At 71.1% G+C, this 49,686-nt stretch carries 43 protein-coding genes and 1 pseudogene (1 of these 44 running past the window's edge); 26 read left to right on the top strand and 18 right to left on the bottom strand.

Annotation, left to right across the window (positions count from 1 at the left end; translation table 11 throughout):
* Positions 1–1,214, top strand: the 3' portion of a protein-coding gene (locus AC21LY_RS10125) for a DNA polymerase IV (RefSeq protein WP_489046331.1). 160 nt of this gene lie to the left of the window's left edge; 1,214 of the gene's 1,374 nt are visible here — the last part of the coding sequence; its start codon lies off the left edge, out of view; it ends in the stop codon at positions 1,212–1,214.
* A gap of 14 nt (positions 1,215–1,228) precedes the next feature.
* Here AC21LY_RS10125 and AC21LY_RS10130 read toward each other — a convergent pair whose 3' ends face one another.
* Together AC21LY_RS10130 and AC21LY_RS10135 are read right to left on the bottom strand one after the other, a co-directional pair.
* Positions 1,229–2,842, bottom strand: coding sequence for an HNH endonuclease signature motif containing protein (locus AC21LY_RS10130; protein ID WP_489046332.1), 1,614 nt, complete (start codon positions 2,840–2,842; stop codon positions 1,229–1,231).
* Positions 2,843–2,997: 155 nt separating this feature from the next.
* Entirely contained in the window at positions 2,998–4,158 is a 1,161-nt protein-coding gene (locus tag AC21LY_RS10135) for a DICT sensory domain-containing protein (protein ID WP_489046333.1), read from the bottom strand.
* Between the two features lie 370 nt (positions 4,159–4,528).
* On the opposite strand from AC21LY_RS10135, the gene AC21LY_RS10140 reads away from it, so the two are divergent.
* Positions 4,529–4,744 carry a hypothetical protein gene (locus AC21LY_RS10140; protein ID WP_489046334.1) on the top strand — a complete coding sequence of 72 codons (216 nt, stop codon included), beginning with the start codon at positions 4,529–4,531 and terminating at the stop codon, positions 4,742–4,744.
* A gap of 52 nt (positions 4,745–4,796) precedes the next feature.
* Here the strand turns inward: AC21LY_RS10140 and AC21LY_RS10145 are convergent, their stop codons facing one another.
* The gene (locus AC21LY_RS10145) at positions 4,797–5,195 is read right to left on the bottom strand and encodes an SRPBCC family protein (RefSeq protein ID WP_489046335.1); all 399 of its coding nucleotides are present in this window, start codon (positions 5,193–5,195) and stop codon (positions 4,797–4,799) included.
* A gap of 112 nt (positions 5,196–5,307) precedes the next feature.
* Here AC21LY_RS10145 and AC21LY_RS10150 point away from each other — a divergent pair, with 112 nt between their 5' ends.
* On the top strand, positions 5,308–6,441 hold the full coding sequence (locus AC21LY_RS10150; protein WP_489046336.1) for a CaiB/BaiF CoA transferase family protein: 1,134 nt from the start codon (positions 5,308–5,310) through the stop codon (positions 6,439–6,441).
* A gap of 5 nt (positions 6,442–6,446) precedes the next feature.
* On the opposite strand, the gene AC21LY_RS10155 is transcribed toward AC21LY_RS10150, so the two are convergent.
* Positions 6,447–7,391, bottom strand: coding sequence for an asparaginase (locus AC21LY_RS10155; RefSeq protein WP_489046337.1), 945 nt, complete (start codon positions 7,389–7,391; stop codon positions 6,447–6,449).
* A 101-nt stretch (positions 7,392–7,492) separates the two neighbouring features.
* On the opposite strand from AC21LY_RS10155, the gene AC21LY_RS10160 reads away from it, so the two are divergent.
* Entirely contained in the window at positions 7,493–7,990 is a 498-nt protein-coding gene (locus AC21LY_RS10160; RefSeq protein WP_489046338.1) for a WKL family lipoprotein, read from the top strand.
* Between the two features lie 5 nt (positions 7,991–7,995).
* On the opposite strand, the gene AC21LY_RS10165 is transcribed toward AC21LY_RS10160, so the two are convergent.
* Positions 7,996–8,976, bottom strand: coding sequence for a hypothetical protein (locus AC21LY_RS10165; protein ID WP_489046339.1), 981 nt, complete (start codon positions 8,974–8,976; stop codon positions 7,996–7,998).
* Between the two features lie 27 nt (positions 8,977–9,003).
* Between AC21LY_RS10165 and lspA the strand changes: the two genes are divergently transcribed.
* The 5 genes from lspA to AC21LY_RS10190 all read left to right on the top strand — a co-directional run bounded on the left by lspA (position 9,004) and on the right by AC21LY_RS10190 (position 12,275).
* A complete protein-coding gene (lspA, locus tag AC21LY_RS10170) occupies positions 9,004–9,591 on the top strand; it encodes a signal peptidase II (protein WP_489046340.1) in 588 nt (195 codons plus the stop codon).
* Positions 9,584–10,510, top strand: a complete 927-nt coding sequence (locus tag AC21LY_RS10175; RefSeq protein ID WP_489046341.1) for an RluA family pseudouridine synthase — start codon at positions 9,584–9,586, stop codon at positions 10,508–10,510. The genes lspA and AC21LY_RS10175 overlap by 8 nt, the downstream gene beginning before the upstream one ends.
* Entirely contained in the window at positions 10,507–11,160 is a 654-nt protein-coding gene (locus AC21LY_RS10180; RefSeq protein WP_489046342.1) for a hypothetical protein, read from the top strand. Before AC21LY_RS10175 ends, AC21LY_RS10180 begins: the two co-directional genes overlap by 4 nt.
* A gap of 164 nt (positions 11,161–11,324) precedes the next feature.
* On the top strand, positions 11,325–11,510 hold the full coding sequence (locus tag AC21LY_RS10185; protein WP_489046343.1) for a hypothetical protein: 186 nt from the start codon (positions 11,325–11,327) through the stop codon (positions 11,508–11,510).
* A 12-nt stretch (positions 11,511–11,522) separates the two neighbouring features.
* Positions 11,523–12,275 (top strand): Fic/DOC family protein, encoded by a 753-nt coding sequence (locus AC21LY_RS10190; protein ID WP_489046344.1) that lies wholly within the window; start codon positions 11,523–11,525, stop codon positions 12,273–12,275.
* A 729-nt stretch (positions 12,276–13,004) separates the two neighbouring features.
* On the opposite strand, the gene AC21LY_RS10195 is transcribed toward AC21LY_RS10190, so the two are convergent.
* The 4 genes from AC21LY_RS10195 to AC21LY_RS10210 form a co-directional block, all read right to left on the bottom strand.
* The gene (locus AC21LY_RS10195) at positions 13,005–13,898 is read right to left on the bottom strand and encodes a hypothetical protein (protein WP_489046345.1); all 894 of its coding nucleotides are present in this window, start codon (positions 13,896–13,898) and stop codon (positions 13,005–13,007) included.
* 2 nt (positions 13,899–13,900) lie between these two features.
* Positions 13,901–16,138, bottom strand: a complete 2,238-nt coding sequence (locus AC21LY_RS10200; protein ID WP_489046346.1) for a hypothetical protein — start codon at positions 16,136–16,138, stop codon at positions 13,901–13,903.
* 8 nt (positions 16,139–16,146) lie between these two features.
* Complete coding sequence (locus AC21LY_RS10205; RefSeq protein ID WP_489046347.1) at positions 16,147–18,177, bottom strand: hypothetical protein; 2,031 nt, start codon at positions 18,175–18,177, stop codon at positions 16,147–16,149.
* A gap of 183 nt (positions 18,178–18,360) precedes the next feature.
* Positions 18,361–18,909, bottom strand: a complete 549-nt coding sequence (locus AC21LY_RS10210; RefSeq protein WP_489046348.1) for a TetR/AcrR family transcriptional regulator — start codon at positions 18,907–18,909, stop codon at positions 18,361–18,363.
* Between the two features lie 148 nt (positions 18,910–19,057).
* Here AC21LY_RS10210 and AC21LY_RS10215 point away from each other — a divergent pair.
* The 8 genes and pseudogenes from AC21LY_RS10215 to dnaE form a co-directional block, all read left to right on the top strand.
* Positions 19,058–21,361: pseudogene (locus AC21LY_RS10215) on the top strand (MFS transporter); the annotation flags it as partial.
* Entirely contained in the window at positions 21,274–21,918 is a 645-nt protein-coding gene (locus AC21LY_RS10220) for a tRNA-guanine transglycosylase (protein WP_489046452.1), read from the top strand. The pseudogene AC21LY_RS10215 and the gene AC21LY_RS10220, both read left to right, overlap by 88 nt.
* Positions 21,919–21,949: 31 nt before the next feature.
* Positions 21,950–23,317: a DUF1731 domain-containing protein gene (locus tag AC21LY_RS10225; RefSeq protein WP_489046349.1), complete on the top strand. Its 1,368-nt coding sequence runs from the start codon at positions 21,950–21,952 to the stop codon at positions 23,315–23,317.
* A gap of 88 nt (positions 23,318–23,405) precedes the next feature.
* Entirely contained in the window at positions 23,406–24,038 is a 633-nt protein-coding gene (locus AC21LY_RS10230; RefSeq protein ID WP_489046350.1) for a TetR/AcrR family transcriptional regulator, read from the top strand.
* A complete protein-coding gene (locus AC21LY_RS10235; RefSeq protein WP_489046351.1) occupies positions 24,035–25,768 on the top strand; it encodes an ABC transporter ATP-binding protein in 1,734 nt (577 codons plus the stop codon). Before AC21LY_RS10230 ends, AC21LY_RS10235 begins: the two co-directional genes overlap by 4 nt.
* Positions 25,765–27,594: an ABC transporter ATP-binding protein gene (locus AC21LY_RS10240; RefSeq protein WP_489046352.1), complete on the top strand. Its 1,830-nt coding sequence runs from the start codon at positions 25,765–25,767 to the stop codon at positions 27,592–27,594. The genes AC21LY_RS10235 and AC21LY_RS10240 overlap by 4 nt, the downstream gene beginning before the upstream one ends.
* A 100-nt stretch (positions 27,595–27,694) precedes the next feature.
* A complete protein-coding gene (locus AC21LY_RS10245) occupies positions 27,695–28,978 on the top strand; it encodes a serine/threonine-protein kinase (protein ID WP_489046353.1) in 1,284 nt (427 codons plus the stop codon).
* A 77-nt stretch (positions 28,979–29,055) separates the two neighbouring features.
* On the top strand, positions 29,056–32,613 hold the full coding sequence (gene dnaE / locus AC21LY_RS10250) for a DNA polymerase III subunit alpha (RefSeq protein ID WP_489046354.1): 3,558 nt from the start codon (positions 29,056–29,058) through the stop codon (positions 32,611–32,613).
* Positions 32,614–32,690: 77 nt separating this feature from the next.
* Here the strand turns inward: dnaE and AC21LY_RS10255 are convergent, their stop codons facing one another.
* Entirely contained in the window at positions 32,691–32,891 is a 201-nt protein-coding gene (locus AC21LY_RS10255; protein WP_489046355.1) for a hypothetical protein, read from the bottom strand.
* A 118-nt stretch (positions 32,892–33,009) separates the two neighbouring features.
* Positions 33,010–33,258 carry a hypothetical protein gene (locus tag AC21LY_RS10260; protein ID WP_489046356.1) on the bottom strand — a complete coding sequence of 83 codons (249 nt, stop codon included), beginning with the start codon at positions 33,256–33,258 and terminating at the stop codon, positions 33,010–33,012.
* 80 nt (positions 33,259–33,338) lie between these two features.
* Here AC21LY_RS10260 and aroC point away from each other — a divergent pair, with 80 nt between their 5' ends.
* The 4 genes from aroC to AC21LY_RS10280 all read left to right on the top strand — a co-directional run bounded on the left by aroC (position 33,339) and on the right by AC21LY_RS10280 (position 38,374).
* Complete coding sequence (aroC, locus tag AC21LY_RS10265; protein WP_489046357.1) at positions 33,339–34,544, top strand: chorismate synthase; 1,206 nt, start codon at positions 33,339–33,341, stop codon at positions 34,542–34,544.
* Positions 34,544–35,131 carry a shikimate kinase gene (locus AC21LY_RS10270; protein WP_489046358.1) on the top strand — a complete coding sequence of 196 codons (588 nt, stop codon included), beginning with the start codon at positions 34,544–34,546 and terminating at the stop codon, positions 35,129–35,131. The genes aroC and AC21LY_RS10270 overlap by 1 nt, the downstream gene beginning before the upstream one ends.
* Before the next feature lie 62 nt (positions 35,132–35,193).
* Positions 35,194–36,333: a 3-dehydroquinate synthase gene (gene aroB, locus AC21LY_RS10275; RefSeq protein WP_489046359.1), complete on the top strand. Its 1,140-nt coding sequence runs from the start codon at positions 35,194–35,196 to the stop codon at positions 36,331–36,333.
* Positions 36,334–36,430: 97 nt separating this feature from the next.
* Positions 36,431–38,374, top strand: a complete 1,944-nt coding sequence (locus AC21LY_RS10280) for a sugar phosphate isomerase/epimerase and 4-hydroxyphenylpyruvate domain-containing protein (protein WP_489046360.1) — start codon at positions 36,431–36,433, stop codon at positions 38,372–38,374.
* Positions 38,375–38,424: 50 nt separating this feature from the next.
* On the opposite strand, the gene AC21LY_RS10285 is transcribed toward AC21LY_RS10280, so the two are convergent.
* A complete protein-coding gene (locus tag AC21LY_RS10285; protein ID WP_489046361.1) occupies positions 38,425–39,063 on the bottom strand; it encodes a TetR/AcrR family transcriptional regulator in 639 nt (212 codons plus the stop codon).
* 61 nt (positions 39,064–39,124) lie between these two features.
* Here AC21LY_RS10285 and AC21LY_RS10290 point away from each other — a divergent pair, with 61 nt between their 5' ends.
* Positions 39,125–40,021 (top strand): shikimate dehydrogenase, encoded by an 897-nt coding sequence (locus tag AC21LY_RS10290; RefSeq protein ID WP_489046362.1) that lies wholly within the window; start codon positions 39,125–39,127, stop codon positions 40,019–40,021.
* 85 nt (positions 40,022–40,106) lie between these two features.
* On the opposite strand, the gene AC21LY_RS10295 is transcribed toward AC21LY_RS10290, so the two are convergent.
* From AC21LY_RS10295 to pcaH, 6 genes are read right to left on the bottom strand one after another with little or no spacing between them, the layout of a single operon-like run.
* Complete coding sequence (locus AC21LY_RS10295; RefSeq protein WP_489046363.1) at positions 40,107–41,318, bottom strand: acetyl-CoA C-acetyltransferase; 1,212 nt, start codon at positions 41,316–41,318, stop codon at positions 40,107–40,109.
* Positions 41,319–41,354: 36 nt separating this feature from the next.
* A complete protein-coding gene (locus AC21LY_RS10300; protein WP_489046364.1) occupies positions 41,355–42,176 on the bottom strand; it encodes an IclR family transcriptional regulator domain-containing protein in 822 nt (273 codons plus the stop codon).
* A complete protein-coding gene (pcaDC, locus tag AC21LY_RS10305) occupies positions 42,173–43,375 on the bottom strand; it encodes a bifunctional 3-oxoadipate enol-lactonase/4-carboxymuconolactone decarboxylase PcaDC (protein ID WP_489046365.1) in 1,203 nt (400 codons plus the stop codon). The genes AC21LY_RS10300 and pcaDC overlap by 4 nt, the downstream gene beginning before the upstream one ends.
* Positions 43,372–44,712, bottom strand: a complete 1,341-nt coding sequence (pcaB, locus tag AC21LY_RS10310) for a 3-carboxy-cis,cis-muconate cycloisomerase (protein WP_489046366.1) — start codon at positions 44,710–44,712, stop codon at positions 43,372–43,374. Before pcaB ends, pcaDC begins: the two co-directional genes overlap by 4 nt.
* A gap of 9 nt (positions 44,713–44,721) precedes the next feature.
* A complete protein-coding gene (gene pcaG / locus AC21LY_RS10315) occupies positions 44,722–45,345 on the bottom strand; it encodes a protocatechuate 3,4-dioxygenase subunit alpha (protein WP_489046367.1) in 624 nt (207 codons plus the stop codon).
* 3 nt (positions 45,346–45,348) lie between these two features.
* Positions 45,349–46,059, bottom strand: coding sequence for a protocatechuate 3,4-dioxygenase subunit beta (gene pcaH / locus AC21LY_RS10320; RefSeq protein ID WP_489046453.1), 711 nt, complete (start codon positions 46,057–46,059; stop codon positions 45,349–45,351).
* 145 nt (positions 46,060–46,204) lie between these two features.
* Here pcaH and AC21LY_RS10325 point away from each other — a divergent pair, with 145 nt between their 5' ends.
* The 4 genes from AC21LY_RS10325 to AC21LY_RS10340 all read left to right on the top strand — a co-directional run bounded on the left by AC21LY_RS10325 (position 46,205) and on the right by AC21LY_RS10340 (position 49,584).
* Positions 46,205–46,954: a CoA transferase subunit A gene (locus tag AC21LY_RS10325; protein ID WP_489046368.1), complete on the top strand. Its 750-nt coding sequence runs from the start codon at positions 46,205–46,207 to the stop codon at positions 46,952–46,954.
* Positions 46,951–47,604 carry a 3-oxoacid CoA-transferase subunit B gene (locus AC21LY_RS10330; RefSeq protein WP_489046369.1) on the top strand — a complete coding sequence of 218 codons (654 nt, stop codon included), beginning with the start codon at positions 46,951–46,953 and terminating at the stop codon, positions 47,602–47,604. The genes AC21LY_RS10325 and AC21LY_RS10330 overlap by 4 nt, the downstream gene beginning before the upstream one ends.
* Positions 47,605–47,922: 318 nt before the next feature.
* Entirely contained in the window at positions 47,923–49,332 is a 1,410-nt protein-coding gene (locus AC21LY_RS10335; RefSeq protein ID WP_489046370.1) for an MFS transporter, read from the top strand.
* A 33-nt stretch (positions 49,333–49,365) separates the two neighbouring features.
* Complete coding sequence (locus AC21LY_RS10340; protein ID WP_489046371.1) at positions 49,366–49,584, top strand: hypothetical protein; 219 nt, start codon at positions 49,366–49,368, stop codon at positions 49,582–49,584.
* Positions 49,585–49,686 lie beyond the last annotated feature (102 nt).

Below are 49,686 nucleotides of genomic sequence, written 5' to 3' on the forward strand. Positions count from 1 at the left end.
GCGCGCGCTCCGCGATGCCGATGCACCAGGCCCGCCGGCTCGTCGGCGCGGGCGCCGTGGTGTTGCCGCCGCGCGGCGCGCTGTACGGCACCGTCAGCCGACGGGTCTTCGCGACCGTCCGCGAGCTGATCCCCGTCGTAGAGACGCTGTCCTTCGACGAGGCCTTCGGCGAGCCGGCCGAGCTCGCGGGGGCGTCGTCCGGCGAGGTGGTGGCGTTCGCGGAAGAGCTGCGCCGACGCATCCGGGAGGAGACCGGGCTCGTCGCCTCCGTCGGCGCGGGGGCGGGGAAGCAGGCCGCCAAGATCGCCTCCGGCCTCGCCAAGCCCGACGGGGTCTCCGTCATCCCGCCCGCCGCGCAGGAGTCGATGCTCTACCCGCTGCCGGTGCGCAAGCTCTGGGGCATCGGCCCGGTGGCGGGGGAGCGGCTCTCCCGCTTGGGGATCGACACGATCGGCCAGTTCGCCGCGATGAGCGAGGTCGAAGTGGTGTCGGTGCTCGGCGCCACGGTCGGGCCGGCGCTGCACCGGCTGGCGCGCGGTGAGGATGACCGGCCGGTGGCGGTGAACGGCGAGGCGAAGTCGATCAGCGCGGAGCACACCCTCGAGACCGACGTCACGACGATGAACGCGCTGCGCCGGGAGATCGACCGCAGCGCCGAGCACGCGCTGCGGCGGCTGCGCCGCGACGGGCGCGGGGCGCGCACCGTCGTCCTCAAACTCAAGCGGTCCGACATGTCCCTCCTCACCCGGTCCGCGACGCTCCCGTCCGCCACCACCGACGGTGCGGTGCTCTCCGCGACCGCGCAGCGCCTCGCGCTCGACCCCATGGAGATCGGCGGCCTGCGGCTCGTCGGCGTCGGTTTCTCCGGGCTGAGCAGCGTCGAGCAGTTCACGCTGTTCGGCGAGGAGAACGACGACGCCCCCGCCGTTCCCGAGGCCGACGCCGCCGCCCCGGAGCCCGACACCGCGGACGCGCCCGCCGACGGCGTGGCGTGGCGGCCGGGCATGGACGTCCGGCACCCGGACTTCGGGCACGGCTGGGTGCAGGGCGCCGGCCACGGGGTGCTCAGCGTGCGGTTCGAGACCCGCACCTCCGGCCCCGGTCGCATGCGCTCCTTCCGCGCCGACGATCCCCTGCTCCGCGAGGCCGACCCCCTCGACTCCCTCGACTGGCCTGCCGAACACCTCCGGAGCGACGACGACGAGGAGGACTGACCGGGGGCGCGCGATCATGCCGCGTCGTCGAGTGGGATGTGCTGTGGTTCCCAGTCGGTTTCTGCGTCGTGTTCGGCGAGGAGGGTTTCAAGAATCGGTGGGCCGTGGGGGCTGTCGAGGATCGCGGCGATGTCGTCGTGAATGGTCCCGACGCAGTCCTCGTATCGCACGCGGAGTTCTTCGGTGCGCCAGAGGTTGATGAGGTTGGCGCGGTGGCGGTGCCAGCGTTGTAGTGCCTGGCGATACAGCTCATCCGCGTGGTGCTTGTGGTTCACCTGGTACTCGCCGGTGGGGTCGGCGGTGCGTCGCCAGCCGGTGCGTCCGGCGTACGGCCCATCTCGGAGGGTGATGGTCTCCCACCCTCTCGGGAAGTCACTGGTGTCCGGGGTGATTTTGCCGTGGTGTTTGTCGCAGGCGAGGGTGAGGCAGGTGATGTCGGTGGCGCCGCCGTCAGCCCATTCGGTGATGTGGTGGACCTGGCAGCGGGTGGCGGGGGCGTCGCAGCCGGGTGCGGTGCAACCCTTCTCGGAGCCGTAGAGCGCGATCCGCTGATCCGCCGACGCGAGCCGTTTTTGGCGGCCGAGGAACAGCGGCCGCGAGGCCAGGTCCAGGACGAGGACGTATCGGGGGTTGGCGCCCATCATCCGCAGGGCGTCTTCGACGGGCATGCGGCCGCCGGTGGCGGTGGTCGCTATTCCGGTTTCGGATTCGACCTGGTCGATCGTCAGGGTGATGATCGGGACGCACGCCACCCCGCGGTGCTGCCCGAGCGCACCGGAGTTCACCGCCACGCGCAGCGCCGCGACCAGAGCATCGTGGTTGCGCTGCGCAGTCGTCCGCGTGTCCCGCTTCGCCGCCGCGCGCACCGCGTCCTGATCGGTGGGGTCGACGGGATCGTCGGCGTCGTCGGGGTTGTTCACTCCGGGCCGGGCGAGTTTGTCCAGGATGGTCTCCAGCAGGGCGCGCCCTTCGGGGGTGAGATAACCGTCGAGCGGGGACATCAGGTCGTCGTCCTGCTTACGCAGGGTCACCCCTCGGGCGCGGTTGATGGTCTCGCTGTTGGGTTCGGTGCCGTCGGGGTCGAGGTAGGCCAGCGCTCGTTTGCCGATCACATGGAGGTCTTCGGGCGGCACGTCCGCGGCCGCGGTGACAAGCACATCTTCGAGGATCGCCGCCTGGTCTGGCTTGATGGTCCTGCGGCAACTGTGGAAGATCCGCTCGATCACGGATGCGTGTCGGTCGGAGATGGTTCCGTCCCGCTGGGCCTCGGCCACGAGCGGGAACCGCGGCTCGGGTGGTTCGCCGTGGATGTGTCGGGGTGCGCGGTCCCGGGCGCCGTGGATCCGGTCGCGGGCTTCGGACCCGGCGAGCCGCAGCCGTTGGATGAGCAGTTCCCGGATGCCGGTGTAGCCGAGTTGGGCGGGCAGACCCTGCTCCACGGCGACCTGGGTCAGTGCGTGCTGGGTGTAGGGGACCTTCCGGGCGGCGGTCTCCAACCGGCCCAGCGCATCCAGCACCGCCTGCGAGCCGAGCAGAACGGGGTCCGCAGCGGCGAGGGTTTCGGCGGCGTGTTCGAAGGATTCCAGGGCGGCCATGTACTCGGCAACGGTACAGGTAGTGCCGGTCATCGCCCCTCCCTCCGTTCCCTCCATCCTACGCCGAATTTCGATCATGCGCCATAAATATCGATGGTGCGTTCGATGAAGTGCTTTGGGCAGTCTGGGCCGTGCTCGATCGCCGCCCGCGACCTATGGCATGCTCTCGCGATCAGCGGCGGGCGGCGTCAGGCGAATCGGTTCAGGACGCTGCGCACCGACTGGACGACGGTGGTCCGGTCGAAGGTCTGCACGAAGTCGAAGGTGCGCTCCAGATCCGGGCCGTTGTCGTGCAGGTCCCGGGCGGCGATGAGGGCGCTGAAGTGCGGGCCGACGAGCGCGACCGTCCACTCGTCGACGAGCGGGTCCCCCGGTGAGAGGGGCGCCCGGTGCAGGTTGTGCTCACTGACTGCGCTGATGCCGGTGCCGTACACCCCGGCGAAGCCGACCACGTCGGACAGCGCGCCCCAGCGGGCGGCCGTGGAGGGCGTGAAGTGGTGCGCGTGCTGGAAGGTGCCGATCGCGACCATGGGCCCTCCGGCGGTCGTGGCCTGGGCCTCCAGGGCCTTGCTCATCTCCACCAGCAGCGCCTTGGTGCCCCGTCGGGGAGTGCTGTCCCGCGTGGCCAGCGCGAAGGGCGTCGTCGACCCCACGTCGGGGGTGGTCCACACGGGAGCGTCGGGGAGCGCGGCGACCGGTTCGGTGAGGAGGTCGCCGGCCGGTAGGTCGGGATACAGCGCGCCGATGCCGTACGTCGCCCCGATCGTCTCCGCGACGGCGCGGCCGTGCTCATCGTCCACGCCCTCCGCGATGATCACGCAGTGCGACCGTTCGGCGTGGGCGGCGAGCGCCTGGACGGCGCGGGCGGTCTCGGCGGACGCCGGCGCGTGCAGGAACTCCGGGGTCACGATCACGACATCGGGCTCGATGAGGGAGAGGAAGGCGAGGGCGTGGTCGTCGTCCGTGCCGACCTCGAGGCAGATCGTGTTCCCGCGTTCCCGCGCGGCGGCCAGGGTCGCCAGGGCACGGTGCGGCGCGGCGCCGAAGAGCCGCGCCGAGGCCGAGGCCAGGATCCGCGTGCTCGGAGCCGGAAGCGGGGCCTGCTCGTCGCCGAGGTGCAGTGCGTCGAACGCGGCGACCACGGGGATCTCGCCGACGAGCGCTCGAAGCTGCGGGTCGGACATGCACTCGGCCTTGATCCGGTCCAGGTCCTCCTTCTGGTCGACGAGCCGCGCGACCCGGCGCAGGTCCTGCGCCGACCGCAGGGCGCCGTCGTTCGCGGCGTGCAGTTGCAGCTCGACCGCGGCGAGGGCACCGTCGGCGAGCCGGCGTACGGGGGCGAGAGTCACGTCAATCTCGATTCCGGCGACCGTGCGATTCGGCCGCGGAAGTGTGCTCGTCATTAGGCGAGTTAATCACACATTTCTCCGTATCGGTGCGATCGGGTTCCACGGCGTCCATCCTGTCCGCCGAACGGGCACGATCCAAGCCGGGGAGGCGATGGTTACGGAATTGGTACCTGGATCACGACAAGGTCACGACGAGCGCCCATGCGAGTGAAAAAGCATGGAGTGCAGCCGATTCCGGATCTCCGGCGATGTGGTGGCATTGCAACAATTGATTCTTCATGTCCCGTTGCCCGCTTTTCCGCGTTCCTCGGGTAGCGGCACACCTGACGGAGCGCCTAGCGTTCAGGACACGGTCGATGTGAGGAGTGGGATGGAATCGGAACAGTTGTTCGCGCATTGGCTCGAGGGCCCGGAGGCTCGGCGAATTTCAGCCCAGCTCGAAGGCTGCGGAATCGGCGAACGATTGTGGGCCTTCGCGGAGGCGTACCGCCGCGCACACGCGCGGTCGGCCTACGCCGTCGAGATCGACGGCGCCGCTGTGACGCCGGGCATCCCGGGGGCCGGCGACCAAGCCCTCACGGCGTAGGCCGTTCGGCGGCAGCGGAGGCGGCACGCCCGCGCTCATGCCCCGCCCGCGGTCAGCAGCTCGCGGTCAGCAGCCCGCGCAGACGCTCGAGGTCGGCGAGCACCGTCGCGCAGTCCCGGTCGTAGTCGGCGTCGCTCGCGCCGAGCCGTCGAACGGTGAACAGGACTTCGGCGCCGTCCGGGTGCGCGAGGACGCGCAGCGGATTGTGCACGACGGTCCCGTCGGGCAGGGTCACGTCGTGGTCCAGCACGCCGAACTCGTTGTCCGGGGCGAACCGCACCCGGACCTCGCCCATCGGCGAGTCGGTGATCAGATCGTCCTCGTCGCGGCGCACGCCCGTCGCCAGACCCACCGCCCACGCGACGAGGTTGTCCGGATCGCGGGCGAAGGCGTACACCTGCGGCGCGGGACGTGCGATGACGACGCTGATGTGGCGGGACTCGTCGGTCATCCCGCCACGCTAGCCGTACCGGCCGCGGCGGGGGTGTGCCGGACCGGCCGTGACCCCGGGGGGAGACAATCCGGTGGGAAACGCAGGCCGACCGATACGGATGGGGATGACGATGGCACCGATACTCGACGGGATCATGGTCGCGGACTTCAGCCGGGTGCTGGCCGGCCCCCTCGCGACGGTCATGCTCGCGGACCTGGGCGCCGACGTGATCAAGGTCGAACGCCCCGGCGTCGGCGATGACACCCGGGCCTGGGGGCCGCCCTGGACCGAGCGCACCAGCGCCTACTTCGAATCGGCGAACCGGTCCAAGCGCAGCGTCGAGCTCGACCTCGACGATCCGGAGGACCGCGCCGCGGCACGGGAACTCGTGCGCCGCGCCGACGTGGTGGTCGAGAACTTCCGCAGCGGCGCGCTCGCCGCCAAGGGCTTCGGCTACGACGAACTCGCCGAGCTGAACCCGCGCCTCGTCTACTGCTCGGTCACCGGATTCGGCTCCGACGGTGGCGCGGCGCTGCCGGGCTACGACTTCCTCGTCCAGGCGCTCGGCGGACTGATGAGCATCACCGGCGAACCGGGCGGTGACCCGATGAAGGTCGGGGTGGCCCTCGTGGACGTCCTCACCGCGAAGGACGCCGTGGCGGGCATCCTCGCCGCGCTGTACGAACGGGAGCGGTCGGGCCTCGGCCAGCGCGTCGAGGTGAACCTCCTCTCGTCGCTCCTCGGCTCGCTCGCGAACCAGGGCACGAACTTCCTCGCGACGGGCGCCGCACCGTCGCGCCTGGGGAACACCCACCCGTCGATCGCGCCGTACGAGGCGCTGCGTTGCCGCGACGGGCTGCTGGCCGTCGCGTGCGGCAACGACGGGCAGTTCGCGCGGCTCGCCGCCACCGTCGGGGCCCCCGAACTGGCAACGGACCCGCGGTTCGCGACCAATCCGGACCGGGTCCGCCACCGCCCCGCGCTGGTCGCAGTACTCGAGGAGCGCCTCGCCGCGCGCGATGCGGGGGACTGGGCCGATCGGCTCACCGCCGCGAGCGTCCCCGCGGGAACGGTCGGCGACATCGCCTCCGGCTTCGCGCTCGCCGAGCGGCTCGGTCTGGACCCGCGCGTCGCCGTCGGCGACGGGGCGGTCGACCAGGTGCGCAACCCGATCCGCTTCTCCCGTACCCCGGTGACCGACTACCGGCGGCCGCCCGCGCTCGGCGAGGACAACGACGCCGTGCGCGCCGAACTCACCGACTGAACGTCCTACCGCCCCAGGTACGCGCCGATCCACCGCGGTCCCACCCCGGCGGCCAGTAGCGCGAGCAGCACGATCCGGGCCTGCCCGGGCCGCAGTCGCCGGGACACCAGGGCACCGGCCGCGACCAGATCGGCCGCGCCGCCGCCCCCGCCGTACGCGGCGTCCACCGGGCCGGCGGCGATCCGGGTCGACACCACGACCACCACCCCGGCGTCGAGGGCGCGGCGGACCGCGTCCGCCAGCGCGACGGTCGTGTTTCCGCTGCCCGTGCCCGCGAGCACGATCCCGCGGGCTCCCGCGGCCACGGCGGCGTCGACGAGTGCACCGTCGGCCCCGGGGTAGGAGGCCACCACGTCGACCCGGACACCGGCGATCGGCGCGGCTTTCGCGAGGAGCCGGTGCGGCGCCGTGCCGCGCAGCTCGGCGACCGGGACGCCGCCGGCGAAGGGCTGCGGTGCGGTGGTCGAGACCTTGGCGAGCCCGCGCACCGTCTGCACCTCGCCGGCGAAGGACAGCAGCACCCCGAGCCCCCGGTAGGCGGGATCGGCGGCGACGGCGATCGCCTCGGCCAGGTTCGCCGGGCCGTCGGCGGCGGGGGAGTCGGCGGGGTGCTGCGCCCCCGTGAAGACCACGGGCCTCGGGTCCGCGTGGCTGAGGTCCACCAGCAGGGACGTCTCCTCCATCGTGTCGGTGCCGTGCGTCACCACCACACCGGCCACCTCGGGGTCCGCCAGCGCCGAGGCCACCGCCGCGCGAATGCCGTCGAGCTGCTCCAGGGTCAGCGCGGACGAATCCACCGCGGCCACATCGCGCACCGTCACCCCGACGCCCGGCACGCCGCCCACGGCGGAGACCAGGTCGGCGGCGCCGTCGGTGGGGACCGCGGCACCGGAATCGTCGTGGCGGCTGGCGATGGTGCCGCCGGTGGCGAGCACGATCACTTCAGGCATGTGAGCAGCATCGCACGCCGCCACCGGGGCGGTGGCGGACCGCACCCCGTTTGGCATAGTGGAGGCGGCGAAGCGACGTCTCGGACGGAGGTGGATTCTCGATGCGCGGATGGGTCCCCCTGGCCCCCGTCGCGGTACTGGTGGGCCTGGCCTGCGGTGCGTGCGGCGGGCAGAACACGCAGTCCCAGTCGAGCGCGCCGTCGACCGCCTCGATCCAGGTGACGGAGGCACCGTCGAGCACGCCGGACCGGGCGCCGTCGACGCAGCAGCTCGAGGAGATGCTCAGCCGGGCGGTGGACCCGCGGGTCCCGCTCGCGGACAAGACCCAGCTGGTGCAGGGCGCCACCGCCGCCGACGGCCCGCTGTTCAACGAACTGGTGCAGCTGCGGCGCGACAACCCGCAGGTCAGCTGGCACATCGGCCGGCCGGTGCTGGAGCAGCCGGGGCTCGCCAAGGCGCAGTTCTCCGTGCTCATGGACGGCACGAATCAGCTGGCCTACGCCTCGCTCGTCTTCGACGACGGCCGCTGGAAGCTGCAGAAGTCGTACGCCTGCCAGATGATCATCCAGGTCGGGCGCGACTCGCCCTCCTGCCACTGACAGCGCTACCGCGGGCCGAACCGGTAGACGCTGCCGGTCCTCTGCGTCAGCTTGCGCGCCGGATCGTCGCCCACCAGGGTGCGCCCGCCCTGCAGCTGCACGCCGCCCTGACCGAAGGCGCGCGCCGGGTCGATCTCGATCGAGCCGCCACCCTCGGAGCTGTAGCTCTCGATCGTCAGGGTGCGGTCGCTGCCGGGCACCCGGAAGACCGAGTCGTCGGGCGACTCCTCGACCTTCGCCTTCAGTTCGGGCTTGTCGACGGTGCCGGCCAGCGTCACGTGCATCGTCTGCGTCAGGGTGCTCTCGGCCCGGATCGACCGGGTCGCGGTCCACGTCGCGCCGATGCCGACCGGCTGGGCCGGGAGCGGGATCAGCCGCAGGAAGGTCTGCAGGAGCGCCTGCTCGAAGGCGCTCTGCGCCTCGGCGGCGACGCCGGGAGGCGCGGCCAGCGTGAACGAGCGGACCTGACCGCCGTCCGTCAGGCGGACCAGGGCGACCGATCCCTCCTCGACCTCGAGGGCCTTCGCGGTGGCGGGATCGGTCGAGGTCGGGGCGCCGAAGTACAGGTAGACCTCCAGCGGGTCCGCGCACGCGGGCTGGGCGGCCATCGGCAGCGTCACGTCCCGGTTGCCGCCCGAGGGCTGCTCCCCGGCCACCTGGGAGACCTGCAGCGAGTTCGTGAACAGCGCGTATTCGGCCACCGCGGTGGGCCGCACCGCGAGCGCGCGGGGCGTTCCGGCGCCGGGCGCGTCGAGCACGATCGTCGCCTGCGGCACGTCGACGGTGACCGCGTGGCTCGGGAGCGCGGGCGGCGCGGCGGCACAGCCCGCCGTCGCCGCGGGGGCCGGCACCGACTGCCGGGCGGGCGCCGACGACGAGGCCCCGGCCCCGGCCGGATCCCCGCCGCCGCACCCCGCGAGGGCCGCGCCGAGCGCCACCGTCGTCACCGTCACTACCGGGACCAGCCGCAACCGCTTGCCATGCACACCGCCACCGTAGTGGATGATGGAGACATGGATTCCCCCGCAACCGGACGGCCGAGTTGGTATCGGAACCCGCGCATTCTCCTGGCGGTGGTCGCGGTCGCAGTGCTGCTCATCGACCTCGCGGCGAAGACCGCCGTCGTGCGGAACATGAGCCTGGGCCAGCAGATCCCCGTGCTCGGCCCCTTCAGCCTGTACTACGTCACGAATCCCGGCGCCGCGTTCTCCATGGCCACCGGGTACACCTGGGTGCTCACGCTCATCGCGGTGGGCGTGGTCGTGTGGATCGTGCGGATGGGCAGCAAGCTCACCTCGCTGCCGTGGGCCCTCGGGCTGGGCATGGTGCTCGGCGGCGCGCTGGGCAACCTCACCGACCGTATCTTCCGGGCCCCCGGCGTCTTCCGCGGGCACGTCGTCGACTTCTTCTCGGTCGGCGACTGGTTCCCAGTCTTCAACACCGCTGACAGCGCGATCAGCGTGGCCGCGGTGCTCCTGGTCGCGCTCACGCTGTTCGGGCGCGACCCGTACGAGGGCTTCGGCGAGAAGCGTCCCCGCACTCCCGAGAAGACCACGACCGGGGACGCCCGCACCACTGGAACGGAGACCACCGATGCGTGAGTCGCGCACCATGCCCGTCCCCGACGGGCTCGACGGCCTCCGGGTCGACGCGGGCGTCGCCCGCCTGCTGGGCCTGTCCCGCACCGTCGTCACCGAGTTGGTGGCCGAGGGCGCCGTGACGCTCGACGGGGTCACCGTCGGCAAGTCCGACAAGCTGCAGGCCGGCGCGCTGCTCGACGTGACCCTGCCCGAACCCGCCCGGCCGCTGGAGATCGTCGCCGAGCCGGTGCCGGGCATGAACATCCTCTACTCCGACGAGGACATCGTGGTCGTCGACAAGCCCGTCGGCGTCGCCGCGCACGCCTCTGTCGGCTGGACCGGGCCGACGGTGATCGGCGGCCTCGCGGCCGCCGGCTTCCGCATCTCCACCTCGGGCGCGCCCGAGCGGCAGGGGATCGTGCACCGCCTCGACGTGGGCACCTCCGGCGTGATGGCCGTCGCCGTCTCGGAGCGCGCCTACACGGTGCTCAAGCGGGCCTTCAAGCAGCGCACCGTCGACAAGCGCTACCACGCGCTCGTGCAGGGCCACCCGGACCCGATGTCCGGCACCATCGACGCGCCGATCGGCCGGCACCGCAGCTCCGACTGGAAGTTCGCGGTCACCCGCGACGGCAAGCCGTCGATCACGCACTACGACACGATCGAGGCCTTCCAGGCCGCGACGCTGCTCGACGTGCACCTCGAGACCGGTCGCACGCATCAGATCCGTGTGCACTTCGCGGCGCTGCATCATCCGTGCTGCGGCGATCAGACCTACGGCTCGGATCCCGTGCTCGCGAAGAAGCTGGGCCTCGACCGGCAGTGGCTGCACGCCCGCACCCTGGGCTTCACTCATCCCACGAAGGGGGAGTACGTGGAGTTCACCTCGCCCTACCCCGACGATCTGCAGCACGCCCTGGACGTCCTGCGCGACGCGTGAGCCGCACGCTCGCGGGCTGGGCCGCGCTGCTCGCCGTCGCGCTGGGCCTCGCGTACTGGCTCGGCTCCGCCACGCCGGTGCGGTCCTTCCGGCCCGACGGTGACCGGCTCGGCCCGCAGTCGGGCCAGGCCGTCGCGGACTATCTCGCGTCGGCGCGCGCGTCGCTGGCCGCCGCGCCCCCGGGGGCGCGGCGCTGGGCGCTGATCTCCCCGGCGGCGGAGTGGACTGCCGACGAGGTGTGGAACCGGGCCGCGGGCTTGGACCGCGTGGGGCGGGTGCTGGTCCGGGTGCGCATCCCGGGCGTCGCGACCCCCACGGCGACGGTGCCGCCGGGCCAGAGTGCCGCGGGCGTCGCGGCGGTGCCGGAGCTCGCGGCGCTCGCGATGCCCTCGCTCGTCGCGCCCGGTCCGCGCGGCGAGGCGGTCGCGCGCGTCACCGCGTCCCGGCTGCGTGCCGGAGTACCCGCGGTGGTCGGCGTCGTGGTGCTCGGTACGGGCGACGCGCTGCGCGCGGTCGCCGATCGGCCCGGCGTCCGGTCCGTGCAGGTCCTCGGGTCCGACGGTGCCCGCTTCGGCGTCTCCGCGCTGCTCCCGTCGTACACCGACGTCGCCGTGCCGGGGCCCGACGACGGCCTGGTGCCCCGCGCCTGAGACTCGCGGATCTCGTTCCCGCCGCGGCGCACCGCCCCGCCGCGGGAACGAAGCGGTATCGCCGGGAGACTGGGCAGGGGGTTTCGCAGCGTGTCGTCGCTACTTGGACTATCCGCTCCAGTTCCCGGTATCATGGACGGGAGTGGCGAAAGAAAGGACGTGACATGTCGCCGATGTTTCGCAGCAATGCGGCTCAGGACGCATTCGCGTTCGGAAACGGCTGCCTGGCGGCGGCCGGCCATGTAGTCTCCAGCCCGTCTGCGGACGCTGATCTGTGGAGCGCGATCGACGGGAGTATCAGCTTCGACGAGGCCGTGGAGCGCGCGTACATCACAGCTACCCGCATCTGACCAGCGGGTTCAGTGGCGCAGTTTCGCAGGTGGAGTGACTACGTCTATCCCGGCAGCGAGACCCTGGTCAACCTCCGTGGGCTCACCGACCTCGACCAGTTTCGGGCTTTCGAGGAGACCGCATCGCGGATCCGGGCAACGGAGTACTTCGCCCGAGGCGGGATCCCGGGGAAGTTCGACCGCGACCACATGTATACGATCCACCGCTACCTGTTCCGGGACGTCTTCGAGTGGGCAGGCCAGCCGCGCGTCGGCCCCAGCGGGCGCATGAGCAAGGGCGGTCCCTCGCCCGCGTCGATCGCGCGAGGCGATTACGCGGCGAGGGACGGCTACCCGTACGAGTACTTCCCGGCCGGCGAGAGCATGATCGAGCACTTCGACAAATGGTGCCAAGCGCTCAGCACTGCGGGCGACCTCGACTCGATGGATGCTGCCGAATTCATCGATGTCATCTGCGAGCCATGGGGTGAGATGAACGTCGCGCACCTCTTCCGTGAGGGCAATACGCGCACGCAGGTGGCGTTCTTCCACTCCTTCGCCGAGCACCACGGGCACTTTCTCGACGTCGCGCGGTTTACCCACGACCCGGGTTTCCGTGGATGGTTCAACGCAGGCAGGTTCATGATTCAGGGGAACGGTGACGACACCCTGTTTCGGCGGGCGCTGGCCGAGATCGTCGACCGCCGCGCTGAGCCTGCCGCTGCGGGTTCACATGATGATTTCCGCGACCCGTACAGCCCGAATTACGCCGCTGACGGCGAGTAGCGGAGGTCGACATGCCGTCGTAATCCGGCGACCGCACGGGTCCCCGGGCGTGCTCTGACCCGGCGGGTTCTCGGTACCGTGGTGAGATGACGTCGCGGGGGCGGGGTTGGTCGGAGTGGCACTGGTGGTCGCACTGGTCCCCCTTCTGACAGCTTGCATCGACGAGAGCCGACGTTGAGTTCTGCGGACGAGGACGCCATCCGCACCATGACCGTGGGGTGGACGGGCGTGCCCCTACCCGAGCGGACCACTCTGATTCACGGCAGCCATGTCTCGGACTTCCTCGCCCCGTCGCTCACTGCGATCTTCGATGCGTCGTCGCCGGATGTCGACCGGTTCGTCGGGGCTCTGGGTTCGCGGACCATCCGCGACTTAGTCGCAGACTGCCGCGCGGATGGGCCCGGCCGATCCTCGCCGAGGTGTAGGGAAGCCCACGGGGTCTCGATTCAGGCCCGAACGCGGCCCACGTGACCGGCGACGCCGGACGGGTTCTGAGGTCGTACGTCTCCGGTTTGGTCGGACGCGGAACCACCGAGCGCTGCCGCAATGTCGTCTTCGTCGACGCCAGGCTGAAGGGCACGTTCACCGATGTGACGGTCCAAGTCGGTGCTAGCGGGACGAGCCGGGGTCGTCTGTCCGTTGTGACCACGTGATGCGGGGCAATGCGTGCAGGACGCGGGACCTGGCCCGCGCGGCGAGGCGATCGCCCGGTGCCGCTCCGGTAGCGCCCTACTTCGTGATCTCCGGCCAACTCAGGCGAGGGTACGCACCGAGAAGGTCGCCGCCGCCGTCGTGGGAGCTGGCCTTGCACGCGGCCGCCCACAGCTGGTTGACCGCCTCCTGCTGGCCGTGCGCCCCGGCGAGCAGGAGGACGCGGTTGCGCAGGGCGATCCCCGCGGCACCGTCGTTGAGCCGGACCTCCGCGTCGGAGACGCCCTCCGCCCAGGCCTCGCGATTCTGCTCGGCCTGCTCGGCGGAGTTGAACTCCGTGCCGTACTCCGGCGTGGGCGGGGAGCCGAGATCGGTGGCGAGGTAGACGAGGGTGTACGACCAGGCGCGCATGTACACACCGTCCCGCTGCGTGTTCACCGCGCGGTAGCCGGCGATCACCATCTTCGCGACGTTCCAGAACCACTCGATCGGGTCGAGTTCGCCGCGGAGTGTCTTGACCAGGTTGATTCCGGCGTCCGTGACCTCGGTGCTCGTGGCGAGGAACTCCGCGGTCTCCTCGCTGCCCAGCCGGCGGGCGAGGTTCTCCGCTGCGCGCAGGCCGAGGAGCGCCGCTCCGCCGTCGAAGAACTCGACGCCCGACTGGATCACCTCCAGCGTCGACAGTGCGGTGGTCGCCGGGTCCGTGGGCGGGGTCGGGACGGCCCCGATCGGTTCGCCCGTCGCGGGATCGCACGGGTTTCCGTTCGGGTCGCTGAGCGTCATGCGGCCGTCGGCCTCGATGTTGAGGACGTACGCGTCCGGGTACTGGACCATGGCCACCCCGTCGGAGTAGTCGGTGCGGGTGGTCCCGTCCGGCCAGGTGGTGGTCGTGGTGCCGTCGCCGTTGTTCGCGGTCTCCGAGCCGTCGCCCTCCGTAGGGCTGATCCGGTCGAGCTGTTCGAATGTCGGCATGTCTACTCCTTCGGCGGGCCCGCGGGGAACATCTCGGGCGTGATGGTGAGGATCGGGAACTGCGAGAAGTCGTGCTCGAGGACGGCGCTCACGGCGTCGCCGCCGTCCGACGGCGTCGCGATCAGGGTGACTGTGGCACTGAGTGAGACGAACGTGCTGTTCAGCGGCACCGTCCAGATCAACTGCTGAATCGGGTTTCCGGCATCGAGGGTGACCGCCGGCATGATCGTCTGCGGCAGATTCGTCAAGGCGGAGGTCACGGCCACCGTCCGGTACCTGCCGATCGCACCCGCTGCGTTGAATCCCAGTGCAATCCGGACCTGCTGCACGTTGGAGACATTGATGTGGACGTATCTGCCGATCTCGGTGCCGTAGCCCCCGGGTGGCTCCACCAGCCGGCCTTCGACACCGACGACGGCTCCCGCTACGGCCGGACAGTCCGCGGTGCTCGCCGCGGCGATGGTCAGATCGGCGGCGACCGCGGTGATCGCCGGCGTGGTGGTCGGCGGCGAGCCGGCCTGCTGGGAGTACACGGCGGTGACGTGGACCGGCAACGGGCCGGCGTTGTGGAGCAGCCGGCGATCCTCCTCGGTGACCACCGTGATGTCGTCGGAACCTGTGGTCGACGAGAACGCCAGGACCAGCGAGCTGCCCACATCCGCGGAGTACCGGTCGTCGAGGACGAAGGACAGGTGGCCGACGAGCGTCGGCACGGGCTGGGCCGAGAGCCGCTTGAGTATCAGGTTGACCGCGGCGATCGCCGGGACCGCGCGATCACCGACGGTGAACGTGACGATGAACGTTCCAGGGGCGGACCCGGACTCGACCCCGAGACCGGTCACGTCCACGCCCTCCAGCGAGACCGGCGCGCTGCCGCGGAGCCGGCCCGGGAACTGCACCGCTCGCACCCGCTCGGCGAGCCCGGGCTGCGCGGCGATCTCCGCGGTCAGCGCCGCGATGTCGTCCGGGGGGACGAGCGGAGCCACCGCGAACGTCAGGTGGAACCCGGCTCCGCTCGACGTCGCGGACGGATCGATCACCGCATCGCAGGAGCACGCGAGCCCCTGCGCGGTCCGGACGAGGCCGTAGTGCGCGGGCACCGCGATCACGGTGCCGCTCACCCGGCCCAGGTACAGCGCACGCAGCGAGGGATACCGGTCCGTGAATCCGGCGAGCGCGGTCAGCTCGACGAACTCGCTGGCGTCGTTCTCGAAGGTGGCGAGGTCGTCGACCGAGTCGATCACCCGCGAGCCGCCCTGGGTGGTGACCACGAACCGGGGCCGGTACGACGGGGTGCCGTACTCCGAGCCGACCGGGCAGGAGACGAGCTCTGTAGTCGCCAACAGGTCGCGCTGCGGTGAACTCTCCGGCACCGGGATCAGGTCGGGGTTGAATTCGACGCGGGCTATCACGTCCCGCAGGCGGGCGCTCGGCGTCGCGGGTGTCACGAGCGTGGCCGCCACGGCCGGCCGGAGGACTGCGCGGCTCACCGCGGACGAGAGCAGGACCGGCCGCTGCTCGAATTGCGGCCCCGGCCGTGGTGGCACGAACTGCGGGAACTCCACCGGACGCAGGATGTCCGGAAACCGTGGGCGGACCACGTGGCGGGGCCCCGGCGGAACGGACGCGACGGTGTACCCGACGGTGATCGCAAGGATCGCGGTCCCCGTGGCGGTGAGTGCGCTGTACGCGAGCGTCGCGGCGCTACCGGTCAGGGTGGCGGTGAACCTCGACGGTGCCGGGCCGAGTTCGCCGGGAATCCGCAGCCCGCCCTGGCTGCCGTCGTCGTTGCGGAACGAGAGGGCCAGTTCCGCGGCGCGCACGCCGAACATGATCGGAGTCACCGTCGTCCCGGGGTTCGCGGCCACGAACTCGCCGACCTGCGGCGGCTGCACGGCCTCGACGCCGATGCTGAGCGTGACCAGGTTGAACGGGCGCCCCTCGTTGTTCATCTCCTGCTGGGTCACGGTGAACGCGAACTCCGGGTCCGGTGCCATCACCCGGAACTCGGGGAGGTACCACCGGCGGTCGGGCTCTCCGACGGACTCGAACAATGCGCCGTCGCGGGTGTCCGCGTCGGGGAAACCGGTGGCATCGGGCCGGTCGCCGGCCGCGCCGATGGCAGCGACCAGTGCATTGGAGACGGAGCAGTCCAGCGGGGTGCGGATCCGCCGGCCGGCGCCGGCGAACGACGGGGTGAACCGGACCGGACCGTCGAGGGGTGCGTCTTGCGGGGCCATCACGTCTCCTATGGCGTCGGTACCGCCGCGCGGGCGGCGGCGATATAGGCGTTGACGGTGTCGCGGCGATCCGCCGGCACCGGCGGAAGCGGCACGCGCAGCGCGGGGATCATCTTGGCGCGCCCGGTGGGCAGCGCGACGGTCCTCGGAGTGTCCGTCGCCCAGGAGACCGGGTCGTCCGTGAAGTCCGGCCCCGATACCTCGACCGTCGCGCTGTAGGTGAACGCGGTCTCGTCGATGTACTTGTCCGACCACACCTGCCACACGACCCCGTGCTGGTTGTCCCGGTTGATCACGATGGTGTCCGTCCGGCCGCCGATGGTGCACGCCAGCGTGATGGTCACGTTGGCGGCGGGGATGGGACGGTCCGGTGCGAGGCGCACGTAGATGTAGCCCGCCTCGTCCGCTGTGAGCTTGGGAGCTCTGTGATTGCCCGTCGTCTCGATGACCACCGTGCTGGTGCCGTTCGCCAGCTCCACCCGCGGGTCCTCGCCGTTGAAGACCAGCGTCTTGCGGATCGCCACCTGATCGCGCGGCCACTGCGGGATGTCCTGGTCGAGCCGGAGGAAGGCGATGTTGACGATGTCGTCCGGGTTCGCCTTGGTCCACGTCGCGAGGCTCCGCTGGCCGGCGGCCGCGTTCCCCGTCAGGTAGTGGTAGCCCTCAGCCTGCCAGGTCAGGTTGACCTCGCCGTCGGGGGTGAGCGGGTTGTCGTAGTCGGGGTACCCCACCTCGAGTTGCACCGAGCGCAGCGGATCGGCGAACTCCCCGCCGCCCACGTTGTTCGCGAAGTCGACCGCCGATATGCCGGCCACCTGCACCTTCTTGAAGTACTCGCCGATGTCCACGATGGCGAGGTACCGGTCGAGGTGCGCCTTGATCGCGGGTTCGAGGTCGTTGAGCGTGCCGGTCGCGGCGTGCTCCACCGTGATGGTGCCGTTGAGATCCAGGGTCTGCGGGAGCACCACCTCCCGGACCTGGTGGCTGGCCTTGAGCGAGACCGACGCACCGCCGAAGACCCGGGAGAAGAGCCCGCGTTCCGCGCTGGCCGGCGTGTCCTCGCGCGGCTGCCAGTCGAAGATCTCCGACTTGAGCACCTGCATGGCCGAGTCCTTCATCGCGGCGATGTTCTTCATCACCCAGTCCTGCAGCTCGGGCGTCAGCGCGCTGCCGTTCATCGTGACGGTGGTGGTGATGGCGCCCGACGTGGTCATCTTCGAGTACGCCGCCTGCAGCGACGCCTCCCCGATGCCAAGGAAGCCGCCCACGCTCAGCGCGGCGGACATCTGGTCGTAGCACTTGCGGACGTCCACCTTCACCTCGGCGTGGCATCCGTTGACGTAGAACGACTCGCCGAGATAGGAGTGCACCGTGAAGGGCGACATGCCGTCCTTGAGGCTGCCGACGATGGCACCGGCGGCGAATTGGTTCGCCGTCACCAGGAAGCTCGCGATGCCCTGTGCCTCGATACTGCCCTTGCCGCCGCCCTGGGCATCCAGGTACATCGGTACCTTGCTCCCGCCAGCCGCGTCCTTGAGGCGGGGTACTTCGAGCGAGACGGTGTTGGACACGATCGTCACCGCGCCGAGGCTGGGGAGCTGATCGTCGGGGGCGAAGAGCACCGCGAGCCGGCCGGCGGGCGCCTCGTGGTCGCCGGAGCGCAGGATCTCCCTCGCCTTCTCGATAGCCGACGGCGGGACGGCGAACGTGGTGGAGAACGTGCAGAAGCCACCGCCGATCTCGGCATTGCCCCGCTCGGTCATCTCGTCGGTGACGCCGATCGTGGTCTCCCCGGTCATGAGGCCCTTGAAGAGCGTCATCCCGAAGTCGAAGTCCTCTGGTGAGGTCTGTTTGCGGGCGAGGTAGATCCGGCTGGGCTGCCAGTAGTAGTGGAGCTGCTGCCCCGCGGCGCGCAGCTGCTCGTTCGCCGCGTCCGGGTAGATCTCGAGCTCGTACGGTGCGCCGGTTTCGTCGTTGGTGGTGACGGTGACGAAGTCCGGGCCCCAGATCGGGCCGAGGGGTGTGATCGGTTCGCTCATGGCCGGATCTCCTGTTCGACGGCATCGATGGTTCGACTCGTCGAGCGTCGCCCCCGCCGGACCGCGGCACTAGCGTGCGCGGCTACTCGAACCCGGGCGGATGCGGTACCTGCGCAGTCCGTCGGCTACCCGAGCGATCGCCGGCGCTGCGCTGACGGGTCGGTACGTGATCCGGGCCGCGGGTCATTCGTCGTCGAGACCGTCCAGAATGCTCGTGACCAATCGCTCCCGCGATGCCGGACTCATCGGCGACGACAGGATGCTCTGGTATCCCCAGAAGCCGTCGGCGGCCATCCGGGCGGTCAGGCAGCGGAGCGAGAGGTCGTCGAGCTCGCTCACCGGTTGTTCCTCCTCAGGGAACCAGCGCCGGTAGATCCGTTCCCACGGTGCGATCCACTCCGGCTCGTTGCCGGCCTCCAGGATCAGACGCATCTCGACGGTGCTCGCCGATTTCAGGGTGGCCCGCACGTACCCACGGGTGCGCTCGACCAGACTCGCCCCCTCGGGTTCGCGGCCGGTCGCCTCCAGCAGATCCGCCTCCGTGCGCGCCGCCAGATCCTCATGAATGCCGGTGAGGAGCGCGTGTTTGCTGGGGAAGTGGTAGATCAGGCCGCGCTTGGTCACCCCGGCCTCCGTGGCCACCGCGTCCAGCGTCAACGCGGTGATGCCCTGCTCCTGCACGACCTTCAGGGCCGCCTCGATCATTTTCGGTCGCGCACTCGGTCGTGCCATCGCTCTCTCCCGTCGACAGGATTAGTATACCTGATGGTGTAGTATACTAATTGGTGAAGTTATGCCGACAGGAGAAGGAATCATGAACGGAACTGCCCCGCGGGCCACGGCCCGCATCTGGGTGGGATTGGCGGTGCTCGTGCTGCCGATGCTGCTCATCGCGATCGACGGCGTGGTGCTGATCTTCGCGCTCGCCGACATCGCTGAAGATCTGGAACCGACCGGCGCGCAGCAGCTGTGGATCCTCGACATCTACTCGCTGATGCTCGCGGGGCTCCTGATCACGATGTCGTCGCTGGGCGATCGGTTCGGGCGGCGGACGGTGCTGCTCGCCGGAGCGGTGATCTTCGCGATCGCCTCGGTCTTCGGGGCGCTCTCGTCGGAACCGTGGATGCTGATCGCCTCCCGCGCCCTCCTCGGTGTCGGCGGCGCGATGATCATGCCCGGAACCCTGTCGCTGATCCGCAACATGTTCCTCGACCGCGATCAGCGACGCACCGCGATGGCCGTGTGGTCCGCCTCCGGCGCGCTCGGAGCCGCCGCGGGCCCGATCGTCGGCGGCTGGCTCATCGAGGCCTTCACCTGGCACGCGATCTTCCTGATGAACATCCCGGTCATGGTGCTGCTGCTCATCCTGGCGCCGATTCTGGTCCCGGAAAGCAAGAACCCGAGCCCGGGCCGGATCGACCTTCCCAGCATCCTGCTCTCGCTGGTGGGCATGATCTCGTTCGTCTACGGCGTGAAGACCTTCGCCGAGGGTGATGAACCGGAGGTCGCCCTCGTCACCTTCGCCGCGGGCCTGATCCTGCTCGTGCTGTTCGTGATCCGTCAGCTGCGCCTGCCGGTACCCATGCTCAACGTGCGTCTCTTCCGCAGCCGGTTCTTCGCCGGAGCGGTGGTCATCGACTTCCTGTCCGTCTTCGCGCTGGTGGGGGCGATGTTCGCGCTGACCCAGTTCCTCCAGCTGGTCGCGGGACTGAGCATCATGAAGTCGGCGCTGTGGATGCTGCCGCAGGCGGGTATGTCCGCCTGCGCCGGGTTCATCGCCGCTGCGCTGGTCAAGAAGTTCCCGACGTCGATCATCGTCGCGATCGGCGGAGCCATCACCGCCGGCGGTTTCTCGGTGCTGCTCACCCTCACCACGGACACCGAGCCGTGGTTCATCGCCATCGCCCTGGCGCTCGTCGGCCTCGGTGCGGGCGTGGGTATGACCCTGACCAACGACATCATCATGAGCTCGGTGCGCCCCGAGGAGTCGGGCCAGGCCGCCGGCATCAGTGAGACCGCCTACGAGCTCGGTACTGCCTTCGGTACTGCGATCCTCGGTTCGGTGCTGCTCGGCTTCTACCGCAACGGCCTCGACGACAAGGCCCCGTCGGGTCTGCCGGACGGTGTCCTGGAGTCGGCCGAGGAGACCCTCGCCGGTGCACTGCTGCACGCCCGCGAGCTGCCCGCGGACATCGGCGCGGCTCTGTGCACCGCGGCGACCGAGTCGTTCACCACCGCGCTGTCGTGGACCGGCGGCATCGGCGCCGCGATCCTGCTGGCCGTGGCCGTCTTCGCCGCCGTGATGCTCCGTGGCGTCTCCGCGCAGCAGGACCTCACCCAGGACCTTCACGATCACAGCGGCGCGGAGCACGCCGGGGAGCCCGCGCCCGCCCTCGCCTCGTCGGCGATCATCGACACCGTCGAGATCTCCCCTGTACATCGAGCGGAACGCGCGAGGGCCGCGACGTCGGAGCCGCGCCCGGCACCCGGTCGCCTCCCGGGATCGGCGCTCTCCCGCCGGGAGATCGACGAGATCCGGGCACAGAACGCCGCTCTGGCAGCGGAGCTCGCCGAGCTGCGCACCGACTACCGGGCGATCGCCGGTAACGCTCGGCTGCGAGCCTCGGGGATCACCGACCGGGGCGAGATCGCGACCCCCGCATACCTTCCCGTCGCGCGCCGTGGCGCCGTCGCAGGCCTCACCCCGGACGCGCTGACCGACCTCGGCGCCCAGGCGCTCACCGTCGACCTGCACGAATTGCATCTGCAGCTCGGAGCCGACGTGATCGAAGGCATCGGCGGTATCGGAGCGGCGATGTCCTGGTCCGCACCCGTGGTGGGCGACCCGCGGGGGCGGTCGGTCGCGCTGCACGGCGCCGGCGTCACCGACGAGGGCTTCTCGTTCCGGAGCCGGCTCGACGGCTCGCTGCGTCACTGGAGCCCCGAAGAGGCGGTGCGCGTCGCGCGCCGGATGAACTGCGATCTCGGCTTCGCGCTGACGGACCCGACCGACCAGCCGCGAACCGAACGCTGGGCGCGCCGCGCGCTCGCCGAACGCGGCTGGCAGGTGGCCGACGGTAAGGACGCGCTCTCGCTGTGGGCGGTGGTGACCGGCGGAACGGACCCGGAGCTGCGGCGGGCCGCCGCCCGCGCCCTGCGGCGCATCGCCGACGAGGACCGCCGTGTCGGGGACTGGGCTTCGGTGGCTACGTCATCGAGCGTGGGCCCGGACTGGCGGAAGCCGTCTCCGAACTCGAGGCCGATCGTCCCCGCTACGTCGCGTCGGTCACGGGACCGCAGGAGCTGCTCGCCGCCATCGAGGCCGGCGTCGACCTGGTCGACGGGACCGAGCCCGCCCGCGCGGCCGCGGAAGGCCGCGTCTTCACCACGACGGGGACGCTCGATCTCACCGATCCGGCGATGCGCAGTGACTTCCGGCCGATCGACCCGAACCGGCCGAACGTTCTCGGCGTCGACCGCACCGACGGCTTCACCCGTGCGTACGTCCACCACCTCTTCACGGCGAACGAGGCAGTGGCGATCACGCTGTGTACCCTGCGCAACGAGCACTTCTTCGTCGCGTTGGCCTCGTCCGCGCGGAAGGCGATCCTGGACGGCCGGTACGCGGAGTTCTCGACGGCCTTCCTGCGCGAGTTCGCCCGGCCTTCCGAGCGCGCGGAAGAGCGCCGCCGCCGAGACGGATCTCACGATGTGAGAAAGCTCTCCGGGATCGTGGAGTGAATCCGCGGGATCGAGAACTAGCGTCGAAGGCATGGCAACCGTGCATCGCAGCAATGGATTCATCGCCCTTCCGGCGCAGGCGTTGTGGGACGTGCTCGTCGATCTGGAGCGCCTTCCGCGCTGGCAGTCCTTCGTCGACTCGGTGGCGCTGCGCGACCCGGTCGCCCTCGGTGCGCGCCTGGACTGGGTGCCGGACCGGCGCGGTTCGTCGATCCAGCGCCGCCTCGCGCCGCCCGCGACCGTGGTGGAGATCGAGCCCGGTCGCGCCCTCGCGATCGCGCAGGAGGAGCCGGCGTGCACCACCACCCTGCGCTGGACCCTCCGATCGGTCGACGGGGGCACCGTCGTCGAACAGACGGTGACGGCCGACGGTCCGTCGGCGCCGCTCTTCGACCACCTGGTCGCCCGGCGGTTCGCGGCCGGCGCCGACACTTGTCTCGCGCGGCTCGCGATGCTCGCCGGACCGCCCCGCGCCGCCGACCCGCTGCACGTGGTCATCGCGGGCGGCACCGGGGCGCTCGGCCGCCGCGTGGCGGCCGACCTGGTCCGGCGCGGTCACGACGTGACGATCCTCACCCGCTCGATCCGCGCCGACGTGCCGTATCCGCAGGTCACCTGGGACGGCCGCACCGTCGGGGCCTGGGCGGCCGTGCTCGACGCGCCGAACACGGCCGTGCTCAACCTCGCGGGGAAGCTGGTCGACTGCCGCCCCACCCCGGCGAACATCGCCGCGCTCGCCGCGAGCAGGGTGGACGCCACCCGCGCGCTCGTCGAGGCGGCGCGGGGTCGCGGCGTCCGCCGCTGGGTGCAGGCGAGCACCACCGCGATCTGGAGTGACGCGGGGGAGCGGTGGTGCACCGAGGACACCCCGCTGCCCGATCCGGGGCTCCCGCAGATGACAGGCGTCGCCCGTCCGTGGGAGGACGCCTCGGCGGAGGCGGACGCCGCGCACCGCACGATTCTGCGCACCTCGATCGTGCTCGACACCGATTCGCCGGCGATGGCGAAGATGGTCGGGGTCACCCGCGCCTTCCTGGGCGGCAGCCTCGGGAGCGGCCGGCAGTGGTTCAGCTGGATCCATCGCGACGACTGGCTCGCCGTCGTTCGGGCCGGACTGGGCATCGAGCCCGGCGTCGACCTGCCCGACGGGGTGGTCGTGGCCGCTGCGCCGAACCCGGTGCGGAACGCCGATCTGATGCGCGCACTGCGGCGACACCTGCACCGCCCGTACGCGCTGCCGACGCCCGCGCCGCTGCTCGCCCTGGGCGCCATCGGCATGCGGAGCGATCCCGCGCTCGGGCTCACGGGACGACACGCCACGTCGACGGTGCTGCCGGCCGCCGGTTTCCGGTTCGCCCACCCGACCCTCGACGGCGCGTTGGACGACCTCCTCGGCTGAACCGGCCCACGCCCGCAATCGACCGATTCGCCGCGGGCGAACGGAAAATCGATTGTGAGTGGGCACTCACATCTGTAGTCTCGAATTCGTGCCCGCGGCTAACGAAACTCGGCCTCGCGCGCCGCACCTGCCGGTGGAGGAACGGCGCGCGGCGCTGATCGCCGCCACCCGGGACGCGCTGCTCGAGCACGGCACCGTCCCCACCACCAAGCAGATCGCCGCGGCGGCCGGGGTCGCGGAGGGCACCATCTTCCGCGTCTTCGACTCCAAGGAGGACCTGCTCGACGCGGTGATGCTCGAATCCTTCGACCCCGAGCCGTTGCTCACGGAGATCGACGCCATCGACCCCGCCCTACCGCTGCGCCAACGGCTCTACCGGTTCACCGAGCTGGTGCAGCAACGGTTCCAGCGGATCTTCGGCCTCATGGACGCGCTCGGACTCGTCGCCCCGCCGCACGTCCGGGACCGGGACGCGCACCGTCGGGCGAAGGAGGGGGGACCCGCGCTCACGGCTCGGCTCCGGGGCGTCATCGGCGCCGACGCCGACCGACTGCGCGTCCCGCCCGAGGAGGCCATCCACCTCCTGCGCCTGCTCACCTTCTCGGGCAGCCACCCGCACATCAGCGAGGGCGCGATCCTCGCTCCGCACCACATCGTCGACGTCCTGCTCGACGGCATCTCCGCCCAGCCGAATCCACTGCGAGAGGGACCAGCCCAGTGACCCTGCTCAGACTCGTCGCCGCGCATCTGCGGCCCTACCGGCCGTGGTTGCTCGCCGTGGCGGCCTTTCAACTCGTCAGCGTCGTCGCCAATCTCGTCCTGCCCAGCATCAACGCCAAGATCATCGACCTCGGCGTCACGCCCGGAGACACCGGCTACATCTGGCGGATGGGCGGAATCATGCTGGTGATCACTCTGTTCCAGGTGACCGCCGCGGGCGGCGCGACCTACTTCGCGGCGCGCAGCGCCATGGCCTTCGGGCGGGACACCCGGCGGTCCCTGTTCGGCCGGGTCCGCACCTTCTCCGGCCGCGAGGTCTCCGGCTTCGGTGCGGCGTCGCTGATCACGCGCTCCACCAACGACGTTCAGCAGGTCCAGCTGCTCGTGCTGATGACCCTGTCGATGATGATCCAGGCGCCGTTCATGGCCGTCGGCGGCGTCGTCATGGCGGTCCGCGAGGAGCCCGGGCTGGCCTGGCTCATGGTGGTCGCGGTGCCGGTCCTGGGAGCCGTTCTGGGCGTGGTGATCTCGAAGATGATCCCCGGCTTCCGCGCGGTGCAGCGCCGGCTCGACACGGTCAACAAGGTTCTGCGCGAACAGCTCACGGGAGTCAGGGTGATCCGGGCCTTCGTCCGGGAGCCCGTCGAGCGGGAGCGGTTCGACGGTGCCAACACGGCGCTGACCGACGCCTCGGTCCGCGTCATGCGGCTGATGGCGATCATGTTCCCGTGGGTCATGCTGGTGCTCAACCTCTCCACCGTGGCGGTGTGGTGGTTCGGCGCGCACCTCATCGCCGACGGCACGGCCCGGATCGGTTCCGTCACCGCCTACATGCAGTACATGATGCAGATCCTGATGTCGGTGATGATGGCCACCTTCATGGTGATGATGATCCCGCGCGCCTCGGTCGCCGCCGAACGCATCACCGAGGTGCTCACGACGAAGTCCACCGTCGGGCCGCCGGAACGCCCCGATCCGCTTCCGGCGATCACTGGCGCCGTCGAACTGGACGGCGTGACGATGCGCTATCCCGGCGCCGCGAAGCCGGTGCTGCAGAACGTGAACCTCTCGGCCCGGCCGGGGGAGACGATCGCGATCATCGGCTCCACGGGATCCGGGAAGACGACGCTGATCAACCTCCTGGCGCGACTCTTCGACGCCACCGCCGGCGCGGTCCGCTACGACGGCGTCGACGTCAAGGACCTGCGCGCCGACGCGCTGTGGGGGCACGTCGGCCTCGTGCCCCAGCGCGCGTACCTGTTCAGCGGCACCGTCGCGAGCAACCTGCGCTTCGGCAACCCCGACGCCACCGACGACGAGCTCGCGGAGGCGCTGCGCATCGCGCAGGCGGACGACTTCGTCGCCGAACTCGGCGGCCTCGACGCGCCGATCGCGCAGGGCGGCACCAATGTCTCCGGTGGGCAGCGGCAGCGGCTCGCGATCGCCCGTGCACTCGTCGCCAAGCCCGCCGTCTACCTCTTCGACGACAGCTTCTCGGCGCTGGACCTCGCGACCGACGCGAAACTCCGTGCCGCACTGCGGCCGTACACGCGGGAGGCCACCGTCGTCATCGTCGGCCAGCGCATCTCGACCATCGCGAGCGCCGACCAGATCCTGGTGCTCGAGGACGGTGAGGTCGTCGGCCACGGCACGCACGCCGAGCTGCTCGAGACCTGTCCCACCTATCAGGAGATCGCGGGCAGCCAGGCGACGGCGGGGAGCGCGGCATGACCGGGCCGGGAGCGAGGGCCGCCGCGGCGGCGACGGCGGGCGCGCCGAACCAGAAGCCGATGACCTTCTGGCCGTCGCTGAAGCGGCTGCTGGGCCGGCTCCGGCAGCAGCGCGCCGCCATGACGGCGGCGGTGCTGCTCTCGGTCGGCTCGGTCACCGCCGCGGTGATCGCCCCCAAGGTGATCGGCAGCGCGGTCGACGCGATCTACGACGGCTTCCGCTCGCAGCTGCGGCACGGGCCGGGCATCGACTTCGATCGGGTCGGGGCGATCCTGACCTGGGTGATCGGTCTGTTCGTGGCTAGCGCGGTGCTGCAGTACGCCCAGGGCTTCCTGCTCAACGGCGCGGTGCAACGGGTGATGTACGCGCTGCGGCGCGAGGTCGAGGAGAAGCTGCACCGGTTGCCGCTGAGTTACTTCGACCGGCAGCCCCGGGGCGAGCTGCTCTCCCGCGTGACCAACGACATCGACAACCTCGGCCAGTCGCTCACCCAGGCGCTGAGCCAGCTCATCGTCTCGGCGTTCACCGTGATCGGCGTGCTGATCATGATGCTCGTCGTCTCGCCGCTGCTCACCGCGGTGGCGGTGATCGTGATCCCGCTCATCGTGATCTTCGCGGGGCAGATCATGAAGCGCAGCAGCAAGCACTTCGTGGCGCAGTGGCGCTCGACCGGCGCGCTCAACGCCCAGGTCGAGGAGGCCTTCACCGGCCACGACCTGGTCACCGTCTACGGCCGGGGCGACGCCCTGCAGGAGCGCTTCGCGCAGGAGAACGACGCGCTGATGACCGCGAGCTACAAGGCGCAGTTCCTCTCCGGGCTGGTCATGCCGATCAGCATGTTCGTCGGCAACCTGCAGTACGTCGCCGTCTGCGTCGTCGGCGGGCTCCGGGTGGCCGCGGGTGGCATGAGCCTCGGCGACGTCATCGCCTTCATCCAGTACTCCCGGCAGTTCACCCAGCCCGTCACGCAGATGGCGTCGATGGTCAACATGCTGCAGTCGGGCGTGGCGTCCGCCGAGCGCGTCTTCGCGGTCCTCGACGCCGACGAGCAGTCCGCCGACCGCCCGGGCACCCTCCCGGAGCCCACCCGCGGCCGCGTCGCCTTCGAGGACGTCACCTTCGGCTACAAGAGCGGGGAGCCGCTGATCGAGAACCTGAACCTGGTCGCCGAGCCCGGGCGCACCGTCGCCGTCGTGGGCCATACCGGGGCCGGCAAGACCACCCTGGTCAACCTGATCATGCGGTTCTACGAGCTCAGCGGCGGCCGGATCACCATCGACGGCGTCGACATCGCCGGGGTCGAGCGGGCCGATATGCGCCGGCGCATCGGCATGGTCCTGCAGGACACCTGGCTGTTCGAGGGCACGATCATGGAGAACATCCGGTACGGGCGGCTCGATGCGACCGACGAGGAGGTCTACGCCGCGGCCCGCGCGACCTTCGTCGACCGGTTCGCGCACTCCCTGCCGGACGGCTACGAGACGGTCCTCGACGACGAGTCCGGCAGCGTCTCCGCCGGCGAGCGACAGCTGATCACGATCGCGCGCGCCTTCCTCGCCGAGCCGGCCGTCCTCATCCTCGACGAGGCGACCAGTTCGGTGGACACCCGCACCGAGGTGCTGCTGCAGCGGGCGATGCACGCCCTGCGGGCCGACCGGACGAGTTTCGTCATCGCGCACCGCCTCTCGACCATCCGCGACGCCGACGTCATCGTCGTGATGGACCACGGCCGCATCGTCGAACAGGGGTCGCACGAGGAACTGCTCGCGGCCGGCGGCCACTACGCGGGCCTCTACCGCGCCCAGTTCGAGGGCGTCGAGACCTGAGTGACGGTGCCCGCACCGGGCCTCGTCGCCGGGATCGCGGCCGGGGTGCGGGTTACGCTGGACCCCGACGGCCGGACGATAAGGGGCAGAAGCAGCGGACATGAGTGACGAACTCGCACCGGGGACGGTGATCGGCGGGTATCGGATCGAGCGGCGCCTCGGAACCGGCGGCATGGGCTCGGTCTACCTGGCCAAGCACCCGGAGTTGCCCCGGTACGACGCGCTCAAGGTGCTGGGCGCGAGCTACTCGGGCGACGAGGCCTTCCGCAAGCGCTTCCTGCGCGAGGCGGAGCTCGCCGCTCGGCTCGACCATCCCAACGTGGTCACCATCTACAACCGCGGCACCGAGGGGGCCCGGCTGTGGATCGCCATGCAGTACGTCCAGGGCGACGACTGCTCGGTGCTGCTCAAGCGCAGCCCGGCCGGCCTCGACCCGGCGACGGCCGCGGAGATCGTCTCCCAGATCGGGCGGGGCCTGGACCGCGCCCACCGCGCGGGCCTGCTGCACCGCGACATCAAGCCCGCCAACATCCTCGTCGCCGCCACGGACGACGGTGACGACGCGGACGAGATGCGGGCCCTGCTCACCGACTTCGGCGTGGCCAAGGGCGGCGAGGACACCTCGCAGCTGACCGCGGTCGGCACCGTGCTCGCGACGCTCGCCTACGCCTCGCCCGAGCAGCTGTGCGGCGAAGAACTCGATTCCCGCTCGGACCAGTACTCGCTCGCGGCCACCTTCTTCCACCTGGTCACCGGGAAGGTGCCGTACAGCGGTGCCAGCACCGACGCGGTGATCGACGCGCACTTCAACGCCCCGCCGCCGCGGATCTCGCAGATCCGCGCAGGCGTGCCGCCGGCCGTCGACGCGGTGGTCGCCCGCGGCCTCGCGAAGACGCCCGCGGAGCGGTTCGCCACCTGCAAGGAGTTCGCCACCGCACTCAGGTCGGCGATGACGGCGCCCGTCTCGCGCCCCGCTCCGCGACCGGTGCCCCGCCCTGCCCCGCCCGGGTACGTCCCGGGCCCGGGGCACCCGTCCGGGCCGCAGCAGCCCGGCGGCCGGCCGTCGGCGCCGGTGCAGCGCACCGTCGCGCCCGGGATCCGGGGGCAGGCGAACCGGCCCGGCGCCGCGGCGGCGCGGTCGCATCCACCCGCGCCGCGTCCGGGCGCCGCGGCGCGGCCCGCGGCACCCGCGCAGCCGTTGTACGGCGCGAACCCGGGGGCGCCGTCCGGGGCGATGCCGCGCCCGCCCGCTCCGCAGGCCGCCCAGGCGGAGCCGCCGAAGGCGGTGGCGCAGAACGGGATGCCACCCGGCGTGCTGGTGTTGGTGGGAGTCGCGGGATTGGCGTTGCTGGTGTTGATCCTGGTGATCGTCTTCGCCGCATGACTCCGACGACGTGTCGGTGGCAGCGCCTACACTGCGTAATGACAGCGATGAGATTCTCCACCGGAGGTGCGTAGCCCATGACGGCCGGCTCGTTCGTGCATCTGCACAACCACACGGAGTACTCGATGCTCGACGGTGCCGCCAAGGTCGATCCGCTGTTCGCGGAGGCCAAGCGCCTCGGGATGACCGCGGTGGGCATGTCCGACCACGGCAACATGTTCGGCGCCTCGGACTTCTACAACACCGCGAAGAAGTACGACATCACGCCGATCATCGGGATCGAGGCGTACATCGCGCCGGAGTCGCGCTTCTCCACCAAGCGCGTGCGGTGGGGCGATCCGTCGCAGAAGGGTGACGACGTCTCCGGTTCGGGCGCGTACACGCACATGACGATGGTGGCGGAGAACGCCACGGGCCTGCGCAATCTGTTCACGCTGAGCTCGCTCGCGTCCATCGAGGGGCAGCTGGGCAAGTGGTCCCGCATGGACGCCGAGCTGATCGCCGAGCACGCCGAGGGCATCATCGCGACCACGGGTTGCCCGTCGGGCGAGGTACAGACCCGGCTGCGGCTGGGGCAGGAGCGCGAGGCGCTCGAGGCCGCCGCGAAATGGCAGGAGATCTTCGGCAAGGAGAACTTCTACCTCGAGCTCATGGATCACGGCATCGACATCGAGCGCCGCGTCCGCGAGGGGCTGCTGGAGATCGGCCGCACGCTCGGGATCAAGCCGCTGGCCACGAACGACTGCCACTACGTCACCAAGGACAAGGCCGAATCGCACGGCGCGCTGCTGTGCATCCAGACCGGCAAGACCCTGTCGGATCCCACGCGGTTCCAGTTCGACGGTGACGGCTACTACCTCAAGTCCGCGCAGGAGATGCGCGAGCTGTGGGATTCGCAGGTGCCGGGCGCGTGCGATTCGACGGTGGAGATCGGCGAGCGGGTCCAGTCCTACGCGGAGGTGTGGGAGCACAAGGACCGCATGCCACGGTTCCCGGTGCCGGAGCACCACACGCAGGAGTCCTTCCTCGAAGAAGAGGTCATGGCCGGCCTGAACCGCCGGTTCCCCGACGGTCCGCCCGCGGACTACGTCGAGCGGGCGACGTACGAGCTCTCGGTCATCAACGAGATGGGCTTCCCGGCCTACTTCCTCGTGGTCGGCGACCTGATCGCGCATGCGCACGAGGTCGGCATCCGGGTCGGCCCGGGGCGTGGTTCCGCGGCCGGCTCGCTCGTGGCCTGGGCGCTGGGCATCACCAACATCGACCCGATCCCGCACGGGCTGCTGTTCGAGCGCTTCCTCAACCCCGAGCGCGTCTCGATGCCCGATATCGATATCGACTTCGACGATCGTCGTCGCGGCGAGATGATCACCTACGCCTCCGAGAAGTGGGGCTCGGACAAGGTGGCCCAGGTCATCACGTTCGGCACCATCAAGACGAAGGCCGCCATCAAGGACTCGGCCCGGGTCCTCTACGGCCAGCCCGGCTACTCCATCGCCGACCGGATCACCAAGGCGCTCCCGCCGCCCATCATGGCCAAGGACATCTCGGTCAAGGGCATCACGGATCCGGAGCACGAGCGGTACAAGGAGGCCGTCGAGGTCCGGCAGCTGATCGAGACCGACCCCGACGTCAAGAAGATCTACGACATGGCGCTCGGGCTCGAGGGCCTGATCCGCAACGCCGGCGTGCACGCCTGCGCGGTGATCATGTCCTGTGATCCGCTCACGGACGCGATCCCGGTGTGGAAGCGCGCGCAGGACGGCGCGATCATCACCGGCTGGGACTACCCGTCGTGCGAGGCCATCGGCCTGCTGAAGATGGACTTCCTGGGCCTGCGCAACCTCACCGTGATCGGTGACGCCCTGGAGAACATCAAGCACAACCGCGGCATCGACCTGGACATGGACCAGCTGCCGCTCGACGATGTGACCACCTACGAGCTGCTGCAGCGGGGCAACACGCTCGGCGTCTTCCAGCTCGACGGCGGCCCCATGCGGGACCTCCTGCGCCGCATGCAGCCCACCAAGTTCGAGGACATCGTCGCCGTCGGCGCGCTGTACCGGCCCGGCCCGATGGGCATGAACGCGCACAACGACTACGCGGATCGCAAGAACGGCCGGCAGCAGGTCAAGCCGATCCACCCGGAACTGGAGGAGCCGCTCAAGGACATCCTCGCGGACACGTTCGGCCTGATCGTCTTCCAGGAGCAGATCATGCAGATCGCGCAGAAGGTCGCCGGGTACAGCCTCGGCCAGGCCGACATCCTGCGCCGCGCGATGGGTAAGAAGAAGAAAGAGGTCCTCGACGAGGCCTACGGCGGCTTCCAGCAGGGCATGCTGGACAACGGCTTCTCCCAGGCCGCGATCACGGCACTGTGGGAGACGGTGCTCCCGTTCGCCGGCTACGCGTTCAACAAGTCGCACGCCGCCGCGTACGGCCTGGTGTCCTACTGGACGGCCTACCTCAAGGCGAACTACCCGGCCGAGTACATGGCCGCGCTGCTCACCTCCGTCGGTGACGACAAGGACAAGGCGGCCATCTACCTCGGCGACTGCCGCCGCCTCGGCATCACCGTGCTCCCGCCGGACGTCAACGAGTCCTTCCACGCCTTCACCTCGGTGGGGGAGGACATCCGCTTCGGCCTGGGCTCGGTCCGCAACGTGGGCGAGGGCGTGGTCGCGTCCATCGTCAAGACCCGCAAGGAGAAGGGGAACTTCACCTCCTTCTCCGACTACCTCGCCAAGATCGAGGTGGCGGCCTGCTCCAAGAAGGTCACCGAATCCCTCATCAAGGCGGGCGGTTTCGACTCCCTCGACCACCCCCGCAAGGGCCTGCTGCTGGTGCACAGCGATGCCATCGAGTCGGTCCTGTCCACGAAGAAGGCCGAGGCGGTGGGCCAGTTCGACCTCTTCGGCTCGATGGGGGACGAGGACGGTGCCGCCGGCCCCATCGACGACGTCTTCACCATCAAGGTCCCCGACGAGGAGTGGGACGGCAAGCACAAGCTCGCCCTCGAACGCGAGATGCTGGGGCTGTACGTCTCGGCGCACCCGCTCGACGGGGTCGAGCACGTCATCGCCGCCCAGACCGACACGGCCATTCCGGCCATCGTCGAGGGTGACGTGAAGGACGGCACCCAGGTCACCGTCGGCGGCATCCTGCAGTCGGTGAACCGGCGCGTGAACAAGAACGGCGCCCCGTTCGCGTCCGCGCAGATCGAGGACCTCTCCGGTGGTATCGAGGTCTTCTTCTTCCCGCAGGCCTACGCCGCCTACGGCGCCGAGGTCGTGGAGGACGCGGTCGTCCTGATCAAGGCCCGGGTGAACTTCCGGGACGACAAGGTCACGCTGATCGCGAACGACATCGCGCCGATCGACCTCTCGCAGATCGGCGTCGCGAAGCCCCTGGCGCTCACGATGCCGACGCGGGTGTGCACGCAGGACAAGGTCTCCGCGCTCAAGCAGGTGCTCCAGCGCCACCCCGGCGTCTCCGACGTGCACGTCAAGCTCGTCAGCGGCGACGGGGAGGGGCAGAGCACCACCCTGAAGCTGGCCGACACGCTCCGGGTCAATCCGTCGTCGTCGCTGATGGGTGATCTCAAAGCGCTGCTGGGACCCAACTGCCTGGCGTGAGCCTCACCGTCCCGCCCCCCCTACGACGAAGGCCTCCCGTGCGGAACGGGAGGCCTTCGTCGTCTACGGCTGGGTGACTAGCGCCCCAGGAGGGCGCGGGCTGCGGTCGCGCTCGCGTCGGCCGCCACGTGCACCTGCTCCACGATGCGGTCCGCCAGCTCCGCGTAGGGGTCCGTCGCGGTCGGGGCCGAGAACAGGTGCATCCCCGCCAGGGGGCTCCGCGGCGCGTCCGCCGCTGCGGAGTCGGTGGCCTGCGAGTCGGTCAGCATGTCAGTCATAGCCGTTTCTTCTTCGTTTCGTAGTTATTAACCGTCTGGTTAATAAGCTACGCCGCGACTCGTCTCGATGGCCAGCGGGACGGACGTAACGTTGGTCACGTCGTGGGCTCGGGCCTGTTCAGTCGTGCTGGACGAGGTGGCCGCACCACCACACCGCGATGCCGGCTGCGGCGGCGACGAGGATCGCGGGCGACGCGGAAGTGCCGCCCACGGCGGCGGTGAGGAGCAGGCCGAGGGCGAGAACGACGAGGGCAGCGGCCACGGACTCCGCCTTGTGGCGGGGCCAGGCCACACCGAAAACGTCGACGGTGGCCCGGCGCTGTGCGGCGCGGTGGGTGGAAGTCGAAGATCCGGTGGCTGCGGTCATGATTTTCACTGTACCCTGCGAGCAAGAGTTCGGACACCCGAACTCACGGTCCGGCGGGTCGATCTGGGATGATGGGACACGTGTTGCGCTGGATCACCGCTGGAGAATCGCACGGCCCCGCCCTCGTGGCCCTCGTGGAGGGCATGGTCGCGGGCGTCGAGGTCACGTCGTCGGACATCGCCGCCCAATTGGCGCGGCGCCGCCTGGGCTACGGCCGGGGTGCGCGGATGAAGTTCGAGGCCGACAAGGTGACCATCCTGGGCGGTGTCCGGCACGGGCGCACGCAGGCGGGCCCCGTCGCCATCGAGGTCGGCAACACGGAGTGGCCCAAGTGGGAGCAGGTCATGTCGGCCGACCCCGTCGATCAGGAGGCGCTCGACGGTATGGCCCGCAACGCGCCGCTCACGCGCCCGCGGCCCGGTCACGCCGATTTCTCGGGCATGCTCAAGTACGGCTTCGACGACGCCCGCCCCGTGCTCGAGCGCGCCAGCGCCCGCGAGACGGCCGCCCGCGTCGCCGCCGGCACCGTCGCCCGTAACTTCCTGCGCCAGGCCTTCGGTGCCGAGGTGATCAGTCACGTCATCTCCATCGGTGCGTCCGAGCCCTACGCCGGCCCGACCCCGTCGGGCGAGGATCTGGACCGTATCGACGCCTCCCCGGTCCGCGCCTTCGACGAGGCGGCGGAGCGCTCGATGATCGCCGAGATCGAGGCCGCGAAGAAGGACGGCGACACGCTCGGCGGTGTCGTCGAGGTCGTGGTCACCGGCCTGCCGGTGGGTATCGGCTCCGTCGCCTCGGGGGAGAGCCGGCTCGACGCGCGACTCGCCGCGGCCCTCATGGGCATCCAGGCGATCAAGGGCGTCGAGGTCGGCGACGGCTTCGAGACCGCCCGCCGTCGTGGCAGCGCCGCGCACGACGAGATGCTGCCCGGCAAGGGCGGTGTGCTGCGGTCGAGCAACCGGGCCGGCGGTATCGAGGGCGGCATGACCAACGGCGAGGAGCTGCGCGTGCGCGCCGCGATGAAGCCCATCTCGACGGTGCCCCGCGCGCTGCGCACCATCGACATGCAGACCGGCACCGAGGCCGTCGCCATCCACCAGCGCAGCGACGTCTGCGCCGTGCCCGCGGCGGGTGTCGTGGCCGAGTCGATGGTGGCGCTGGTCGTGGCCCAGGCGGCGCTCGAGAAGTTCGGCGGCGACAGCCTGGCCGAGACTCGTAGCAACATCGAGCGGTACTCCGAGCAGGTGGCGGCGCGGTTGCAGCGGGTGACGCCCGAGGGCGTGTGATGGCCGGGGAGAGGCGCCCCGTCGCCATCCTCATCGGCCCGCCCGGCGCGGGCAAGACGACCATCGGGCAGCGACTGGCGAAGTCGCTGCGGGTGCCGTTCATCGACGTCGACCACGAGATGGAGCTGCGCTCGGGCCGCACCGTGCCCACGATCTTCGTCGAGGACGGTGAGCCGGCCTTCCGCGCGTTCGAGGAGAGCGTGATCGCGGACGTCGTCGCGAAGGAGACCGGCGTGGTCTCCCTCGGCGGCGGCGCGATCCTCTCGGTCCGTACCCAGGAGCTGCTGCGCCGGCACCAGGTGGTGTACCTGGAGATCACCGAGGAGGAGGGCGTGCGCCGCACCACGGGGACGCAGCGCCCGGTGCTCGCCGGTGACGATCCGGTGGAGACCTACCGCAACCTGATGGCGATCCGTACGCCGATCTATCGCGACCTGGCCACCATCCGGGTGTCCACGGTGGGGCGCGCGCCGAGCTCGGTGGTCCGGCAGGTGCAGCGTCGTCTCAAGGACACCCACCCCGGCCGCGTCCGGCGGGGGCCGTGGCCGAACCTCCCGTCGGTGCTGCGGCCGTCCAGTAGGAACTGAGCCGAGCAGGACCCGACACCGGCGCGGCCCGCGCGCCGATCCCACCACGAAGGAGTCACCCGATGTCCGGTGCGAACCAGACCGTCGAACCCGTCCGCATCCAGGTGAACGCGTCCAGCCCGTACGAGGTGATCGTGGGCCGGGGCCTGCTCACCGAGGCAGTGGACGCGGCCCGCGTGAAGGGGGAGTTCCCGGCGAAGGCCGCGATCTTCTACCAGCCGCCGCTGGCCGAGACCGCCGAGGTGCTGCGGGCGGAGCTGGCGGCCAAGGGCGTCGACGCGCACCGCATCGAGCTCCCCGACGCCGAGTCGGGCAAGGACCTGCAGGTCGCCGGGTTCTGCTGGGAGGTGCTCGGGCGCATCGGCCTGAGCCGCCAGGACGTGATCTACAGCCTGGGCGGGGGAGCGGCGACCGACCTCACCGGCTTCGTGGCCGCGACCTGGATGCGCGGCGTGGACGTGGTGCACATCCCCACCACGCTGCTCGCCATGGTGGACGCCGCGGTGGGCGGGAAGACCGGCATCAACACCGACGCGGGCAAGAACCTCGTCGGCGCGTTCCACGAGCCGCGCGCGGTGATCGTGGACCTGGTCACGCTGGAGACGGTGCCGCGCAACGAGATCGTGGCCGGGATGGCCGAGGTGATCAAGACCGGCTTCATCGCCGATCCGGTGATCCTCGACCTCATCGAGAAGGACCCGGAGGCCGCGCTCGACCCCACCGGCGACGTCCTCCCCGAGCTCGTGCGCCGCGCCATCGAGGTCAAGGCGAGGGTCGTCTCCGCCGACCTCAAGGAGGCCTCGCTGCGCGAGATCCTCAACTACGGCCACACCCTGGGGCACGCGATCGAGCGGCGCGAGCGCTACCGCTGGCGCCACGGCGCGGCGGTCGCGGTCGGCCTCGTCTACGCCGCCGAGCTGGGGCGCCTCGCCGGGCGGCTCGACGACGCGACGGCGGACCGGCACCGTCGGGTACTGGAGGCCGTGGGCCTGCCCACCAGCTACGACCCCGACGCCTTCACCCAGCTGCTCGAGCACATGGGCAAGGACAAGAAGAACCGCGGCGGGATGCTCCGTTTCGTGGTGCTCGACGATCTCGCCCGGCCGGGCCGCCTCGAGGCGCCCGACCCGTCGCTGCTGGTCGCGGCCTACTCCGCCGTGGCGGCCGAGGGGAAGGGCCCGGACACCTCCGTCCTGCTGTAGGCATTCCGCCCCCGCGCGGCCGGTGGGCGTGGTGTGATCACCCGGCGTAACGAGTACCCTGAGGACGAACTAACTGTTTCGTACATAAGGAGCGAGTGTGTCGGGTCTTCGGACGTCCATCGCCACCGTCTGCATCTCCGGCACCCTGGAGGAGAAGCTCGAGGCGGTGGCCGCCGCGGGTTTCGACGGGGTGGAGATCTTCGAGCCGGACCTGGTCGCGTGCCCGCTGAGCCCGAGGCAGGTCGCCGCACGCTGTGCGGATCTGGGGCTGAGCATCGACTTCTACCAGCCCTTCCGCGATCTCGACGCCACGGACCCGGCGCAGTTCCAGCGCAACCTGCGCCGCGCCGAGCGCAAGTACGACGTGATGGAGGAGCTCGGCTGCGACCTCATGCTGGTCTGCTCCTCCCCGTCGCCCGGCGCGGTCGCCGACGATGCGCTCCTGGCGGAGCAACTGCACATCGCGGCCGAGGCGGCGGGCCGGCGCGGGATGCGGCTCGCCTACGAGGCGCTGGCCTGGGCGCGCTACGTCAACACCTACGGCCACTCGTGGGAGCTGGTGCGCGCCGCCGACCATCCCGCCCTGGGCATCTGCCTCGACAGCTTCCACGTCCTCTCCCGGGGTGACGACCCCTCCGGGATCCGCGAGATCCCCGGCGAGAAGATCTTCTTCGTGCAGTGGGCCGACGCCTCGGCCGAATCGATGGACGTACTGCAGTGGAGCCGTCACCACCGGAACTTCCCCGGCCAGGGCGTCTTCGACCTCGCCGGCTTCGGGACGCACCTCGTCGCCGCGGGGTACCGCGGGCCGTGGTCGCTCGAGATCTTCAACGACACCTTCCGCGGCTCCGACACCGGGCGCACCGCCGCCGACGCCCTCCGTTCGCTGCGCCACCTCCAGGACCGGGTGCTCGCGCGGCAGCGCGCCGACGAGCTCGCCGGGTCCGACGGTGCCGCCGCCCCAGCCTCGTCGTCCGGGGAGGCCGGTGAGGAGCTTTTCGAGACCCCCGCCGCGACGCCGCTCGAGGGCATCGTCTCCCTCCGGATCGCGGCGGGGCCCGGTAAGGGGGCCGCGCTGCAGGAGGTCCTCGACGCGCTCGGCTTCCGGTTGGCCGGCCGGCACCGCGACCACGATCTGCAGCTGTGGCGGCACGGCGGGCTCACCGTGGTGCTCGACGCCACGCCGGGCACCGCCTGGACCGCGCCCGGCCTGCCGGCGCACCTGCCCGTCCTGACCCAGATCGGGGTCCGCTCGGCGGATCCGGGGGCGTGGACGCGCCGCGCGGCGGCGCTCGGAGTGAGCGCGGACACCGTCGAACTGCCGGGCGCGCGCGTGGGCGCCGACGTCGCGCGCATGCAGATCACCGGCACCACCGCGGTGGACGTCCGGTCGCCCGGCGCCGCGGCGTCCTGGGGCGAGGCCTTCGTCGAGTACCCCGCGCCCCGCGGCCTCGACCCGACGGTCCTGTTCACCGGTGTGGACCACGTGGGCCTGGCCGTGCCGAGCGACGAATGGGACGGCCTGCTGCTGGTGCTGCGGTCGCTCTTCTCGATGGAGCCGCACGAGGAGCCGGACACCATCGACGCCGTGGGGCTGATGCACAACCGCTCGCTGAGCGCGCCGATCGGCGCCGACGGCGCGGGCCTGCGGATCACGATGGGCATGGTCGACGGGCCGGGAGGCGGTTTCGGCGCGGCGCGCCGGGGCGGGATCAGCCACGTGGCGCTCGCCTGCGAGGACGTCTTCACCACGGCGGCGGCCATGCGCGCGCGGGGCTTCGAGCCCCTGCCCGTGCCGCCGAACTACTACGACGACCTCGCCGCGCGCTTCGAGCTGCCGCGGCCCCTGCTCGACCGGATGTCCGCGGCGGGCATCCTCTACGACCGCGACGACGCGGGCGAGTTCTTCCATCTCTTCACCCCGACGGTGGGTGCCGACTTCTTCGTCGAGGTGGTGCAGCGGGTCGGGGGCTACCGCGGGTTCGGCGATGCCAACGCCGCCGTGCGGGTGGCGGCGCAGCTGCGCACCGCGGAGCGCTGAGTCCGGTGCTCCTCGGCGTTGCGCCGGGACCGGGCGTCGCGCCGGGACGGTCAGTCCGCGCGGGCGTAGCGGACGGCCACGTCGCCGGCCATGCGCCGCAGGTGCTCTCGCTCGCCCCCGGCGAGGAGGTCGACGTCGAACAGGATCCGGAAGCTGTCGCGATGGGCGACGCGGAAGGTGCAGAAGGCGCTGATCAGCATGTGCAGGTCGACGGCCGAGACGTCCACGCGGAACTCGCCCGTGCCGCGTCCGCGCTCGAGGATCCGGTCGAGGAGTTCGATCGCGGGGCGCTGGGAGTCGGCGATGCCGTCGATCGTGGCCAGGCTCCGCCCGCGGCGGAGGTTCTCCGCGCTGACGAGCCGCACGAAGTCGGGAGCGGACTCGTTGTGGTCGAAGGTCGCCTCGGCCACCGCCCGCAACGCCGCGACCGGATCGAGATGGTCGACGTCGACCCGCGCCTCGTCCGCTCGGATCCGGCGGTAGGCGTCCTCCAGGACCGCGCTGTAGAGCGCGTCCTTGTCTCCGAAGTAGTAGTAGAGCATGCGCTTGGTGGTCGCGGTCTTCGCCGCGATCTCGTCGATCCGGGCACCGTCGAAGCCCTTTTCGGCGAACTCCCGGCCGGCGACGGCCAGGATGTCCCGCTTCGTCCGGTCTGCGTCGCGGGTTCGCTTCGGCGTGGGCGTACTCATGGCCACGCATGCTACCGTGAGATGTAACTCACCGGATAGTTAATTGAAAGAGAGCTCACTCGTGTCCGACCCCCGCGCGAACACCCAGCCCGCGGAACGCCGCAGCGTCCTCTGCGGCCTCATCGGGTCCGGTATCGGCCGCTCGCTCACGCCGCGCCTGCAGGAGGCGGAGGGGCGCGCCCACGGGCTCGCGTACGTCTTCCGGATCATCGACATCGACGGGCTGGGCGGGGCGGAGGCGCTGCCCCGGCTGCTGCGATCGGCGTCGGACATGGGCTTCGACGGGCTCAACATCACGCACCCGTGCAAGCAGCAGGTGCTGCCCCTGCTCGACGAGATCTCCCCGCTCGCGGCGCGGCTCGGCGCCGTGAACACCGTCAAGATCACCGACGACGGTAGGTTCATCGGCCACAACACCGATTGCACCGGATTCGGCCGCAACCTCGCGGCGGGCCTGGGCGACCGGCCCGCCGGCCACGTCGTGCAGGTCGGCGCGGGCGGTGCGGGGGCGGCGGTCGCGGACGCCACGCTGGAGTGCGGCGCGACGGGGATGACGGTGGTCGACGTGGATCCCGCCCGCGCGGCGGGCCTCGCGGCCGAGCTGGAGAAGCGGTTCCCGGGGCGGCCCGTGACCGCGGCGGGACTGAACGAACTCGGCGATGTCCTCACCGATGCGGACGGGGTGGTGCACGCGACCCCCATGGGCATGGCGGCGCACCCGGGCACCGCCTTCGATCCCGCGCTGCTGCGTCCCGACCTGTGGCTGGCGGAAGTCGTCTACCGGCCCGCCGAGACGGAGCTGCTGCGCCGCGCCCGTGAGATGGGCGTGACCACGATCAGTGGCATCGGGATGGCCGTGGGCCAGGCGATCGATTCGTTCGCGATCTTCACCGGCCTGACCGCCGACGCCGCGCGCATGACCCGCACCATGGAGGAGCTGCTCGCCGCCGAGAGGTGACCGGCTGGAACGAGAACAGAGAAGGAAATGCCGCGCCCGAGGGCGCGGCATTTCTTTCTCTGTCACCGGCGGCCGCCGGACCGGGTCAGACCCGCTCGAACACCGCCGCGAGGCCCTGACCGCCGCCGATGCACATGGTCTCCAGGCCGTACCGGGCCTCGCGGCGGCGCATCTCGCGCAGCAGCGTCGCGAGGATCCGGCCACCGGTGGCCCCGACCGGGTGGCCGAGCGAGATCCCGGAGCCGTTCGGGTTCAGCCGCGGGTCCGCCGCGTCGAGGCCCCACTCGCGCAGCACCGCGAGCGTCTGGGCGGCGAAGGCCTCGTTCAGCTCGATCACGCCCATGTCGTCGAGGGTCAGGCCCAGGCGGCCGAGCACCTTCGCCGTCGCGGGCACCGGGCCGATGCCCATCGTGCGCGGCGGCACGCCCGCCACGGCCCAGCCCGCGAACCGGGCCAGCGGGTCCAGGCCCAGGCGCGCCGCGGTCTCGGCGGTGGTCACGATCGCGACGGCGGCACCGTCGTTCTGCCCGCTGGCGTTGCCGGCGGTCACGGTCGATTCGGGGTCGATCTTCCCGCGGATCGGGCGCAGCGCGGACAGGCTCTCCACGGTGGTGTCCGCGCGCGGGTGCTCGTCCCGGTCCACCAGGACGGGCTCGCCGCGACGTTGCGGCACCGGAACCGGCACGATCTCGTCGGCGAAGGCGCCCGATTCGATCGCGGCGACCGCCCGGCGGTGCGACTGCGCCGCGAGCTCGTCCTGCTCCGCCCGGGTGATCCCGTACTCCGCGCGCAGGTTCTCCGCGGTCTCGATCATGCCACCCGCCACGGGGAAGTCGCGCCCGCCCGCCGTGACCCGGGCACGGGCGAGCCGGTCCGCCAGCTCGACGCCGGTGCCGCGCACGCCCCAGCGGATGTTCGGGTGGGTGTAGAACTCGGCCTGGCTCATCGACTCCGCGCCGCCCGCCAGCACCAGGTCGGCGCCGCCGGACGCGACGGCGAGCGCACCGTCGATCACGGCCTGCAGGCCCGACCCGCAGCGCCGGTCCACCTGCTTACCCGGTACCCCGATGCCCAGCCCCGCGTTGAGCGCGGCCACCCGGCCGAGGGCCGGCGCCTCACCGCCGGGCGAGGCCTGGCCCAGGACGACGTCGTCGATCAGTTCGGGGTCGATACCGGTGCGCTCGACGAGCGCCGCGATGACGGTGGCGGCGAGGTCCTCGACGGGGACGTCCTTGAACGCTCCGCCGAAGCGTCCGACGGGGGTGCGGAGGGGTTCACAGATGACGACGTCGCGCATGGTGTCTCGGGTGCCTTTCTGGCGTGGAGGAGGCTCTCACCGCCGGACGGCGGCGAGGTCGTTGTGGATCGCCTCGGCGGCGCGCAGCAGCGCCGGGGCGAGGACCTCGTGCATGTGGTCCTCGGTGTAGCGGAAGGCCGGGGTGGAGATGTTCACGGCCGCGACCACGCGGCCGCCGCCGTCGCGGATCGGCGCCGCGACGGAGCGCAGGCCGTACTCGAGTTCCTCGTCCACGATCGCGTAGCCGCGTTCGGCGGCGTCACGGATCGCGGCGCGGAGGTCGCCCAGGTCCGTGCGGGTGCGCTCGGTGAAGGCGACCGGCTCGGCGGCGGCGAGGTGCCGCTCGAGTTCCGCGTCGGGGAGCCCGGCCAGCAGGACGCGCCCCATCGAGGTGGCGTACGCCGGGAACCGGGTGCCGATCGAGATCCCCACTGCCATGATGCGGCGCACCGCGTGGCGGGCGACGTAGACGATGTCCCGGCCGTCGAGGATCGAGACGGACGAGGACTCGTCGACCTCCGTGCTCAACGCCTCGAGGTGGGGCTGGGCGATGGCGGGCAGGCCGAGGCTCGACAGGTAGCTGTACCCGAGGTCGAGGATCTTCGGGGTGAGCCGGAACTCGGTCCCGTCGGTCGCGACGTACCCGAGTTCGACCAGGGTGAGCAGGAAACGGCGTGCGGTCGCCCGGGTCAGCGACGTCGCCCGGGCCACGTCGCTGAGCGTGCGCGTGGGGTTCTCGGCGTCGAAGGCGCGGATCACCGACAGGCCGCGACCGAGGGACTGGACGTAGTCCGGCGATGCGGCCGGCGGCTCACCGTCGGGCGAGCCGGGGGTGCGGGATGTGGGGGAGGCGCTCATGGTGCACCATCATCCCCCTCCGCCGCGGCCTCGGCCGCGAGGTCCGCGAGCGCGGCCTTGCCGAGCGCGAATCCACGGTTGCTGTTCGGCACCCCGGCGTAGACGGCGGTGTGCAGCAGCACCTCGCCGAGCAGGTCGGCGTCCACGCCGGCCCGCAGCGCGGCCCGCAGGTGCATGTCCAGCTCGTGCTCGTTGCCGACGGCGGTGAGGATGGCGATCGTCAGCAGGCGGCGCTGCTCGTGCCCGAGGCCGGGGCGGCGCCAGATGTCGCCCCACGCGGTGCGGGTGATGAAGTCGTTGAACGGGGCCGTGAACGCGGTGGTGTCGGCCGCCGACCGGTCGACGTGGGCGTCACCGAGCACGCTCCGGCGCACCGCGTCGCCGGCAGCGTGCGCCGCGGCCCGTCCGGCCTCGTAGCCGCCCGGCCGCGCGATGTGGTCGCGCAGCAGCTGCGTGACCCGGCCCGCCTGCTCGACGTTGGCGAGGTGGGCCGCCGGATCGAGCACGGCGAGCCGCGCATCGGCGATGCCCTCGGAGAGCACGCGCATCGTCGCCGGCGGCGTCGCCGGGTCCTGTTCGCCGGCGATGACCAGGGTGGGGGCGGAGATCCGCGCGAGGTCCGCGGTGGAATCGAAGCCGGCGAGGGCCTCGCAGCAGCCGGCGTAGCCCTCGTCCGGGGTGCCGGCGACCATGGCCAGGCACTCCTCGACGAGCGCGGCGTCGCGGGCCGCGAGCCCGGGCGTGAACCAGCGCCCGACCACCGCATCGGCGATCGACCCGGTGCCCTCGCGGCTGACCGCCGCCGCCCGGTCGGTCCACGCCGACGGTTCGCCGAACCGCGCGGCCGTGCACAGCAGGGCCAGCGAGGCCACCCGGTCCGGGTGTTCGATCGCGATCGTCTGCGCGACGGCGCCGCCCAGCGAGAGGCCGACGAGGTGCGCCAGCGGGACGTCGAGCGCGTCGAGCAGCGCCAGGACGTCGCCGGCGAGGTCGGTCATCCGGTACGGGCCGTCGGGAACGGGGGAGTCGCCGTGCCCGCGGTGGTCCACGACGATCACCCGCGCGAACGCCGACAGCGCCGTGACCTGCGGCCGCCACATCGCCCGGGTGGAGCCCAGGGAGCCGAGCAGGACGACGGTCGGCGCGGCGGGATCGCCCGAGCGGGCGTCGATGACGTCGTGGGCAAGGGCGATGGTCACGGGTTCTCCTCGTCGGCGGTGTACGCGGCCAGGGCGCGGTCGGTGAATTCGCCCGCGTGCCCCAGATAGCCCGCGGGATCGAGCAGTGCCCGCACGGTCTCGGCGGGCAGGTATTCGGTGATGGATTCCGCGGTATCCAGGGGGATGCGCGCCGCGCACGCCGCGGTCACCCGGTCGCGGGCGTCGGGCGTGTGCTCGGACAGGGCGACGGTGACCCGCTCCGCCAGGAGGGCGCCACCGGTCACGTCGAGATCGCGCGCCATCACCTCCGGGTGCACCTGCAGTCCGTCCAGGCAGTCGGCGATCCGCGCCGCCGCACCGGCGACGGTGCGCTCCAGGTCCGTGATCGGCTCCCACTCGGCGTGCCAGGCGCCCGCGGCGCGCTGCAGTTCGTGGTCCATCGCCGACTGCACGGTCGCGACCAGGCCGGGGGCGCGCCTGGCCGCGGCCCGCGCGGCGATCGCCGCGACGGGGTTGCGCTTGTGCGGCATCGCCGACGAGCCGCCCGGCGAGTCCTCGCTGACCTCGCCGAGCTCGGTCGCGCTGAGGAGGATCACGTCGCCCGCGATCTTCCCGACGGCGCCCGCCGCCGCGCCGAGCGCGCCCGCGAGCAGCCCGAGGGCGGTCCGCTCGGTGTGCCAGGGCAGCGCCGCCGGGCGCAGCCCCAGCTCGCGCGCGAGGGCGTCGGAGACGGCGGGGCCGTGCGGCGCGACCGCGGCCAGGGTCCCGGCGGCGCCGCCGAACTGGACCTCCAGCGCCGCGAGCCGCTCGGCCACGGCCGCCCGGGCGCGGCGCAGGCCCGTGAGCCAGCTCGCGACGAGCGCGCCGAAGGTCGTGGGGAGCGCCTGCTGCCCGAGGGTGCGGCCGGCCATCGGGGTGTCCCGGTGGGCGCGGGCGAGCGCGGCGCACGCCCGCGCCGCCCGGTCGAGATCGGCGAGCAGGACGGCTCCGGCGTCGCGGAGCAGGAGTACCAGCGCGGTGTCGAGGATGTCCTGGCTGGTCGCGCCGCGATGCAGGTGTCCGGGCGGGACCGCCGGGTGGCTGCCGCGCAGCTCGGCGCGCAGCACCCCGACCAGCGGGATCACCGGGTTGCCGCCCGCCGCGGACGCGGCGCCGAGGGCCGCCGGCGCGAGCGACGGGGCACCGTCGGCGCGCAGGCGTGCGATCACCTCGTCGATCGCCGCGGCGGACGCGGCGGGGATCACGCCCGCCGCGGCGCAGGCCCGCCCGAGTGCGGCCTCCACGCGCAGCAGCGCGTCGATCCACGCGGCGTCGTCGAGGCGCTCCGCCGCGGGGACGGCGCCGAAGATCGGGTCGAACAGTTCTCCGCGGGGCACGGGTCTCCTTTACAGGGTGAAGAACGGGGTCTCGCCGGAACCGTCGTCCTGGACGTGGACGACGAACCGGTAGCCGGTCGCGGTGCGCTCGGCGATGAGCCGGTGCCGGTCCTCGGCCGGGACCAGGGCGAGCACCGGATCGCTCGCGTGCGCCTCGGTGTCCTCGGGGAAGTAGATCCGGGTGTACAGCCGGTCCAGGGTGCCCCGCGCGAAGACGCCGAGGTTGACGTGGGGGGCCTGCCCGGGCAGCGGACCGGGCTTGACGGTGCGGATGGTCGCGACGCCGTCGTCGCCCGCGAAGGCGCGCGCCAGGTGGCGGAAGCCGGCCGGGGTCGCCGCGGCGGCGCCCCGGGGGTCGCTCGCGCCGAGGTGGCCGGCCGCGTCGGCCTGCCAGGTCTCGAACATCGCGTCCGCGATCGGCGTCCCGGCCCCGTCGTAGGCGATCAGCTCGATGTCGACGGTGTCGGTGCTGCCCTCGGGCACGGCGTCCCAGGCCTTCTCCCAGCCAGCGTACAACCCGATGTGGACGTACGGGCCCACGGTCTGCGACGGGGTCAGGCCCACGGGCACCTCGTCCTGCGCGCGGGCGAAGACGGGGTAGCGGGGTGCGTCGGGATTGGTGGTGTCGATCATGGCTCAGGCCTCCTCGAAGGGGGTCGCACGGGTGCCGCGGAGCACGATGTCGAAGCGGTAGCCGAGGGCCCAGTCGGGCTGGGTGACGTCGTAGTCGAAGGCCGCGATCATGCGCTCCCGGGCGGCCTCGGGCACCGAGTTGTAGATGGGGTCCTGGAAGAACATCGGGTCGTCCGGGAAGTACATCTGGGTCACCAGGCGCTGGGTGTAGGCGCGCCCGAACAGCGAGAAGTGGATGTGCGCGGGCCGCCAGGCGTTGTGGTGGTTGCCCCACGGGTACGCGCCGGGCTTGATCGTGGTGAACCGGTACCGGCCCTGGGCGTCGGTGATGCTCCGCGCGACGCCGTTGAAGTGCGGATCGAGCGGCGCGGGCCAGGAGTCGTTGCGGTGCCGGTAGCGCCCCGCGGCGTTCGCCTGCCACACCTCGACGAGCGTGTCCGGGACGGGCCGCAGGTCCGCGTCGAGGACGCGGCCGTGCACGATGATCCGCTGGCCGATCGCCTCGCCGCCGTTGGCGAGGGTCATGTCCGACTCCGCCGCATCCACGTCGCTCTCGCCGAAGACGGGGCCGGTCAGCTCACCGAGGCGCTCGGGGATCAGGATCAGGTCCTTCTTCGGACTCCGAAGCCGCGTCGTCTTGTAATCGGGGAAGTACAGTCGCGGATGAGTCGCGTCGGGGGCGAACAGCTTGCCGGGGGGAGTGGGGGACGACATCGAGCCTCTGTTCTGCATGTGAACTTTCGATCGGATTGCGTACAACCATAGCGCCGGGGTGTGGTGCGGGCAACAATTTCGGACGAAGTGTTCGCAGAACGGCTAGGTGTTCACATGTAGAACATTTTCGGGTAGTCTACGTCACATGATCAATAAGGTTGTGGCGAGTGCGGCAGAGGCCGTTGCGGACATTCCCGACGGTGCCTCGCTCGCTGTCGGTGGCTTCGGTCTGGTGGGGATTCCCGCTGTGCTCATCGATGCGATCCTCGAGCGCGGCGTGACCGATCTGGAGACGGTGAGCAACAACTGCGGCACCGAGGGCTTCGGCCTCGGCAAGCTGCTGGAGGCGCACCGGATCCGGCGGACCATCAGCTCGTACGTGGGCGCCAACAAGGAGTTCGCCCGGCAGTACCTCTCGGGTGAGCTGGAGGTGGAACTGACCCCGCAGGGCACCCTCGCCGAGCGCATGCGCGCCGGCGGCGCCGGGATCGCGGCCTTCTACACCACCGCGGGCGTGGGCACGCAGGTCGCCGAGGGCGGCCTGCCGATGCGGTACGACGGTGCCGGGGGCGTCGCGGTGGCGTCGACGCCGAAGGAGACCCGCGAGTTCGACGGTCAGACCTACGTCCTCGAGCGCGGCATCCGCACCGACTTCGCCCTCGTCCACGCGTGGAAGGGGGACCGGCTCGGCAACCTCGTCTTCCGGGGCACCGCGCGCAACTTCAACCCGGACGCGGCCACCGCGGGCCGGATCACGATCGCCCAGGTCGAGCATCTCGTGGAGCCGGGCGAGATCGACCCCGCTGACGTGCACACCCCCGGCATCTACGTCCAGCGCGTCGTCGTGGTCGGGCCGCAGGAGACCGGAATCGAGAACAGGACGGTGCAGGCATGAGTTGGAACCGAGACGAGATGGCGGCCCGCATCGCGGCTGACCTGCGCGACGGCGAGTACGTGAACCTCGGGATCGGCATGCCCACGCTGATCCCGGGGCACATCCCCGCGGACCGCGAGGTGGTCCTGCACTCCGAGAACGGCGTGCTCGGCGTCGGGCCCTACCCCTTCGACGACGAGGTGGACCCCGAGCTGATCAACGCCGGCAAGGAGACGATCACGGTGGCGCCCGGTGCCTCGTTCTTCGGCTCGTCGGAATCCTTCGCGATGATCCGAGGGGGCCACGTGGACGTGGCCGTCCTGGGCGCGATGCAGGTGAGCGCGCGCGGCGACCTGTCGAACTGGGCGGTGCCCGGCGCGATGGTCAAGGGCATGGGCGGCGCCATGGATCTGGTGCACGGCGCCGGCCGGGTGATCGTGATGATGGAGCACGTGACCCGCAAGGGCCAGCCGAAGATCCTCAGCGAGAACACCCTGCCCATCACGGGGCTGCAGTGCGTCAACCGGATCGTCTCGGACCTCGCGGTCATCGACGTCACGCCCGAGGGGCTCGTGCTGGTCGAGACGGCCCCCGGAGTCTCCGTCGACGAGGTGATCGCCGCGACCGATGCACCCCTGCGGATCGCCACGGGGGCCGCCGCGGAGGCCTGAGTCCTCCCCGCTGAATTCGACGCCGTCTCCGCCCCTTTCGGGGTGGGGGCGGCGTCGTCGCGTCTGTCGTGCGGCCCGCGCGCGCCGGTAACCCACCCCACTATTGCGCTCGCGTGTGATCTGAGTTACGTTATGTACGCACAGCGGCTCACCGTTCGTATCGCGAACACAGTCGGCGGGGACGACGAAGGGGTCACCACTTCTCCACGCCGGCTGTCACGGCATCGCTGCAGCCGCAAGTGCCACCCATGGCACGCGCATCACCACCTGCACGCTCGGTCACCTCCCGTGGCCCGCGTCCTTAACAGAAGGGTCATGATGTCGGAAGCGACAACGGCTCACACTGAACCCGAGGGCAATCAGTCGAAGAAGGCGGCCGCGTCCGCCTGGATCGGCTCGGCGCTCGAGTACTACGACTACTTCATCTACGCGGCGGTCGCGGGCACCATCTTCCCGCAGCTCTTCTTCCCCAAGGGGGATCCGAAGATCGCGATGGTGGCGGCCATGGCCACCTTCGGCGTGGGCTACGTCGCCCGCCCGATCGGCGCCTTCGTCCTCGGCCACCTCGGTGACACGATCGGGCGCAAGAAGGTGCTGCTGATGTGCATGTACCTGATCGGCGCCTCCACCATGGCGGTCGCCTTCCTGCCCACCTACGACCAGGTCGGCCTGCTGGCGCCGACCCTGCTGGTGATCCTGCGCCTGATCCAGGGCTTTGCGGTCGCCGGTGAGATCTCCGGCGCCTCCTCCATGGTGCTCGAGCACGCGCCGTACGGCCGCCGCGGCTTCTTCGGCTCCTTCACCCTGCAGGGCGTCCAGGCCGGTCAGATCCTCGCCGCCGGTGTGTTCATCCCGCTCTCCGGGTTCCTGTCCGAGGAGGCCTTCGAGTCCTGGGGCTGGCGCATTCCGTTCCTGCTCAGCTTCTTCGTGATCGTGGCCGGCGTCATCATCCGGCGCACCGTGCACGAGACCCCGGTCTTCGAGGAGGAGCAGGAGGAGGGCACCAAGGCGAAGTCCCCGGTCCTCACCGCCTTCAAGTACTCCTGGCCGAACATGCTGCGCGTCGTCTGCATGGCGCTGATGAACACCATCCCGATCGTCGCCACCGTCTTCGGCGCCGCGTACGCCACGCAGAAGGCGTACGGCATCGGCATCGAGAAGAGCGTCTACTTCTGGATCCCGCTGCTCGGCAACATCGTGGCCTGCATCGTGATCCCGTTCGTCGGCAACCTGTCGGACCGCGTCGGTCGCCGCCCGGTGATCATCGTCGGCTGCCTCTCCGCCGGGATCGCATCCTTCGGCTACCTGAAGATGATCGAGATGCACAACGTGCCCGGCGCCATCATCATGTCGCTCATCATGTGGGGCGCCCTGTACCAGGGCTACAACGCGATCTTCCCCTCGTTCTACCCCGAGCTGTTCCCCGCCAAGACCCGCGTCTCCGGCATGGCGATCTCGCAGAACACCGGCACGATGATCACCGCCGCCGTGCTCGCGCCGCTGTTCGCCGCCGTCGCGCCTCCCGGCAGCAACGTCCCGATGATCGTCGGCAGCATCACTCTCGGCATCTGCTGCGTGGCCGCGTTCGCCGCGTTCACCGCCAAGGAGACCTACCGGCTGCACGTCGAGGACCTGGGTACCGATGTGGAGCCGCCGAGCAAGGCGGAGTACGAGCGGATGCGCACCGAGGCGATCGCCGCGCACAACGCGAAGTACGCCACCAAGTGACCCGCGCCGCCGTCGCCCGAAAGGAGTAGTGCAATGCCGAGAAGCAAGCGAGTGGGCAATCCCCTGGCCGCCGCGATCGTGGCCGTGATCATCATGGGCATGGGCGCCTACCTGCTCCTCGAGGGCGGGGATCCGACCCCGCGCTTCTTCGGCGGCGTGCTCATCGTGATGGGGGCGGCCGGCGCGGTGGGCAATCTCGCCCTGCGATGGCACTACCGGCGGGAGGACCGCCGCGGGGCCGACCACCGGTGATCTCCGCCGCGGCCCGGGGTTCGCCCCGGGCCGCGGCGCGTGGCCCGGCTCAACCGTTCTGAGGGGCGGGGTCGAAAAAGCTCCTGGCTTGCGCGAGCAGCC

Source organism: Tsukamurella sp. II2bb (assembly GCF_057815145.1).

What these genes read in the sequence shown, in the direction of transcription:
- pcaH (WP_489046453.1), bottom strand. Translation starts at nt 46,059, where the DNA reads ATGTCGTCCCCCACTCCCCCCGGCAAGCTGTTCGCCCCCGACGCGACT.
- dnaE (WP_489046354.1), top strand. Translation starts at nt 29,056, where the DNA reads ATGACGGCCGGCTCGTTCGTGCATCTGCACAACCACACGGAGTACTCG.
- AC21LY_RS10130 (WP_489046332.1), bottom strand. Translation starts at nt 2,842, where the DNA reads ATGACCGGCACTACCTGTACCGTTGCCGAGTACATGGCCGCCCTGGAA.
- pcaG (WP_489046367.1), bottom strand. Translation starts at nt 45,345, where the DNA reads ATGATCGACACCACCAATCCCGACGCACCCCGCTACCCCGTCTTCGCC.
- AC21LY_RS10175 (WP_489046341.1), top strand. Translation starts at nt 9,584, where the DNA reads ATGCGTGAGTCGCGCACCATGCCCGTCCCCGACGGGCTCGACGGCCTC.
- AC21LY_RS10285 (WP_489046361.1), bottom strand. Translation starts at nt 39,063, where the DNA reads ATGAGTACGCCCACGCCGAAGCGAACCCGCGACGCAGACCGGACGAAG.
- AC21LY_RS10270 (WP_489046358.1), top strand. Translation starts at nt 34,544, where the DNA reads ATGGCCGGGGAGAGGCGCCCCGTCGCCATCCTCATCGGCCCGCCCGGC.
- AC21LY_RS10145 (WP_489046335.1), bottom strand. Translation starts at nt 5,195, where the DNA reads ATGACCGACGAGTCCCGCCACATCAGCGTCGTCATCGCACGTCCCGCG.
- AC21LY_RS10335 (WP_489046370.1), top strand. Translation starts at nt 47,923, where the DNA reads ATGTCGGAAGCGACAACGGCTCACACTGAACCCGAGGGCAATCAGTCG.
- AC21LY_RS10240 (WP_489046352.1), top strand. Translation starts at nt 25,765, where the DNA reads ATGACCGGGCCGGGAGCGAGGGCCGCCGCGGCGGCGACGGCGGGCGCG.
- AC21LY_RS10205 (WP_489046347.1), bottom strand. Translation starts at nt 18,177, where the DNA reads ATGAGCGAACCGATCACACCCCTCGGCCCGATCTGGGGCCCGGACTTC.
- AC21LY_RS10185 (WP_489046343.1), top strand. Translation starts at nt 11,325, where the DNA reads ATGTCGCCGATGTTTCGCAGCAATGCGGCTCAGGACGCATTCGCGTTC.
- AC21LY_RS10195 (WP_489046345.1), bottom strand. Translation starts at nt 13,898, where the DNA reads ATGCCGACATTCGAACAGCTCGACCGGATCAGCCCTACGGAGGGCGAC.
- aroB (WP_489046359.1), top strand. Translation starts at nt 35,194, where the DNA reads ATGTCCGGTGCGAACCAGACCGTCGAACCCGTCCGCATCCAGGTGAAC.
- AC21LY_RS10210 (WP_489046348.1), bottom strand. Translation starts at nt 18,909, where the DNA reads ATGGCACGACCGAGTGCGCGACCGAAAATGATCGAGGCGGCCCTGAAG.
- AC21LY_RS10150 (WP_489046336.1), top strand. Translation starts at nt 5,308, where the DNA reads ATGGCACCGATACTCGACGGGATCATGGTCGCGGACTTCAGCCGGGTG.
- AC21LY_RS10155 (WP_489046337.1), bottom strand. Translation starts at nt 7,391, where the DNA reads ATGCCTGAAGTGATCGTGCTCGCCACCGGCGGCACCATCGCCAGCCGC.
- AC21LY_RS10330 (WP_489046369.1), top strand. Translation starts at nt 46,951, where the DNA reads ATGAGTTGGAACCGAGACGAGATGGCGGCCCGCATCGCGGCTGACCTG.
- AC21LY_RS10295 (WP_489046363.1), bottom strand. Translation starts at nt 41,318, where the DNA reads ATGCGCGACGTCGTCATCTGTGAACCCCTCCGCACCCCCGTCGGACGC.
- AC21LY_RS10340 (WP_489046371.1), top strand. Translation starts at nt 49,366, where the DNA reads ATGCCGAGAAGCAAGCGAGTGGGCAATCCCCTGGCCGCCGCGATCGTG.
- AC21LY_RS10200 (WP_489046346.1), bottom strand. Translation starts at nt 16,138, where the DNA reads ATGGCCCCGCAAGACGCACCCCTCGACGGTCCGGTCCGGTTCACCCCG.
- AC21LY_RS10245 (WP_489046353.1), top strand. Translation starts at nt 27,695, where the DNA reads ATGAGTGACGAACTCGCACCGGGGACGGTGATCGGCGGGTATCGGATC.
- AC21LY_RS10325 (WP_489046368.1), top strand. Translation starts at nt 46,205, where the DNA reads ATGATCAATAAGGTTGTGGCGAGTGCGGCAGAGGCCGTTGCGGACATT.
- AC21LY_RS10140 (WP_489046334.1), top strand. Translation starts at nt 4,529, where the DNA reads ATGGAATCGGAACAGTTGTTCGCGCATTGGCTCGAGGGCCCGGAGGCT.
- AC21LY_RS10300 (WP_489046364.1), bottom strand. Translation starts at nt 42,176, where the DNA reads ATGAGCGCCTCCCCCACATCCCGCACCCCCGGCTCGCCCGACGGTGAG.
- AC21LY_RS10160 (WP_489046338.1), top strand. Translation starts at nt 7,493, where the DNA reads ATGCGCGGATGGGTCCCCCTGGCCCCCGTCGCGGTACTGGTGGGCCTG.
- AC21LY_RS10225 (WP_489046349.1), top strand. Translation starts at nt 21,950, where the DNA reads ATGGCAACCGTGCATCGCAGCAATGGATTCATCGCCCTTCCGGCGCAG.
- lspA (WP_489046340.1), top strand. Translation starts at nt 9,004, where the DNA reads ATGGATTCCCCCGCAACCGGACGGCCGAGTTGGTATCGGAACCCGCGC.
- AC21LY_RS10260 (WP_489046356.1), bottom strand. Translation starts at nt 33,258, where the DNA reads ATGACCGCAGCCACCGGATCTTCGACTTCCACCCACCGCGCCGCACAG.
- AC21LY_RS10255 (WP_489046355.1), bottom strand. Translation starts at nt 32,891, where the DNA reads ATGACTGACATGCTGACCGACTCGCAGGCCACCGACTCCGCAGCGGCG.